Below are 56,505 nucleotides of genomic sequence, written 5' to 3'. Positions count from 1 at the left end.
CGGCGGCAGCCGGAGCAGCAGCTGGAGCCGAAGCGGCGGCGGCCGGTGCGGCAGCCGGAGCAGCGGCGGCAGCGCCGCCTTCGGTCAGCTTACCCAGCAGTTCGTTGGAAAGAACGGTGTCGCCTTCGTTCTTGATGATTTCAGCCAGAACGCCGTCGGCCTCGGCCAGTACTTCGATCACGACCTTGTCGGTTTCGATGTCGACGATCAGCTCATCACGCTTGACCGCTTCGCCCGGCTTCTTGTGCCAGGTGGCCACGGTGCCGTCGGCAACCGATTCCGGGAAGGTTGGGGCTTTGATCTCGATAGCCATTGTATGTGTTTCCTTAAATTCGGTTTACCGGCAGGTGGCACTCGCCACCTGCCGGATGAAGGCGTTAAACAGTAAAGGCGTCCTGCAGCAGTTTTTCCTGCTGCTCGGCGTGCATCGACGCATAACCACAAGCGGGCGCTGCCGACGCATCACGACCGGCGTACTCCAGGAACAGCGACTTCTTGTGTGCAGTAGCGACGCGACGCATGTGGTGCTGACTGCAATACCAGGCACCCTGGTTCATCGGCTCTTCCTGACACCAGACGATGTGCTTGAGGTTCTTGTAGGGCGCCAGCACTTCAGCCAGATCATCTTCCGGGAACGGATAGAGCTGTTCGAGGCGCACGATGGCGATGTCTTCACGACCCTCGGCACGACGTTTCTCCAGCAGGTCGTAGTAGACCTTGCCGCTGCACAGGACAACACGCTCGACCTTTTTCGGGTCCTGCGAATCGATCTCGCCGATCACGGTCTGGAAGGAGCCCTCGGCCAGATCTTCCAGGGTCGAGATGGCCAACTTGTGACGCAGCAGCGACTTCGGCGTCAGCACCACCAGCGGCTTGCGCAGCGGACGGATCACCTGGCGACGCAGCATGTGGTAGACCTGTGCCGGGGTGGTCGGTACGCAGACCTGCATGTTGTGCTCGGCGCACAGCTGCAGGTAACGCTCCAGACGCGCCGAGCTGTGCTCAGGCCCCTGCCCTTCATAACCATGCGGCAGCAGAACGGTCAGGCCGCAGAGACGGCCCCACTTGGTTTCGCCACTGGAGATGAACTGGTCGAATACCACCTGGGCACCGTTGGCAAAGTCACCGAACTGGGCTTCCCAGATCACCAGCGCGTTCGGCGTGGTGGTGGCATAGCCGTATTCGAAGGCCAGTACCGCCTCCTCGGAGAGGTAGGAGTCGTAAAGCTCGAACTTCGGCTGGCCGTCGTACAGGTTCTTCAGCGGAACGTAGGTCGAGGCGTCCTTCTGGTTGTGCAGCACCGCATGACGGTGCGAGAAGGTGCCACGGCCAATGTCCTGACCGGTCATGCGGATCGGATGACCTTCGACCAGCAGCGTGGCGTAGGCCATGGTCTCAGCGAAGCCCCAGTTGATCGGCAAGCCGCCTGCACCCATCTTCTGACGGTCTTCGAGGATCTTCGCCACCTGGCGCTGAACCAGGAAGCCTTCAGGGATTTCCAGCAGCTTGGCCGAGAGATCCTGCAGGGTCTTCAGATCGAAACGGGTGTCGTGACGCGCAGTCCAGGCATGGCCCAGGTACGGACGCCAATCGACGAACAGCTCCTTGTTCGGTTCCTTGACCAGGCTCTTGACCACGTGCTGACCGTTGTCCAGCGCGGTGCGGTACTCGTCGATCTTGGCCTGCACGTCGTCGCTGCTCTGCGCGCCAGCTGCAATCAGAGCGTCGGCGTACAGTTCACGAGTGGTGCGCTGCTTGGCGATCTGCTGGTACATCAGCGGCTGGGTGCCATTCGGCTCGTCGGCCTCGTTGTGACCACGGCGGCGGTAGCAGACCAGGTCGATGACCACGTCACGCTTGTACTGCATGCGGTAGTCGACAGCCAGCTGAGTGACGAACAGCACGGCTTCCGGATCATCACCATTCACATGGAAGATCGGCGCCTGAATCATCTTCGCCACGTCGGTCGCATACTCGGTAGAGCGCGCATCCAGCGGGTTGCTGATGGTGAAGCCGACCTGGTTGTTGATCACGATGTGGATGGTGCCGCCAGTTTTGTAGCCGCGGGTCTGCGACATCTGGAAGGTTTCCATGACCACGCCCTGACCGGCGAAGGCCGCATCACCGTGGATGGAGATCGGCAGTACTTTCTCGCCACTGGCATCGCTGCGACGATCCTGACGAGCACGCACCGACCCCTCGACCACCGGGGAAACGATTTCCAGGTGCGAGGGGTTGAACGCCAGCGCCAGGTGAACTTCGCCACCGGCAGTCATGACGTTGGAGGAGAAACCCTGGTGGTACTTCACGTCACCGGACGACAGACCTTCGGTCTTCTTGCCTTCGAACTCGTCGAACAGGTCGCGCGGATTCTTGCCGAAGGTGTTGACCAGAACGTTGAGGCGGCCGCGGTGGGCCATGCCGATGACGATTTCCTTGGTGCCGTAGGAGCCGGAACGCTGGATGATCTCGTCCAGCAACGGAATCAGGCTTTCGCCACCTTCCAGGCCGAAACGCTTGGTGCCCGGGTATTTGGTACCCAGGTATTTTTCCAGGCCTTCGGCAGCAGTTACGCGCTCGAGCACATGCGCCTGAACTTCGGCGGAAAACTGCGGACGACCGCGCACGCTTTCCAGGCGCTGGGCAAACCAGTTGCGCTGACCGGAGTCGACGATGTGGGTGAATTCGGCACCGATGGTGCGACAATATGTCTGCTGCAGCGCATCGCGGATTTCGCGTAGCGTTGCCTCTTCCTTGCCGATATACAACTCGCCAGTGCGGAATGTGGTGTCCAGATCCGCGTCGGTCAGGCCATAGTGGTTGATCGACAGGTCAGACGGCGCAGTGCGCACCCATAGACCCAGAGGGTCGAGCTGGGCGGCCTGATGGCCACGCATGCGGTAGGCCTGGATCAAGCGCAGCACTTCCACCTGCTTCTTTTCGTGCTCGCTGCTGACGGCCCCGGCGGAAACCGGCTGGGCACGACGCGAGTTCTTGGCGAGCAGGACGAAATGATCGCGAATGGTCGAATGCGATACGTCCGTTGCAGCGCTGCCGTCGGTCGGCAACTTCTGGAAGTAAGTGCGCCACTCTTCTGGCACAGCGTTGGGATCGTGCAGGTAGAGCTCGTAGAGCTCTTCCACGTAGGCAGCGTTGCCACCGGATAGGTGGGCACTGTCCCACATGCGCTGCATCACGCTTTCTTGCATGCTTGGTCACCCTCGGTAAGGGGACACCACCGGCGTGAATACCGCATGGTCCTGATCAAAGTCATGATGCTGCGACTCGGATAAAGCCACTTGGGTTCCCGCAGATAGTCCGGGTACCAGCCCGGATGCCCCTGCTGGTCGTCATGTTTTTCGAGTATGAGCCGCGGCTTTGTGGGCTGCGGCTCTGGCTTTACTGCGAGGCCGGCCTGAGCCGGACTCGCAGGTGTTACAGGTATAGCAACTTGCGAATCAGGTACCGCTCTGCAGCAGCATGTTACGCACGTGACCGATTGCCTTGGTCGGGTTCAGACCCTTGGGGCAAACGTTCACGCAGTTCATGATGCCGCGGCAACGGAACACACTGAACGGATCGTCCAGCGAAGCCAGACGCTCAGCGGTCTTGGTGTCACGGCTGTCGGCCAGGAAGCGATAGGCCTGCAGCAGTGCAGCGGGACCGAGGAACTTGTCGGGGTTCCACCAGAACGACGGGCAACTGGTCGAGCAGCACGCGCACAGGATGCACTCGTACAGCCCGTCGAGCTTCTCGCGCTCTTCCGGCGACTGCAGACGCTCGATGGCCGGAGCCGGCGTATCGTTCTGCAGGAACGGCTGCACCTTCTCGTACTGCTTGTAGAAGATGCTCATGTCGACGACCAGGTCACGAATGACCGGCAGACCCGGTAACGGGCGAATCACCAGCTTGCCGCCCTTGAGGCCGGCAGCAGAGATCGGCGTGATGCAGGCCAGGCCATTCTTGCCGTTGATATTCATGCCGTCGGAGCCGCATACGCCTTCACGGCAGGAGCGACGATAGGAGAAGCCTTCGTCCTGTTCCTTGATCAGCGCCAGCACGTCGAGGACCATGATGTCCTTGCCGCCGGTGTCGACCTGGAAGTCCTGCATGAACGGAGCAGCGTCCTTCTCCGGGTTGTAGCGATAAACACTGACTTGCAACATATCAGTCACCCTTAATAAGTCCGAACCTTGGGTTCAAATGCTGGAACGGTCTTCGGCGCGAAGTTCACGTCACGCTTGGCTACGCGCTTCTCGCCCGGGAAGTAGAGCGAATGGCACAGCCAGTTCTGATCGTCGCGCTCCTCGAAATCTTCACGAGCGTGCGCACCGCGCGACTCTTTACGAGCCTCGGCAGCCACAGCGGTCGCTTCGGCGACTTCGAGCAGGTTTTGCAGTTCCAGCGCTTCGATACGCGCAGTGTTGAACGCCTGGCTCTTGTCCGCGATTTTGACTTTCGCGATGCGCTCACGCAGGTCGGCCAGTTGTTGGATGCCCTTCTGCATGTATTCGCCAGTACGGAATACACCGAAGTAGTTCTGCATGCACTGTTGCAGCTCTTTACGCAGCGGCGCGACGTCTTCGCCAGTGCTGCGCTCGTTGACGCCTGCCAGACGCGACAGCGACTGCTCGATGTCGGTTTCGCTAGCGCCACGGGCTTCTACGCCTTCTTTCAGCGCTTTTTCCAGGTGCAGACCAGCAGCACGACCGAATACCACCAGATCGAGCAGCGAGTTACCGCCCAGACGGTTGGCACCGTGTACCGATACGCACGCCACTTCACCTACAGCGAACAGACCGTCGATGATCCTGTCGTTGCCGTTGGCGTCCTGGGTGATGGCCTGACCATGAATGTTGGTCGGCACGCCGCCCATCATGTAGTGGCAGGTCGGAATGACCGGAACCGGAGCGACGACCGGGTCGACGTGAGCGAAGGTCTTGGACAGTTCGCAGATACCCGGCAGACGGCTGTGCAGCACTTCCTCGCCGAGGTGATCGAGCTTGAGCAGTACGTGGTCCTTGTCCGGGCCACAGCCGTTGCCGGCGATGACTTCCTTGACCATGGAACGCGCAACCACGTCGCGGCCAGCCAGGTCTTTGGCGTTCGGCGCATAACGCTCCATGAAACGCTCGCCATGGGCGTTGATCAGGTAACCACCCTCACCACGGCAACCTTCGGTGACCAGTACACCTGCGCCGGCGATACCGGTCGGGTGGAACTGCCACATTTCGATGTCCTGAACCGGCACACCGGCACGCAGGGCCATGCCCACGCCGTCACCGGTGTTGATCAGGGCGTTGGTGGTGGAGGCGTAGATACGACCCGCACCACCAGTGGCCAGGACCACGGCCTTGGAGCGGATGTAGACAGTTTCGCCAGTCTCGATGCAGATGGCGATAACGCCGACGATGGCGCCATCCTGGTTCTTCACCAGGTCAACGGCGTACCACTCGTTGAGGAACGAGGTGCCGGCTTTCAGGTTGGCCTGATACAGGGTGTGCAGCAGCGCGTGACCGGTACGGTCGGCAGCAGCACAGGTACGGGCAGCCTGGGTTGGATTGTCCGGACCCTTGGACTGGCCACCAAACGGACGCTGGTAGATGCGGCCCTGCTCGGTACGGGAGAACGGCAGCCCCATGTGTTCGAGCTCGAACACGGCTTCCGGGCCGACGGAGCACATGTATTCGATAGCGTCCTGGTCACCGATGTAGTCGGAACCCTTGACGGTATCGTACATGTGCCAGCGCCAATCATCGTTCGGGTCGGCCGAAGCGATGGCGCAGGTGATGCCGCCCTGAGCGGAAACGGTGTGCGAACGAGTCGGGAACACCTTGGTGACCACGGCAGTCTTGTGACCGCCCTGAGCCAGTTGCAGCGCAGCACGCATGCCAGCGCCGCCGCCACCAACGATGATGGCGTCATAAGAAAGAGTACGGATGCTAGCCATGAATCAGAAACCCCACAGAATCTGCACGCCCCAGACGAACATCGCAAACATGGCGATGCCACACACGGCCTGGAACAGGAAACGCACACCAGTCGCCCACTTGCCCAGCGCCATTGGCGTCAGGTAGTCGGTGGAAATGGTCCACATGCCAACCCAGGCGTGCACGCTCAGTGCAACGAGGGCCAGCAAGCTGAAGATGCGCATTGCGGTATGCGAGAACAGACCATGCCATTCGGCGTAGCCCATACCTGGATTACAGATCACATAGCCCAGCAGAAACAGCGTGTAAGCCGCAAGAACGACCGCAGAAACGCGCTGAGCCATCCAGTCGTAGAGGCCCGAACGCGAGAAATTCGTGACATTGGTTACCATATCCACACCCCCAGCAGCACGATCACGACCGCCGCAACGGCGATGACGATTTTCGAGCCCAGCTTGCCGCCTTCCAGCGTCTCACCGATGCCCATGTCCATGATCAAGTGGCGTACACCAGCCACCAGGTGGTACAGCAGAGCGGACAACAGACCCCAGATCACGAACTTGGCCAGCGGGCTGGTCAGGCACTCTTTCACCTGGGCGAAGCCCTCTTCGGAGGTCAGCGACTTGTCGAGGCCAAACAGCAGAATGGCGATACCGACAAAGAGGATGACACCGGAGATACGGTGAAGAATGGACGTGTAAGCGGTGATCGGAAGCTTGATAGTCCGAAGGTCTAGGTTTACAGGTCGTTGGCTATTCACGGCTTTTTTATCACACTGAGAGCCCCTAACTATCAGGGCAAAGTTGTTGGGAAGTGCACTGGCAAGGTACCCATCACCCAATGAGTGACAACCGCCATGACACGGCCCTAAAGCCTGTGGCGGTCGGCCGCAGAGTATAGACAGTTAGCAGACTAATGACAATGCAATGCCCTCCCCCAAAAAGCGCATTGCAGCCTGTAAACAAATGGCGTAAATAGCGCCCTTTTTTCGTTGAAAATACCGTTCAAACCCTTCTGCTGCCTGGGTTCTCGCAAATTGACTTTCGGATTTATCCCACTATAGTGGTGCGGGCCCTGCGTGGGGGGCTGTCTGATGATTTCAAGCATAACTAGGAGGCCACATATGGCTGACAAAAAAGCGCAGTTGATCATCGAGGGCAATGCCCCCGTCGAACTGCCCGTTCTGACCGGCACTGTTGGTCCCGATGTAATCGATGTGCGGAGCCTGACCGCCACGGGTCGGTTCACCTTTGATCCTGGTTTCATGTCGACCGCCTCTTGCGAGTCGAAGATCACCTATATCGATGGCGACCAGGGGATCCTGCTGCACCGCGGCTACCCCATCGAGCAGCTCGCTGAGCAATCCGACTACCTGGAAACCTGCTACCTGCTGCTCAATGGCGAACTGCCGAGCAAGGAAGAGAAGGCCAAGTTCGTCAGCACCATCAAGAACCACACCATGGTTCACGAGCAACTGAAGACTTTCTTCAACGGTTTCCGCCGCGATGCCCACCCGATGGCCATCATGTGCGGCGTGGTTGGCGCCCTGTCCGCCTTCTATCACGACTCGCTGGACATCAATAACCCGCAGCACCGTGAAGTGTCGGCCATGCGCCTGGTGGCCAAGATGCCGACCATCGCCGCCATGACCTACAAGTACTCCATGGGCCAGCCCATGATGTACCCGCGCAATGACCTGAATTACGCGGAAAACTTCCTGCACATGATGTTCAACACCCCGTGCGAGATCAAACCGATCAGCCCGGTGCTGGCCAAGGCGATGGACAAGATTTTCATCCTCCATGCCGACCATGAGCAGAACGCCTCCACCTCCACCGTACGCCTGGCGGGCTCCTCGGGTGCCAACCCATTCGCCTGTATCGCAGCCGGTATCGCCGCGCTGTGGGGCCCGGCACACGGTGGTGCCAACGAAGCCGTACTGGCCATGCTCGACGAGATCGGTGACGTTTCGAACATCGACAAGTTCATCGCCAAGGCCAAGGACAAGAACGACCCGTTCAAGCTGATGGGCTTCGGTCACCGCGTGTACAAGAACCGCGACCCGCGCGCCACCGTGATGAAGCAGACCTGCGACGAAGTCCTCGGCGAGCTGGGCATCACCAATGACCCGCAGCTGGAACTGGCCATGCGCCTGGAAGAGATCGCCCTGACCGATCCGTACTTCAAAGAACGCAACCTGTACCCGAACGTCGACTTCTACTCGGGCATCATCCTGAAGGCCATCGGCATTCCGACCTCGATGTTCACCGTTATCTTCGCCCTGGCGCGTACCGTGGGCTGGATCTCGCACTGGAAGGAAATGCTCTCGGGTCCGTACAAGATTGGCCGTCCGCGCCAGCTGTACACCGGTTACGAGCAGCGCGATCTGCCGACCAACCGCGACTGATAGCGCCACGAGACAAAAAAAGGCTGCCAATCTGGCAGCCTTTTTTATTACCGATATCCCAAGCTCAGCGCCCTTCTACCTTTGCCCGCAAGCCCCGCAGCGTCTGCAGCGGCGCATCGACGACGAAGCTGTTGGCCAGCCAGGAGGGTACGCTACCACCCGGCTCGGTATGCACCTCGTAGGTCACCTCCACCCTGCCCTGACCCAGCGGCTTCAGGTGCCACTCACCGTCGACGCGCGGCACCCGCACGAAACCCTTCTCCTCCGGCAATCGCTGCGGCACCGCCTTGAGCAGGCGCGTGACACCACCGTCGGCATCGGTGCGCGTGGTCACCTGGATCACCGAATCACGCGCCTTCACCGGCCAGGGCATGTCGAAACGGGTGTACAGCTCGCTCACATCACCCTCGGTCTCGAGCAGCCGCTGCTGCTGACAGCTGAAGATCCAGGAGCACGCCCCCGCGACATCCTCCTGCGCCGCCTGCACCGCAGCCAGGTTCGCGTTGATCGTCACCACACCGCGATAGGCCTTGTACTTGGATCCAGGTACGTCGGCCAGGTAAACGCTCACACCGTCTTCTTCGCGCTCCAGTTGCCACTGCCTCTCGGCAGCCTGGACAGCGGTCGCACACAACATCATGGCCAGAACGGAATAACGCATCATCTTCGAGCAACTCCCGGTGGGACTGTTTGCGTTTCGACCCGCACGGGCCACGAGCGGTTCACATCGTCAGGCAGTCGCCTGCTCCAGCCAACCCAACATACGAATGGCGCTTTCACGATCATCCGCGCACAGCTGCTCTTCCGCCTTGAACCCACTGCATACTGCGGGCCTCTCGGGGCGACCGAAGATAGCGCAGAGAAACTCGGCGCTGAGATGGATACAGCGCACACCAGCGGGCTTGCCATCAGGCATGCCCGGAATCGGTGAACTGATGGAAGGCGCGATGCAGCAAGCACCGCAACCAGCACGACACTCCATGAAACGACCTCGACTGGAAGCGAACCGCGGCGATCCTAATGACGTACGCGCCTGCCGTCGAGGCCTTTCACGATCAGCGGTTACGCTGCAAGCGAGCCAACAGGCTGGAGGTATCCCAACGCCCACCACCCATGGCCTGGACGTCGGCGTAGAACTGATCGACCAGCGCCGTGACCGGCAACTGCGCACCATTGCGACGCGACTCCTCGAGCAGGATCGACAGGTCCTTGCGCATCCAGTCGACCGCGAAACCGAAGTCGAACTCGCCAGCCAGCATGGTCTTGTAGCGATTCTCCATCTGCCAGGACTGCGCCGCGCCCTTGCTGATCACATCGACCACCGCATGGCCATCGAGCCCCGCGCACTGAGCGAAGTTCAACGCCTCTGCCAGCCCCTGAACCAGGCCGGCGATACAGATCTGGTTGACCATCTTGCTCAGTTGACCGCTGCCGGCCGGGCCCATCAGGCGCATCATCCGCGCATAGCTCTGGATGACCGGCTCGGCCACTGCATAGGTTTCTGCCTCACCACCGACCATCACAGTCAGCACGCCATTGACCGCACCGGCCTGGCCGCCTGATACCGGCGCGTCGAGAAAGCCAAGGCCACGCTCGGCGGCGACAGCCGCCAGCTCACGCGCCACATCGGCGGAGGCGGTCGTGTGATCGACCAGAATGGCGCCCGGCGCCATACCGGCGAACGCGCCCTGCTCGCCTAGAATCACGCTGCGCAGGTCGTCATCGTTGCCGACGCAGCACATCACCAGTTCGGCGCCCGCCACAGCCTCGCGCGGGCTAGGCGCACTGCTGCCGGCATATTCACCCATCCACTGCTCAGCCTTGCCCGGCGAGCGGTTATAGACCGTCACCTGATGACCGTTGCGAGCCAGATGCCCAGCCATCGGATACCCCATGACGCCCAAACCGAGAAACGCGACCTTTGCCATAGCAACCTCCAGCAGATATAGGCGCCAGAGCCTAACGGGCATGCCGCTAATCATCAAAGCTTTTGCAGCACACCTTCCCTTCATCCGGCGCTACGCGCCACCTTCTCCCGCCGGGGAAAGACATCAGGAGTGTTCGCTGTGCGACTCTCGCACCAAGGTCGTTTGCCCTGCTCGAAAAGGCCTTCCATACTGCCTGCGGTTCCGTTCAGAACGGGAGGCCTGAGCTTGCCTCGGCCCTGATGCCAGGAACCTTTTCCATGCAGCGGGGCCGAAGCGCAACAGATCGCAGACAGGTTCTAAGGAGCGCCCATGGGGCATTGGCTAGTCATCGACCTGGAGGCCACCACCGATGAGGGTGGCTGGGCGATGGAAGAAATGGAAATCATCGAGATCGGCGCCAGCCTGGTTGGCGTGGATGGCCATGAGCGGGATCACTTTCAGCGTTTCATCAAACCACAGCGCCGCCCATGCCTGACCGACTTCTGCCGCGAACTCACCCACATCAGCCAGAGCGATGTCGACAGTGCAGCACCATTACCCCAGGTCTGGGCTCAATTCGAACGCTGGCTCATGCAACATGCATCGCGCCTGGTCGGCTGGAGCAGCTGGGGCGATTACGATCGACGTCAACTGGAACAGGAGTGGCGCCAGCACCGCTTGCATAGCCTGCTGGCTGATGTGCCACACCTCAATCTCAAGCAGGCTTTCGCCAAGGCTCGCCAGCTACAGCGCCCGATAGGCCTGCACAGCGCGCTGCAATTGGCCGGCATGCAGTTTCAGGGACAACAGCACCGCGCCCTCGAAGATGCACGCAACACCGCGCGCCTGTTGCCGCTGGTACTGCCTCTCAAAGACTGATGACGAAGAAAAGGCGCTTGGGCATACTGGCGGCCCTTTTATGGCCTGCCATCCATGGCGGCTACCCTTCGGGCCGTCGCCACACGACGTAAAACATGGCTCTCAGCAATTTTTCCACCCCCTTCCGAGGAATCGCAGATGTTCAAGGTCAACGAATACTTCGACGGCACCGTCAAATCCATCGGTTTCACCATGGCTGAAGGCCCTGCCACCATCGGTGTAATGGCCCCGGGCGAATACGAGTTCGGCACCAGCCAACTGGAAGTCATGCATGTGGTTGCCGGCGCACTGACCGTCAAACTGCCAGGCAGCGAAAGCTGGAACACCTTCGAAGCCGGCAGCAAGTTCACCGTCGAGGCCAACAGCAAGTTCCAGCTCAAGGTGGCCGTAGACACCGCCTACCTCTGCGAATATCGCTAAGCCGCACAGCGCTTTAAGAACCGGCCCCAGCGGCCGGTTTTTCTTTGACCATCATCAGGATTCTGTCCATGCCACGCTCCGTCCTTCTTGTCCCCATCGCCCTGCTCGTGGTGGCTATGGTCTCGATCCAGAGCGGCGCGTCGCTGGCCAAGAACCTGTTCCCGCTGGTCGGCGCCGAAGGCACCACAGCCCTGCGCCTGGTGCTCGGCGCGATCATTCTGTCGCTGGTGATGCAGCCCTGGCGGGCCAAGCTGGATCTGCGCAAGTGCCATGCCCTGCTCGCCTACGGCCTGGCACTGGGCGGCATGAATCTGATGTTCTACATGTCCCTGCAGAGCATCCCGCTGGGCATCGCCGTGGCACTGGAATTTACCGGCCCACTGGCTCTGGCGCTGTTTTCTTCACGCCGCCTGCTGGACTTCGTCTGGGTGATCCTGGCCATCGCAGGCCTGTGGATGCTGCTGCCCACCGGAGCCACGCAAAGTGCCATCGACCCTCTCGGCGCAGCCCTGGCCCTCGGTGCGGGCGTTTGCTGGTCGCTGTACATCATCTTCGGGCAGAAAGCCGGCGCTCAGCATGGCCGCCACACCGTTGCCTTGGGCACCTGGGTCGCTGCTTTGCTGGTCTTGCCCATTGGCATCTGGCAGGCAGGCACTGACCTGCTGAGCGTGGACCTGCTGCCCATCGCCCTCGGCGTCGCAGTACTTTCCTCAGCCCTGCCCTACAGCCTGGAGATGGTCGCCCTGACGCGCCTGCCAGCGCGCACCTTCAGCGTCCTGATGAGCCTGGAGCCGGCAGTCGCCGCCATGTGCGGCCTGGCCTTTCTCGGCGAGAAGCTTCTCTGGGGCCAGTGGCTGGCCGTCGGCGCCATTATCGTCGCCTCGGCTGGTGCGGCCGCCACTATCAGACCCAAGAGTTAGTTGCCGAACTGTAGCTCGGCCAGCCGCGCATAGAGCGGACTACTCTCGATCAGCTCGGCATGGCTGCCGATCGCAGCCAAACGGCCATGCTCGATCACCGCGATGCGATCGGCCTGCTTCACCGTGGCCAGGCGATGAGCGATCACCAAGGTGGTACGCCCGGTCATGAGTGACGGCAGCGCCTGCTGGATCAGGTGCTCGCTCTCGGCATCCAGCGCGCTGGTAGCCTCATCGAGCAGCAGGATAGGCGCATCGGCGAGCAAGGCACGGGCAATCGCCAGGCGCTGACGCTGGCCCCCGGAAAGCCCGAGCCCGGCCTCCCCCAGATGAGTCTGGTAACCCTGCGGCAGGCGCTGAATGAACTCATGCGCATGCGCTGCCCGCGCGGCCGCCTCCACCTCGGCCTGGCTGGCATCCAGGCGACCATAGCGAATGTTGTCGTCGACCGAACCGAAGAACAGCGCCGGATTCTGCGAAACCAGTGCAAAACTGGCGCGCAGCTCGCGTGGGTCGAGCTGATTGATCGGCACACCGTCGATAAGGATGCGCCCGCCCTGCGGATCGAAGAAACGCAGCAGCAGATCGAACAGCGTCGATTTGCCAGCCCCGGACGGCCCCACCAGTGCCAGCGTCTCACCCGCCGCCACCTGCAGGTCAACGCCATCGATGGCGTAGCTGTCCGAACGCGACGGATAGGCGAAACGTACGCTCTGCAGCTCGATGCGCCCCTGTACCGGCTGCGGCAGATGCTGCGGCTGCTCCGGCGCCACGATGGCGTTAGTGGCTCGCAGTAGCTCGCCGATACGCTCGGCGGCGCCTGCAGCGCGCTGCAATTCACCGATCACCTCGCTCAGCGTGCCGAAGGACGAGCCAACGATCAGGCTGTAGAACACGAAAGCTGCCAACTCACCGCCAGAGATGCGCCCGGCGATCACGTCCATGCCGCCGACCCAGAGCATCACCCCGACGGCGCCGAGCACCAGCACGATGACCACGGTGATCAGCCAGGAACGCTGGGCGATGCGCTTGCGCGCCACATCGAAAGCCGCTTCGGCAGACTCGCCAAAACGGCGCTTGTCCTCGCCCTGGTGGTTGTAGGCCTGCACCGTCTTGATCTGTCCCAGCACCTCGCCAACATAGCTACCGACATCGGCCACGCGGTCCTGACTCTGCCGCGACAGTGCGCGCACACGGCGGCCGAACAGCAGGATAGGCGCCACCACCAAGGGTAGAGCCAACAGAACGATACCGCTGAGCTTGGGATTGGTGACCACCAGCAGCACGCTGCCACCGATCAACATGATCAGGTTGCGCAGTGCCATCGACAGTGACGAGCCGATCACCGATTGCAGCAAGGTGGTATCGGCGGTCAGCCGCGACTGGATTTCCGAGCTGCGATTGCTCTCGTAGAAGCCAGGATGCAACTCGATCAGGTGATCGAACACACGCCGACGGATATCCGCGACCACCCGCTCGCCGATCCACGACACCAGGTAGAAACGCGTGTAGGTGCCGAAGGCCAGCGCCAATACCAGCACGAAGAACAGCAGCAGGGACTGCCGCAGCGCGGCCGGCGACTGCGTGGCCAGCCCCTGATCCACCAGCAGCTTGATGCCCTGCCCCATGGACAAGGTGATCGCCGCCGTGAACATCAGTGCCAGCAGCGCACCCAGCACTCGGCCGCGATAAGGCGCGATAAAGCGCCAGGCCAGGCGTATGGCGCCACGCTGGCGAGAAGAAAGCATCGATGTCATGACGGGTCTCAGGAGTCAGCAGCCGAGGGCGCTTCGGCCAACCAGGCCACTGCGCACAAGGCCAGCGCAGCCAGGTTGGTCGAAAGCGGATTGAACGCCTGAATCAACAGATGGGGGCTCAGCAGCACAACATCAAGCAGCAACACCAACAACACCGCGCCAGCGACCAGCAAGGGCCAACGCTGGCGCTGCACCGTCAGCAGCAGGACGCCCAGAAGTATCTCGGCAATACCGCCGACTGCCGCGATCAGCTGCGGCGCGAACAGCGGATGATCTGGCAGACCATGGACTGCGATCATCGACACCTCGTCAGGGCTGAGCCAGAGAATCTTCGGCGCCAGGCCATGCCAGATGAAAACCACTGCCAGAGCCAATCGAGCGAGCCAGGCGATCTGCGCCAGGCGCCGGTCAGTCATGCAGGAAGCGCTCAGCGTGATCGGCAGTGGGCAGCAGACAGACCTGGTAGCGCCCGAACAGGCGATAGCGATTCAGCGCGATGCGGTCATAACACCAGTCACGCAGTGGGCGCGGAATCAGGCGCAGCCAGGCAAGAACACGCCAGGGCTGGGGCAGGCGGGCGAGAATGCGCAACAACGCGGTGGAGCGTACATGCAAGCCTGTCTCATCGATCAGCGCCATGGTGTCGAAACGGTCAGTCGGCAGCCCATACCAGGCCAGCAACGCCTGGCCTTGCGCCGACTGCACCGAAGCCAGGCGAAACTGGCGTTGGCGGTCATGCCGAATGAGGAATCTCGCCCAGCCATTGCACAGCTTGCAGACGCCATCGAACAGGACGACACGCTCGCCTGCAGCAAGACCGGGCGGCAGCGACTGCTGCGTCATTGGCCAGCGCTCGCCTGTTGCGCTAGAGGGCGGTAATGGCCGGTGATGCGGTAGGCGAACAGAATGTCTTCTTCCTGCGTGCCACGACCGATGTTGTGCAGCACCAGCGGCGTAGCCGTTGGCGCCTGACGATCACTGATGATGCCGATATGAGTGAGACCACGGCCCAGATCCCAGGTGACGATATCGCCGGCCCGGTATGCCGCAGCATCCTGTTTGACCGGCAGCGACCAGCCCTGGCGCTTGAACCAGGTCATCAGGTTGGGCACGCGGCGGTGGTCGATATTGCTGTCCGGGCGGCTCAGTCCCCAGTTCTTCGGATAGCTGGCAAAGCTGACGCGCATGTCGCGATGCACCGCCTCCTGCAGATCCAGCCCCTGCTGACGAAGTGCGCGGATCACCACGTCGGTGCAGACCCCAGTGGCCATGGGCACGTCGCCGCCCGGATAGCTCAAGCGGCGATAGGCCGGGTCATAGCTCAGGGTCACGCCGACCTGCTTGCGAGCATCGAGCACCAGCCTGTCGGCCTCGATAGCCTGCACGGCAAAAGCCAGCAACCCGAGCAGCAGCGCGATCACTATGCGCATATCGATCTCCTATCGACTCAGGGGGTACAGCAGTTCTTCCTTATAACCGGCCCAGACCCGCACCGCATCAGGGAAGGTGTCGTCCAGATTCACGTCGCCGCTATCGACCAGCAGCGGCCGACCTTCCAGCGTCGCCAGCTTGCGTTTGGTCGCCACCACGCGCAGACGCTCCAACCCCACGGAGCGCAGCACGCGCGGGCTGATCTGCTGGTTGCCGCGACCAATGATATGGCCCTGACCGCCAATGGCGGTCACCAGCAGATAAGTCGGGTGCCCTTCGACCAGGGCGAACAGCTCGGTTTCATTGACGTCGCGGGCGATGACCCGGCCATCCTCGATCACATCGACGCCGAGCAAGGTGGTTTCCAGAGCAAGATTCTGCGCCAGACCGTGCAAGGTCGAGCCGGGACCGAACACGTAGCGCGCACCCGGCTCCCACTCGCTCTCGAGCCAGGCGGCCAGATCAGCCAACACCAGCTCTTCGGACTCCACACCACCCTGCTTCACCGCCTGCACGTAGCCGCCCTCCTGCGGCACACACAGCTCGCCGTACCAGCGCGCGGTGACGCGGCCTTCGCGCAGGGCGCTCTCGTCGATGTCACGCACCTCGCCGCTGGCCAGTCGTACCAGGCCGCCCTCCACCAGGCGCGCAGTCAGCTCGCCCGCTGCACGCGGGCTGATGGCGTAGACGCCGGACTGGATCTTCACACCGGCCGGAATACCCAGCACCGGCTGGCCGTCCCTGACGGCGGCACAGACATCACGCGCAGTACCATCACCGCCAGCGAAGAGAATCAGCGCTACACCGGCGTCCTGCAGCTGCTGCACTGCGTGACGAGTGTCTTCGGCAGTGGTCGGCTGCGCACCGACCTGCCCCAGCAGGCGATGCTCAAAGCCCATCTGCGCCAAAAGATCGCCACCCATTGCGCCCGGATAGCTGACGAACTCGATGCGCTCGCGCAGGGTCAACAACTGTTCAAGCGCGGTGCGCGTACGTTGCGCCGCCTTTGGCTCGACACCCAGAGCCAGCGCCTGCTCGGCCATGCCGTCACTGCCCTTGAATCCTGCAGGGCCACCCAGCCCGGCCAGTGGATTGATGATCAGACCGATATGAAAACGCGACATGAATTCCTCGTTCCACACAGACTGGCACGCAGCCTGCAATACGACTTTCGCAATGTGTTTTGTGACATAGTTCCGACGTCTTGGAATCTGCTTAAAGTATCGCGAGCTAGAGCCAGGCAAGGCGAAATCGGGCGAAGAAGCGGAGTTTACGAGTAGTAAATGAGCTTTCTGAGCCCGATTTCAACGCAGCATGGCCGACGCGCAGCAGACTTTGAGCAGGTTCCTAGTTGTCACCGCGCCTTCATCTGGATGTCCTAGAGTGGCGCGCATCACTGATGAGGAGACAGGCCATGAGCTTGCAAGATAACCCAGCCCAGTACCCCACCACAGCCAAGCAACAACAGGAGCCGGTGGGCGGTTTTATCATTGATGGTCAGGGCCGCGAAGTGCCCATTACCGAAGAGATGATCAAACAGGCCTGCGATGCCCTGGAAGAAGACCGTCAGCCCACCGGCCAGCAGGCTTGAATCTCCTGCGCCAGACACGCAATGTGCCTGGCGTACCGACCTCAATCGTGCGGCACCAGCTTCAACGACAGTGAGTTGATGCAGTAGCGCAACCCGGTCGGACGAGGCCCATCGGGGAATACGTGCCCCAGGTGCGCGTCGCATTTGGCACACTTGACCTCGATCCGATGCATACCGTGGCTGTAGTCGTCGAGGCTGGCGATCACCTCGTCGTTGATCGGCTGAAAGTAGCTTGGCCAACCGCTTCCAGAGTCGTATTTGGCATCTGAGTCGAAGAGCGCCTCGCCACAGCAGGCGCAGTGGTAAATGCCAGGGGTCTTGCTGTCGTGATATGCGCCGGTGAACGGTCGTTCCGTGCCGCCCAGACGGCAGACATGAAATTGCTCGTCAGTCAGTTCTTCGCGCCAGCTATCCAGGGGTTTATCGACTTTGTCCACGAACGGGGTTCCTCCTCGGTAATTGGGCAATACGCGGCGTTACAGCTAGCACCAGCATTTGACAGCTTCGACGGTGAGGTTTCTGCGACTGCAGCGCCACTGTGCGCCGCGTGGCAGGCCAGAAAAAAGCAGGACTGGTACCTTTGCCGCGATCAGGTCGCCACGTATGATTCGACCCCAGTCTGTCACCCACGTTACAGGCTGCCAAGATTCCTCCGGTGGGAGAATTTTGCAGCGTACTTCAGTGGGTTCTCCATAGCTCGGGATTCCTTACATGCAGGTCAGCAAATCGAACAAGCTCGCCAACGTCTGCTACGACATCCGCGGGCCGGTGCTCAAGCACGCCAAGCGTCTGGAAGAGGAAGGCCATCGCATCCTCAAGCTGAACATCGGCAATCCGGCGCCGTTCGGTTTCGAGGCCCCGGAAGAAATTCTTCAGGACGTCATCCGCAACCTGCCCACCGCCCAGGGCTACAGCGACTCCAAGGGGCTGTTCAGCGCGCGCAAGGCGGTAATGCAGTACTACCAGCAGAAGCAGGTCGAAGGCGTCACCATCGAGGACATCTACCTCGGCAACGGCGTGTCCGAGCTGATCGTCATGGCCATGCAGGCGCTGCTCAACAACGGTGACGAGGTGTTGATTCCGGCGCCTGACTATCCGCTATGGACCGCTGCAGTGGCTCTGTCTGGCGGTAAGCCGGTGCATTACCTATGCGACGAGCAGGCCGGCTGGTTCCCCGACATCGCCGACATGCGCACCAAGATCACACCGAACACCAAGGCGCTGGTGTTGATCAACCCGAACAACCCGACCGGCGCGGTGTACTCCAAGGAAGTGCTGCAGGACATCGTTGAACTGGCGCGTCAGCACAACCTGGTGATCTTCTCCGACGAGATCTACGACAAGATCCTCTACGACGAGGCCGTGCACATCAGCACCGCCTCGCTGGCACCGGATGTGCTCTGCCTGACCTTCAACGGCCTGTCCAAGAGCTACCGCGTAGCGGGCTTCCGCTCCGGCTGGGTAGCCATCTCCGGGCCCAAGCACAGGGCACAGAGCTATATCGAAGGCCTGGATATCCTGGCCAACATGCGCCTGTGCGCCAACGTGCCGAGCCAGCACGCGATCCAGACCGCGCTCGGCGGCTACCAGAGCATCAATGACCTGGTACTGCCCAACGGCCGCCTGCTGGAGCAGCGCAACCGTGCCTGGGAGCTGCTCAACGACATTCCTGGCGTCAGCTGCGTCAAACCCATGGGCGCGCTCTACGCTTTTCCCAGGATCGACCCGAAAGTCTGCCCGATCCATAACGATGAGAAGTTCGTCCTCGACCTGCTGCTGTCAGAAAAACTGCTGATCGTCCAGGGCACCGCCTTCAACTGGCCGTGGCCGGATCATTTCCGTGTGGTCACCCTGCCCCGCGTCGACGACCTGGAGCAGGCCATCGGTCGTATCGGCAACTTCCTCAAGGGTTACAGCCAGTAAGCCGACATGGACCTGCAGATCGACGATTTCTACAAGGACGCCGCCAGCGGCCTGCTCATGCTCTATCAAGCCTTCCCGCGCAAGATGGCGCTGTACGTGGAAGACCTGATCGGGCGCGAGGAACCGGACGAGTTCGGCCTGCCCAGCAAGCGTCACCAGGCTTGCCTCGGCGCGCTGCTGTGGCTGGCCGAGGAAGGCTATCTGCGTTTCGAGTCGACCATCGCTTACGACGCGCTGGATCAGGCGGTGCTCAGCGAGAAAGGTTTTCTGCGCCTGTCACGCGCCATTCCTCATGCCTTGCGCGAGGGTGAAGTGCTGCCGCCAAGCGTGCGCCGCGTGCACGCCACACTGGCATTTCAGCTGCGCGAGGCCCTGGCCCAGCAGCACGGCGAGCGCACCGCCCGCCTCACTCGCCTGCTGTTCGAGAGCGCGCTACAGGGTCAAGAGACATAGTTTGAAATAGTCGCTGGTTGAAAGCCCCAGGGGGGCGCCCTTATATAGCCGGCATTACTCGTACGTCTTTCCCCGTGAGGAGTCCGTTCACACCATGATGCGCATTATGTTGTTCCTGGCCACCAACCTGGCGGTTCTGGTTATCGCCAGCATCACCCTCAAACTGCTGGGGGTCGACCGCTTCACCGGCCAGAACCACGGCAGCCTGCTGATTTTCTGCGCCGTGTTCGGTTTCGCCGGCTCGCTGGTGTCGCTGTTCATCTCCAAGTGGATGGCGAAGATGAGCACTGGCACGCAGATCATCACCCAGCCGCGCACCCGTCACGAACAGTGGCTGTTGCAGACTGTCGAGGAACTGTCGCGCGAAGCCGGGATCAAGATGCCTGAAGTAGGCATCTTCCCTGCCTACGAGTCCAACGCCTTCGCCACAGGCTGGAACAAGAACGACGCACTGGTCGCCGTCAGCCAGGGCCTGCTCGAACGTTTCTCGCCGGATGAAGTACGTGCGGTGCTGGCCCACGAGATCGGCCACGTCGCCAATGGCGACATGGTCACCCTGGCGCTCATCCAGGGCGTGGTGAACACCTTCGTGATGTTCTTCGCACGTATCTTCGGTAACTTCGTCGACAAGGCGATCCTGAAGAACGAAGACGGCCACGGCATTGGCTACTTCGTCGCGACCATCTTTGCCGAGCTGGTGCTGGGCATCCTGGCCAGCATCATCGTCATGTGGTTCTCGCGTAAACGCGAGTACAAGGCCGACGAAGCCGGTGCTCGCCTGGCCGGTACCGGCGCGATGATCGCCGCACTGCAGCGCCTGCGTGCCGAACAGGGCGTACCGGTGCAGATGCCGGACAGCCTGACCGCTTTCGGTATCAATGGTGGCCTGAAGAATGGCCTGGCTGGCCTGCTGATGAGCCACCCGCCACTGGAAGATCGCATCGAGGCGCTGCGCCGCCGCGGCTGATCCATCTGTCACAGACAAAAAAGGCGACCTTCGGGTCGCCTTTTGCATTGGCCTGTCGTATCAGCGGCGTGCCAGGTGAAACACCACCTCCTCCACCGCCTCGAGCTGATTCTCGATAAAGCGCGGGTTGCCACTCAGCACGTCCTTGCGCTCCACCTCACGCGGCACCCAGCCTGCACTGAAGTGTTGAACGACTTCGGCGTCATCGACCGAGAAGGGAGGACCATCCATACGCTGCTGGTCGTACACCAGGGTCACCAGCAAGCCCTGGCAGGCTTGCGGCAAAATTGCCTGCAGATGAGCGACATAGCGCTGGCGCATTTGTGGCGGCAAGGCGATCAGCGCAGCGCGATCATAGAACGCCTGGCACTTGGCAACGTCCTCACGACTCAGGGCGAAAAAGTCGCCGCATAGAATCCGCAGCTTGCCCGCCTGGTAAATCTTGAACGCGCCGTGCTGAGCGATCTGCGGCTGCACATCACGCTCGGCGAAGAAATCCTGCACCGCGCGCTCGGCCAACTCCACACCAATCACGGCATGCCCTTGCTCCGCCAGCCAGGCCAGGTCGAGGCTCTTGCCACACAGCGGCACCAGTACCGCCGCATCCTCAGAGAGCCCGAGTCGAGCCCAGTGCCGGCGCAGATAGCCGTTGACCTTCTCCTGATGAAAGCCAATTTGGCTACGTGCCCAACGCTCCTGCCAGAACGCCTCTTGCATGAATGAAACCTCCACAAAATCGATAGGAATACTCAACTATTTATGCTGGAAATCGATAGGTCCAGCAACGAAGATGACGACATCCTACTTCAGGAGCTGATCGCCATGCTGCCCTCACTGTTCATATCCCATGGTTCGCCCATGCTGGCCCTGGATCCAGGTGCCAGCGGCCCTGCCCTGGCCAGACTGGCCGCCGAGCTGCCCAGGCCCAAAGCCATCGTGGTGGTGTCGGCCCACTGGGAAAGCCAGCGCCTGCTGCTGACGGCGGGCGAGCATCCCAAAACCTGGCACGACTTCGGCGGTTTCCCGGCTGCACTGTATACCGTGCAGTATCCGGCACCCGGCGCACCAGAGCTGGCCGCGAAGATCGCCGGGCAATTGAACGAGGCCGGCCTGCCGGCTGAGCTCGATGCTCAGCGCCCCTTCGATCATGGCGCCTGGGTTCCGCTGTCGCTGATGTATCCGCAAGCCGATATTCCCGTGCTGCAACTGTCGCTACCAAGCCGCATGGGCCCCGAGCTGCAGACCCGCATCGGCCGCGCGCTGGCCGATCTGCGCGAGCAAGGCGTATTGCTGATCGGCTCTGGCAGCATCACCCACAATCTCGGCGAACTCGACTGGCGCGCCGGACCGGACGTCATCACGCCCTGGGCCAAGGCCTTTCGCGACTGGGTGGTGGAAAAGCTCGAAGCGAACGACGAAGAGGCCTTGCACCATTACCGTCACCTGGCACCGAGTGCCGTACGCAATCACCCCAGCGACGAACACCTGCTACCGCTGTTCTTCGCCCGCGGTGCTGGCGGCGCCTTCAAGGTTGAGCACAGTGGTTTCACCTACGGTGCACTGGGGATGGATATCTATCGCTTCGGCTAGCCGCTGTTTTTCACGCTGTCCCAGGCGATCTGCGCCAGCAGTTCGCGGCACTCGCCCAGATTGCTCTGGGTGCGGCCAGCCAGCCAGTTGCGCGCCAGATCATGCGCTGGGCCAATCACCACCGAGGCGAAACAGTCGTCCGGCAGCGCCTTGAACAGCCCCTGCAGACGGTACTCGGTGAGCGCCGTGAGAATCTTCGCGAAATGCTGACGATTGGCGTCGCGCAGAGCACCGCCCATCTCCCCCGCTTCGACCCGACTGCGGCTGTGCAGGATAAAACGCGCCCAGTCCGGATTGGCCACCACCCAGTCGATATAGCTGGTCACCAGCAACTTGACGCAGGCCTCAGCGCTGGCTGCGCTGGCAAATCCGCGCTGCAGCATGTCGGCGTATTGCGCGGTGCCGGCCAGATAGAGCGCGGCGATGATCCGCTCCTTGTTGCCGAAGTGATGATACAGGCTGCCGATACTCGCCCCCGAGCGGTCACGGATCATCTCAATGGTGGTGACATCGACGCCGTGCTCGGTGAAGCAGGCCAACGCTGCCTGCAGGATCTCGTCTTTACGCGATGGACGGGCCATGCCGCTTCCTATGACTAGAATATTTTTCTAGAATAACTTTCTAATGCTCGTATACTGCCTCGGCGCGCGCTCATCTTCAATCGCCAATACGCAGGAGAGAGTCATGAGTCAGATGTTGCAGATGTTCCAGCAGGCCGGCGCTGCCCAGTTCAGCGCGATGATCGGCCAGGTCGCCCCTTACTTCGCCACTATCGCTCCGCAGATGGTCGAGCTGCGTCCCGGCTATGCCGAGGTCAGCTTCGCCAAACGCCGCGAAGTGCTGAACCATATCGGGACAGTGCACGCCATTGCCCTGTGCAATGCGGCCGAGCTTGCCGCCGGCAGCATGACAGACGCCTCCATTCCTGACGGTTGCCGCTGGATTCCCAAAGGGATGACGGTGGAATACCTGGCCAAGGCAGACGGCGACATCCGCACGGTGGCCGATGGCAGCGCGGTGGATTGGGATCAGACCGGCGACATCAAGGTGCCGGTGATGGCCTACGTCGGCGACAAGCCGGTGTTCCGCGCCGAGATCACCATGTACGTCAGCCAGGCCTGAAAATGCAGAGGCCCGTCATCAACGGGCCTCTGACTCACTCAGTCGAGTCGCACCAGGATACGGCCAACCATACCGCCGGAGAGTATCCGCTCGATGGCCGTAGGCAACTGGGCCAGGCCTATTTCCTCGCATAGCGGCGAAAGATCGAGCTTCCACTGCAGCGACAGCTTGTCCCACATGGAAGCCTTGACCACCAGTGGCAGCTCCACCGAATCCACGCCCAGCAGGTTGACACCGCGCAGGATGAACGGCAGGACGCTGGCCTGGAAACCGACACCAGCGGTCAGCCCACAGCAAGCCACACTGCCGCTGTGGCGTAACGATTTGACCACATTGAACAGGATGTCGCCACCCACTGTGTCCACCGCTCCCGCCCAGCGTTCCTTGAGCATCGGACGCTCACTCCCTTGCTGCAGCTCTTCGCGGCTGACGATCTCGTCAGCACCCAGGCCACGCAGGAAATCGCCCTGCTCGGCCTTGCCGGTCGCGGCAGCGACGCGATAGCCCAGCTGCTTGAGCAGCACCACGGCGATGCTGCCAACGCCGCCCGTGGCGCCGGTGACCAATACGGTGCCGGACTCGGGAGTGACACCGGCCTGCTCCAGCTTGTCCACGCACAGCGCGGCGGTCAGGCCGGCGGTACCGAGAATCATCGCCTCGCGCAGCGGCAAGCCTTGTGGGCGCTTGATCGCCCAGGCGGCAGGCACGCGAATGTACTGGCCAAAACCACCAGCAGTGTTCATGCCCAGGTCGTAGCCCGTGACGATCACCTCGTCGCCCACGGCGAACTCGGCAACGCTGGAAGCTTCGACCACCCCCGCCGCGTCGATGCCGGGCGTATGCGGGTAGGTCTTGGTCACGCCACGGTTGCCGCTGGCGGAGAGGGCATCCTTGTAGTTGAGCGAGGAATAGCGTACGCGGATCAGCAGTTCGCCCTGCGGCAGTTGCTCGACGTTACGCTGGACCACTTCACGCTGGAAACCGCCATCGGCGCCTTCGCTGACCAGCAAGGCCTTGAACTCGGTCATCATCCTCTCCTCTTGTCGTGGCTCGCGGCTGCGCGGCACAAGTCGCTCGTGCAGCCCATCATGAACGAAGCGTTACCAGAAGCGTTGCTGATTGAGTCTGCTCAACCAGGTCAGGACGAAGCGATCTGCCGCCATGCTGGCAGCCAGCCCGACGCGCTCCTGCAGACTCTTCTTATGAGCGAAATGCAGATGGAACAGTTCAGCCTCGACGGCGCGCTCGGCCAGGTACTGGTCGCTGGTCTTGAGTTCGTCAACCAACAGGCGCTCCTGCGCCGCCATGCCCAGCCAGATCTCACCGGTGGCAATGGCATCGATGTCCAACTGTGGGCGGTAACGGGCAACGAAGCCCTTGAACAGTTCGTGGGTGGTCTCCAGGTCTTCCTGGAATTTTTCCCGGCCCTTTTCGGTGTTCTCGCCGAATACGGTCAGCGTGCGCTTGTACTCACCAGCCGTCAGCACTTCAAAATCGATTTCGTGCTTTTTCAGCAGGCGATGCACGTTGGGCAACTGCGCCACCACCCCGATGGAGCCAAGGATGGCGAACGGCGCGCTGAGAATCTTCTGGCCGATGCAGGCCATCATGTAACCGCCGCTGGCCGCCACCTTGTCCACGCACACGGTCAGCGGGATGCCGGCATCGCGGATGCGCACCAGCTGCGACGACGCCAGACCATAGCTATGCACCATACCGCCGCCGCTTTCCAGACGCAGCACCACTTCGTCCTCGGCCTTGGCCATAGACAACAGCGCCGTCACTTCGTGGCGCAGGTTGTCGGTGGCTGACGCCTTGATATCGCCATCGAAGTCCAGCACGAACACCCGCGGCTTGCTGGGCGGCGCCTTCTTCTCCTGCTTGGCAGCCTTGGCCTGCGCCTTGCGCGTGGCCTTGAACTGATCCTTGGACAGCACGCTGTGCTCTAGGCGCTCACGCAGATCCTTGTAGAAATCATTGAGCTTCTGAACCTGCAACTGACCACTGCCGCGTCGCCCTTTGCCGCGCGTGGCAGCGATCGCTACCAGCACCACGACGATGGCGACCACCAGGGTCAGGGTTTTCGCCAGAAAGCTGGCGTACTCGCTAAGAAACTCCACGGATCCCCCTTGGACAATGCAGCGGCGCCTGAGCGCACAAAGGCTCAAGCATACGGCGCAGCGCCTCGCCGGCCAAGCGCGGCAGCACTGCGCAATGGACATAAAAGCAATTCAAACAAGCGTATGTTTTTTCGTTGACAGCCCCCGAGCTTCCTCATACCCTCGCCAAACATTCAACGTGCCGAGACCAATACGGACGTGGGCAGCATCTATCTGATTCGACATGGCCAGGCTTCATTCGGTGCAGACAACTACGATGTCCTGTCTCCCGTCGGCGTGCGCCAGGCCGAAGTGCTGGGCAAGCACTTGGAGCAACTCGGCATCAGTCTCGATCGTTGCGTCAGTGGCAGCCTGCGCCGCCAACAGCACACCGCCAACGCAGCCCTGCAGCACATGAGCAACGCCCCGGCGCTGGACATCGACGAAGCCTTCAACGAATTCGATGCCGACGCGGTAATTCGCACGCTGCTGCCGGATCTGCTGCCGGAAGAGCCCGAAGCCCTGCATATCCTGCGTAACGGTGCGCAGAACCGTACCGAATTCCAGCGCCTTTTCGCCAAACTGATCCAGCGCTGGATTTCCGGCGAACATGACAAACCAGGCCTGCAGAGCTGGCAGGCTTATGTCGAACAGGTCGAAGGTGGCCTGCGGCGCATTCTCGAGCAGGCAGGCAGCAAACAGAATATCGCCGTGTTCACCTCCGGCGGCACCATCACCGCCCTGCTCCGCTTGATTACCGGCGTCCCGGCGGCAAAGGCATTCGAACTGAACTGGCAAATCGTCAATACCTCGCTCAGCCTGCTGAAATTCCGCGGCAGCGAGGTGAGTCTGGCTTCCTTCAACAGCCATGTGCATTTACAGCTGCTGAAGGCGCCGGAGCTCATCACCTACCGATGAGCTCCAGCCCACTGCGGCCGTGAGGCTGCGCGAAAAAACCGAAAAAGGATAAGACCATGAGTGTTGCTGACATCGCCCAAACCATGCAGTCCAAGTTCAACGCCAGCGCCGCTGCAGGCCTGGATCTGGTATTCCAGTTCAACATCGAAGATGGCGAAAACTACGCGCTGATCGTCAAGGATGGCACCTGTGCCCTCGAGCAAGGCGACAATCCGAACGCCAACGTGACCCTGATCATGGACAGCGAAACCCTCAAGGGCATCGTCAGCGGCGAAACCGACGGCATGCAGGCCTTCATGGCTGGCAAGCTGCGCGCCGAAGGCGACATGATGCTGGCGATGAAGCTGGGCGAACTGTTCCCGGTCTGATCGGCGAGCTGAGCGCAAAACACGAAAACCGGAGTCCTGGCACTCCGGTTTTTTTTGCCCGTGATTTGCGGCCAAGATGACAAACCGAAATGACTGATCAGGCAGTTTGATCGAGGTGCAACACGCCCGCCTATAACGGCGCGTATTGCTTGTGACAGCCTGAGTGCAGCATTAGATTAACCAATTATCTAGGGCACCCATCATAAGCAGAAGGGATAAGCATGGCGCTCACCGACCAATCCACCCGTATCCGCACCGGCGAAGAACTCGACGCTGACGTCATCGACGCTTATCTGAAAGCCAATATTCCAGGCCTGAGCGGCGTAGCCAAGATCAGCCAGTTCCCCGGCGGTGCTTCAAACCTGACCTACCTGATCGAGTACCCGCAGCAGGAATTCGTCCTGCGCCGCCCGCCCTTTGGCCACAAGGCCAAGTCAGCCCATGACATGGGCCGCGAGTACCGCATTCTCAATCAGCTCAACGCCGGCTTCCCCTACTGCCCCAAGGCTTACATGCACTGCACCGACGAGTCGGTGATCGGCGCCGAGTTCTACGTGATGGAGCGGGTCAAGGGCATCATCCTGCGCTCGGAGATGCCGGCCGAGCTGAACTTCAGCGCCGAACAGACCAGCGCGCTGTGCAAGAGCTTCATCGACAAACTGGTGGAGTTGCATAACGTCGATTACAGCGCCTGCGGCCTGGGTGACCTGGGCAAACCCGAGGGCTATGTCGGGCGTCAGATCAAGGGCTGGAGCGAGCGCTACGAGAAAGCCCTGACCCCGGACGCGCCGACCTGGGAGCCGGTCAAGGCCTGGTTGAATGACAAGATGCCGGCAGATCACCACAAGCCCGGCATCGTGCACAACGACTACCGCTTCGACAACGTGATCCTCGACCCGAACAACCCGATGCAGATCATCGGCGTGCTCGACTGGGAGATGACCACCATCGGCGACCCGCTGATGGACCTGGGCAACACCCTGGCCTATTGGATCGAAGCCGGTGACCCGGCTCCGGTGCAACTGATGCGTCGCCAGCCGAGCAACGCGCCAGGCATGCTTACCCGCCAGCAGTTCGTCGACTACTACGCCGAAAAAGCCGGCATCGAAATCAAGAGTTTCGACTTCTACTACACCTATGGCCTGTTCCGTCTGGCCGGCATCGTGCAGCAGATCTACTACCGCTTCTATCACGGCCAGACCCAGGACAAACGCTTCGCCCAGTTCATTCAGATGAACAAGCTGCTGGAGCAGATGAGCCTGCAAGTCATCGGCAAATCCACTCTCTAACCCCGGGGTAATTACAATGTCCAAGACCCAACTGTTCGACCTCGATGGCAAGATCGCCTTCGTTTCCGGCGCCAGTCGCGGCATCGGCGAGGCAATTGCCAAACTACTGGCCCAGCAAGGCGCCCACGTGATCGTCTCCAGCCGCAAGATCGAGGGCTGCCAGGCCGTGGCCGATGCCATCACTGCCGAGGGCGGCAAGGCCACCGCCATCGCCTGCCACATCGGCGAAATGGAGCAGATCACCCAGGTCTTCGCACAGATCAAGGAACAGTTCGGCCGTCTCGACATCCTGGTCAACAACGCAGCCACCAACCCGCAGTTCTGCAACGTACTGGATACCGACCTGGGCGCGTTCCAGAAAACCGTGGACGTGAACATTCGCGGCTACTACTTCATGTCCATCGAAGGCGGCAAATTGATGAAGGCAGGCGGTGGTGGCTCGATCATCAACGTCGCCTCCATCAATGGCGTCTCGCCGGGCGAATTCCAGGGCATCTACTCGGTGACCAAGGCCGCGGTGATCAGCATGACCAAGGTGTTCGCCAAGGAGTGCGCGCAGTTCGGCATTCGCTGCAACGCTCTGCTACCGGGCCTGACCGACACCAAGTTCGCCTCGGCACTGACCAAGAACGACGCGATCCTCAACATCGCCCTGCAGCGCATCCCGCTCAAGCGCGTGGCAGACCCGAGCGAGATGGCCGGCGCGGTGCTGTACCTGGCCAGCGAAGCGTCCAGCTACACCACCGGCGTGGCACTGAACGTGGACGGCGGCTTCCTCTCCTGAGGCCAGACGGCATAAACGACAAAGGCACCTCAGGGTGCCTTTGTCGTAAACAGGATAGGCCTAGCGCAGCGCAATTGTAGGGTGTGCTGGGCGGCGCTCCGCTTTAGCCCACCAATGAAGATCGCGGTGGGCTAAAGCCCACCCTACAGCACCGAGGTGAACGCCAACTTCGCTCCCCTCTCCCGCCCTTCACGCACCCTCCCCATCAAGCGGGAGAGGTTCATCAATTTTTGTAGGGTGGGCTAAAGCCCACCCTACATCCACCCGCCCGGCCGCTACCAATCCTTAAGCGCGGCTTCGGCGGCGGGGTTCATGGGTTCGGCCAGCAGGCCGGTCGGCGTCAGGCTGACGCTGTAAACAGCATCGGCGGCAATCGGCAGGTAGGTGACACGCAATGCCTGCGGGTCGAACAGCAGCAAATCGCGCTGATTCAGGCGCAACCAGCGCCACAGGTCCACACCGTAGGGGCTTTCAGCCAACTGCACGCGACCATGTTGCGCCAACGCCTGCTGCTCGATGGCCAGAAAACGCCCGGACAGACGCTCAAGGCGGTAACCCGGCTCAAGTCCTATCAGCTCGGCCAGGCCTTTCCAGCGAATCAGGCGACCGTCGAGTTGCCACATGTCGCCCTCGAGCGTGACCGTGCGCTCGCGCCCTCCTTCGAGCAACGTCACCTGATAACGCTGCGGACCATCGGCCTTGAAGCTCAGCGTTACCAGCGGCTTGCCCGGCTGCAGCGGCTCGTAGGCATACAGATCGTAAGCCACCAGACCGACCAGGCCGGCCAGGGCTAGAAATGCCAGACCACAGGTGCCACGCAACCAGCCTAGGAACCAGCCCGTATTGAGCAGAATGCGCAATGCCACCAGCAGCACCAATACGGCCAGCAGCGCCACGGCCCAGGCCAACCCGTCGTATTGCATCGATTGCGTTCCTTCTCTGACGAAATCCCGGCATTATGCGCAGCTCTCCCCACGACGAACAGCCGGCAGGCTGCGCACTCGCCCACAAGTCGACACTTTATATGCCATTCGCTCTCGAGCTCGCCATCGATCCCAGCACGCTGGCCATTCTCGCCCTGGTCGCTTTCATCGCCGGCTTCATAGACGCTATTGCCGGTGGCGGCGGCTTGCTGACCATCCCAGCCCTGCTTACCGCAGGTTTGCCGCCACATCTGGTGCTGGGCACCAACAAGTTGTGCGCCACCTTCGGCTCCGGCACTGCAGCTTTGACGTTCTATCGCCGCAAGCTGTTCGATCCGAAGCAATGGCGCAACGCTTTGCTGGCGACCCTGATCGGCGCCCTGCTCGGCGCCGTGATCGCACACTGGATGCCGGCCGCCTGGCTCAACCAGATGCTGCCCGTGATTGTCTTCGCCTGCGGTGTTTACCTGCTGTTCGGACGCATGCCAGAAGCACCCGCCGAACACGACCTGCCGATCGCGCGCGGCCGGCAATGGCCGCAAGGGCTTGGCCTGGGACTCTACGATGGAGTGGCGGGCCCTGGCACCGGCGCGTTCTGGACGGTCAGCAGCCTGCTCATGTACCCACTGGATCTGGTGCGTGCCAGCGGTGTGGCGCGCACCATGAACTTCGTCAGCAACGCGGCGGCGCTGGCCGTGTTCATCGCCTTCGGCCAGGTCGCCTGGGTGCTCGGTCTGACCATGGGCGCCGCGTTGATGGTCGGCGCCTTTCTCGGTGCACGCACAGCGATCAAGGGCGGTTCGAAGTTTATCCGCCCGGTATTCATTACGGTGGTATTGGCATTGACCGCACGCCTGGTCTGGCAGCACTGGTTTGGCTGATTCGGCGGGCCATCCGGGACCACGTAGGAGCGGCTTCAGCCTCGAAATGATCGGAGAGGTTCGCGCCTGAAGCGCTCCTGCATGAAGTGCTCTACGCCGGCAGCACAGGCTCGGGCAATCCCAACCGGCGCGCCACGTAAAGATCGATCAGATGGCGAGCGATGGAGCGCGACGCAGGCAGCGGTGGCAACTCATCGACACGGAACCAACGCGCATCCTCGATTTCGTCTTCCTGCATGACGATCTCGCCACCGGCGTACTCGGCGTGAAAGCCAAGCATCAGCGAATGCGGAAACGGCCAGCCCTGGCTACCGATGTACTGCAGGTTGCGCACCTCGACGCCGACTTCCTCACGCACTTCCCGCGCCACGCAATGCTCCACCGATTCGCCCGGCTCGACGAACCCGGCCAGGGTGCTGTAGACCCCAGTGACGAAACGCGGCGAACGCGCCAGGAGTATCTCGTCGCCCCGCGTGACCAGCACGATCATGCTCGGAGAAATGCGCGGATAGTGCTGCGATTCGCAGCTGTCGCAACGCATCGCCCGCTCACCAGGAAGCTGGCGCGTCGGCGCACCGCAACTGCCGCAATAACGATGTTCGGCGTACCAGGTGCCGATCTGCGCGGCATAGGCCAGCATGCGGAAGGTTTCTGCTTCCCCCTGCAGCATGAACTGACGCAGGCTCTGCCAACTGCAGCCCTCCAGCGTCGCCGAGAGCTTGAGTTGCAGCAGGTAAACGGCATCGTCACCGAAATGACCGATACCCTGCTCGCCGAGAATCGGCAGGTCCTGGCGCTTGACCCAATCACGCGGGAACAGCACGCCATTGCTGTCGGCGAGAAAGTGCTGCTGGTTGTAGAGCAGTGCCCAGCCGCCAGGCTGGGCTGGGTCGAGGAAGGTATTGCGCCAGACCATCAGGCCGCCACCGGCATGCCCAGTGCCTTGACGCTTTCTTCAGCCAGGTCGAGCACGCTGGGACGGGTTTCAGGACGCATCACTGCGCCCGCTTCCAGGTAGTATTCGAGGCTGCTCAAGGCATCAGCCAGGGTTTCCAGCATCTGCTCCGACGGCATTTGCGCGGACTCGAGCATACGCGCCTGGATATAGTCGGCACAGGCACCGACCAGCATCGCGGCTCGGCGTTGCTCGAGGAACCACAAGCCGCCCCGCACGGCCTGCAGGCTGAACGGCACGTTGGACAGGTGCATCTTGTCGCCAGCCGACTCCAGATACGCGGTGATCGCGCGCTTGGCCAGAGCCAGACCGGCCTGGGCCTCGTCGACCACGACGATACGGGCTTCATTGAGCTGATGAGTGGCGAAAGAGTCGGCCTCATTGCCCGGCTCGACGGGAGCCGGTCTGATATCGCGACCTTCGCCACGTTCCAGGCTGGCCACCATGCCTTCGACATAGAGCACGGCATCGGCCAGCTTGTGCAGTTGCTCCGCCTGTGGCGGCGCATCTTCGCTCCAGGCGGCAACCAGCGGCAGCTGCGCGCCGAGCGAGTTGCCGGCAGAGTTCAGACCGACCATGCCCAGGGTCTTGGCCAGCTTGCCCAGTAACGCATGCAGAGTGCCCAAGGTTTCGCCTTGCAAGGTGCCGCGCTCGAGCAGGTCAAGCATGTCCTTGACGCTGGCCAGTTCTTCGCGAATCGCCGTGGACAACGAACGCATCACCGCCTGACCCGGCCCGGCCAGGCGCCGGTATTCCTCTTCCAGCAAGTGATCGGTGAACGGCAGCGGCGCGAGACCGAATACGTCGCGCATGGCGCTGGTGTGCGGGCCATGGCTGTCAGCGAGCGCGACCAGATACAGCAACTCTTTGAGCAAGCTGCGCGGCGCTTCGTACTGAGGGTTACCAAGCATCAGCTTGAGTTCGCGATCCACCCGCGAGAACAACTGTTTGCGCGATTTGCGCGGCAGCAGCTGGCCATCGCACTGAGCCTCGATGGCCGCAGCACCAATCCAGCACATGCGCCCACGCGGCTCGTTGGCGAACAGGCTATCCAGGCGCGCCATGGCACGCACCATCAGCTTGAGGCTGGCCTGCGGATTCTGCTCACGGATGAAGCCCAGCAGCCCAACCTGATACATGTGACGCAGGCGCTTGCCTTCGCTCAGCTTGGCCGCGCCATCGAGTGGCTGGGTAGCCGTGTGTGGCCGCGCATGATCGAGGCGGACGCTGAAGAAGAAACTTTCCGGCAGCGGCTGCTGCGCGCCAGCCTGACGCAAATCGTTGATCGCCGGCAGCAGCAACTCGGGCATTTCCTGGCGATGGGCGTCGACGTTTTCCAGATAACGGCGCAGCACATGCAGGGCATTGCTCAGTGCCGAGAGCTGCGCATCGCGCTCCTCACCAGCACCGGCGGGAATATCAGTGGCCTGATCCAGCACTTCCTGGGCCAGCAACTCGGCGCCGGCCAGCTCGATCAGGTTGAGCGTGCCGCGAACCTGGTGCAGGCTTTCCACCGCCTGCTGCAACAGGCTGCCGTTGTGCCGCTCGGCGATGAAATGCTCCAGGCTCTGCTCGGCCTCTTCCATGGTGACGAACAGCTCGTCGCGCACCAGATTCAGGGATGTGGCTCCACTTACCATGCTCTAGGCCTCGCAGCGAACATCAGCGAATACGGCATCAGTCGGCGAACTCCGGCTTCTGCTTGGTCATATGCGCCGCCATGGCCAGGCGCAGGTCTTCCGACTGCAGCATGGCGGCATTCCAGGTAGCGATGTATTCAAGGCCATCATCGACCCGGTGATCGCGCATATAGCGAATCATTTCCTTGGTTCCACGCACGGCAATCGGCGACTTGGCGGCGATTTGTGCAGCGATTTCCATCACCCCGGCCAGCAGCGCCTCGTGATTTTCGTAGGTGCGATTGACCAGGCCGATGCGCGCAGCCTCGTTACCGTCGATGGTGCGTCCGGTGAAGGCCAGCTCGCGCATCATGCCGTCGCCGATGATGCGTGGCAGGCGCTGCAGGGTGCCGACGTCAGCGGCCATACCCATGTCGATTTCCTTGATCGAGAACTGCGCATCGACGCTGGAGTAACGCATGTCGCAGGCGCTGATCAAGTCGATGGCGCCGCCAATGCAGTAACCCTGAATGGCAGCCAGCACTGGCTTGCGGCAGTTGTCGACAGCGTTGAAGGAAGCTTGCAGCTCGAGAATCTTGCGACGCAGCGCCGAGGCATTGCGGCCAACGTCCTTGCCCAGTTGGGCACCGACCGAGGCCAGCAGCATCAGGTCGATACCCGAAGAGAAGTGTTTGCCGGCACCGGAGAGCACCACGACACGAACTGCATCGTTGTCATCAACCCACTGGAAGATCTCGATGATCTCGCGCCAGAAGTCGGCATTCATTGCGTTGACTTTGTCGGGACGGTTGATCTGCACATGGGCGATCTTGTCCGCCAGCTCGACGCGGAAGGCTTTGTAGTCGGACATGGCAGGCATCCTCAGCCGCGGCTCGGCAGCACAGTAACAATTTTGTGATTAATAACCGAGCAACTATAACAAGCGCGTCATAAAAGTCGATGCTTGCCACTGTGACGCAGGGCACGCCCCGGACGTTAACAACCGCTTTGAGTATCACGGATAAGGGCTTGATCTACCGAGAGTCTTGCCCTCGGCAGTCACCTCGTCAATTCACTCCACGAGACAGTCCACACAATAGTGCCCCGCTTCGGTCTGCAAGCCGTGCACATCGATATCGAAGCCGGGGAAGGCCTGGTCGAAGGTCCGCGCGAAGGTCAGGTAGTCGAGAATCGAACGAGTGGCGGCAGTGAAGCGCTCGCCCGGCATGATCAACGGAATACCCGGCGGGTAAGGTACCAGCATCACCGCAGCGATACGTCCCAGCAACTGGTCGATGGGCACCGCCTCGACCTCGCCGCGCACCAGACGGTCATAGGCATCGGCAGGTTTGATCGCCAGTTCGGGCAGCACCGTGTACATGCTTTTCAGCGCCTTGGCCGTGGCGTTTTCGCGGTAGCAGCCATGCAGCGCGTCGCACAGATCTCGCAGGCCCATACCCTGGTAGCGTCCACCGCCCGCGTGGGCGATGCAGGGCAACACGTCGATCAACGGCAGATTGGCGTCGTAGCTGCGCTTGAACTCCAGCAGTTCGGTCAGCAGCGTGCTCCACTTGCCCTTGGTGATGCCCATGGAGAACAGCACCAGGAAGGAGTACAGGCCGGTTTTTTCCACAACCAAGCCGCGCTCCCAGAGGAACTTGCTGACCACCGCTGCGGGAATCCCCTGCTGCTCCAGTTTACCGGCCGCATTGAGACCGGGCATCACCAACGTGACCTTGATCGGATCGAGCAGCACATAGTCATCGGCCACTTCACCGAAGCCATGCCAATCAGCGTCCGGCTGCAACACCCAGTCGGAAGTCGCCAAGCTGTCAGCACCATCGGCCTTACCCGGCTGCCAGATGCTGAACCACCAATCTTCGGCGCTCAGGTTGCGCCGTACATTGGCCAATGCCCGGCGGAAGCTCAGCGCCTCGTCGAAGGTTTCCTGGATCAGCGAACGACCGGCTGGGCCTTCCATCATCGCCGAAGCCACATCCAGCGAGGCGATGATGCCGTACTGTGGCGACGTGGAAATGTGCATCATGAAGGCTTCATTGAAACGATCACGATCCAGTTGCCGCTGCCCGCCGTCCTGCACGTGAATCATCGAGGCCTGGCTGAAGGCCGCCAGCAGCTTGTGCGTCGAATGGGTGGTGAACACCAGCGGCGAGCGCTCGTCGTACTGGGTGCCCATGCCATAGCGGCCAGCATAGAATTCGTGAAAGGCGGCGTAGGCGTACCAGGCCTCGTCGAAGTGCAGTACTTCGACCGAATCCCCCAGCGCCTGCTTGACCATTTCGGCGTTGTAGCAGAGCCCGTCGTAGGTGGAATTGGTCACCACCGCCAACTTGACCTTGGGCGCACGGCCACGCGCCAGCGGGCTGGCGTCGATCTTGGCCTGGATCGACTCTTTGCTGAACTCACTCAACGGAATCGGCCCGATGATTCCCAGCTCGTTGCGCTCCGGGCACAGGTAAAGCGGAATCGCGCCGGTCATGATGATCGAGTGCAGGATCGACTTGTGGCAGTTGCGGTCCACCAGCACCAGGTCGTCGCGACCGACCATCGAATGCCAGACGATCTTGTTCGCCGTCGAGGTGCCGTTGATCACGAAGAAGGTATGGTCGGCGCCGAAGTTGCGCGCTGCGCGCGCCTCGGCCTCGGCCAGTGGGCCGGTGTGATCGAGCAATGACCCTAGCTCCGGCACCGATACGGACAGGTCCGAACGCAGCGTGTTCTCACCGAAGAACTGGTGGAAGGCCTGACCCACCGGGCTTTTACGGTAGGCCACGCCACCGCCATGCCCCGGCGTGTGCCACGAATAGTTGGATTGCGCGGTGTGCTGCACCAACGCCTTGAAGAACGGCGGCAGAAGGCCGTCGAGGTAGTTGTGCGCCGCACGCGCCACCTGCCGCGCCAGGAAGGACACGGTGTCTTCATAGAGATAGAGGATGCCGCGCAGGTGGTTGAGATCGGCCATGGCCTCGGCCGGCGCATTCTCGATGGTGACCTGCTCGCCCAGGGCGAAGATCGGCAACTGTGGCGCACGCACTCGCGCCACGCGAATCAGCTCGACCATGTCCTGCAGCAGGCGACTGTTCTCCCCTGCTCCCTCTGCCGCCACCAGGATGCAGGCCAGACCATGGTGGGTGGAGGCGACAATACGCCCCTCGGCGGCGCTCGCCGTGGGCAGAATGCTGAAACCGTCCTGGGTGAGCTCCTGAGCGATGGCGCGCACGCGATCACCGGCCACGGTGTCGGCCTTGATGTCGCGGTGCACGATTAGGACGGGAAACTTGAGGTCTTTATACATTGTGACGTCCTGAAGGCTGGCAGGCTCGGCCTGCCCATCGCCTCAGGTTAGAGGCTCCCCCTGATCGGCGGAACCCCCCTGAGCATCACGCTATAAGAAAAGGTCGCAATTGCGCTGTTCGGTTATTCCGGCGCTTTTTCCAGCTGCGCCCACAGCGACGGACCGCCAGCGGATTTCTCGATCACGGCCAGGCGCGCCAGATGCTCCGCAAGCTCCTCTTCGCTGGCGCGAATGACACGCGTACGCGGACGAGAGGCGTCCAGACGGCGGATCGGCGTGGCCTGCTGGCGCCCGCTGCCATCGCCATCGGCGCCTTCACCGGCCAGGGACAGATTGGTCTGGCCGCCGGTCATCGCCAGGTAGACGTCGGCGAGAATCTCCGAGTCGAGCAAGGCGCCGTGCAGTTCGCGGTTGGAGTTGTCGACGCCGTAACGCTTGCACAGCGCATCCAGGCTGTTGCGCTGCCCCGGATGGCGCTCGCGCGCCATCATCAGGGTATCGAGTACCGAGCAGTAATCGCTGACGTCGGCACGCTCGCTCTGCCCCAGCAGGGCGAACTCGTTGTTGATGAAGCCAACGTCGAACGCCGCGTTGTGGATGATCAGCTGAGCGCCCTTGATGAACTCGTAGAATTCATCGGCGACCTCCTTGAAACGCGGCTTGTCGGCGACGTACTCGTTGGTAATGCCGTGAACCGCGATGGCACCTTCATCGATTTCACGATCGGGGTTGAGGTAGACGTGGAAATGACGCCCGGTCAGGCGGCGGCCCAGCAATTCGACACAACCGATCTCGATGATGCGGTGCCCGTCAGTGACCGGCATACCCGTGGTTTCGGTATCCAGCACTACGTAGCGCTTGACGGTGTTCTCGGTTGTCACGCCTTGCCTCTCTCATCTATTCGGGTTGCCGCACATTCAGCGCAGCATCTTAACTCAGGTGCCATGTCACCGCTCAGCGCGCCGCACGCACATCGTCGACACCGCGATTGGCCAACTGGTCGGCACGCTCGTTGCCGGGATGGCCAGTATGCCCACGCACCCACTGCCAGCTCACCTGATGACGATTCACTTCCTCATCCAGCTTCTGCCAGAGGTCGGCGTTCTTCACCGGCTCTTTCGAGGCGGTCTTCCAGCCGCGTTTCTTCCAGTTCGGTAGCCATTCCTGGATACCTTTCATCACATACTGCGAGTCGGTCACCAGCTTGACCGAGCACGGCCGGGTCAGCGCGATCAGGCCGGCAATCGCCGCCATCAGCTCCATGCGATTGTTGGTGGTATTGGGGTCGCCGCCCCAAAGCTCCTTCTCCACGCCTTTGTACACCAGCAGCGCGCCCCAACCTCCGGGGCCGGGATTGCCCTTGCAGGCACCGTCGGTGTAAATCACCACATCATGGGTTTCAGACATTCATAAACTCTGTACAGAATTGTTTGGCCGCAGCCTGGCATTCAGTTGTCGAGATCGCGCCGACTGACCTTGGCCACCGGCATTGGCAGCAACTTGCCCATCGGCTCCCGACGCGACTGCCGCAACGGACGCAGGCCAACCACCAGCTTGCGCGCCACCAACAGATAGAAACCGGCGCCCGGCAACTGCCAGGCATCGCCCCAGCTTTCCATTCGCCGCAGGCGCATTTGCCAGGCCAGCGAAGCGAGCGGCGGACGATAGCACCCGAACCGCCGTTTCTCCAACGCAAAGCCCAGCAAACTCAGCCAGTCACCGACACGGCTCGGAGCGATGCAACGTGCCTTGGCCAAGCCGTCCCGGGCAAACAACCGACGCACGCCCCAGGCGCTCCAGGGGTGAATACCCAGGACCAACAGATGCCCGCCAGGCCTGACGCTGCGAGCCGCCTCACGCAGCAGGCCGTGAGGCGACAGGCTGAAATCCAGACCATGCTGCAGCACCACCACATCGGCGGCGTGCTCACCCAAGGGCCAGGCTTGCTCCTCACAGACGATCTGCACGCCAGGCATCGGCGCGCCAAGACGCACGTTGTGCTGGATCTGCCCCGCTCTGGGCGGGCCTTCGGCGCCGGGGCCGTAGCTCACCAGATAGCCCCCGAAAAAGCGCGCCAGCTCTTCTTCCAGCAAGCGCCGCTCTTCTTCCAGCATCAGCTGGCCTAGCGGCCCGGCAAGCCAGTCGCGCGCCTCGCCGATGAGTTTTAGCCACTCAGGGTCGGCCTGGGCGAATGCCTGATCAGTCATCGCTGCCTCCACATGACAGGTTCTGCATGTCGTGTCTAAGATGCACCTTTATCACCTGCTTAGCGACCCGCAATGATCCAGATCGACGCGCTGCCCGCCTTCAATGACAACTATATCTGGCTGCTGCAGGACGCCAGCAGCAAACGCTGCGCCGTGGTCGACCCCGGTGATGCGGCCCCCGTCATGGCCTGGCTTCAGGCCCATCCTGACTGGACACTCAGCGACATCCTGATTACCCATCATCACTTCGATCATGTTGGCGGTGTCGAGCAACTGAAGACGGCTACCGGTGCCCGTGTCGCCGGCCCGGCGGCGGAAAAGATCCCGGCCCGTGACATCGACCTGAACGACAACGACGAGATCGAGGTGCTCGGCTTGCACTTCGAGGTCATGTCCGTACCCGGTCATACCCTCGGTCATATCGCCTACTACCACGCCGAACAGAACCTGCTGTTCTGTGGCGACACTCTGTTCGCGGGCGGCTGCGGGCGCCTGTTCGAAGGTACACCGCAACAGATGCACCAATCCCTGAGCCGCCTGGCGGCACTGCCCGCCAGCACGCTGGTGTACTGCACCCACGAATACACCCTGAGCAACCTGCGCTTCGCCCATGCCGTCGAGCCGCACAACCCGGACGTCAGTGCGCGCCTGGCCGAAGTCGCCCGCTGGCGCGATGAAGGCCGCATCAGCCTGCCGTCGAACATCGAACTGGAACTGGCCACCAATCCTTTCCTGCGTGTTGGCGAGCCTTCGATCATCGCTGCGGCCAAAGGACGCGACGACCGGCAGCCGAGCGAGCCAAGCGCCGTATTCGCTAGCCTGCGTGCCTGGAAAGACAGGTTTTAGTCACCGAGAAAAAGGTCGACAGGCCCGCAAAAGACCAGATCAAGACTGGCGAAAACTTGACCACCCCCGGCACGATTCCTAGAATCGCCCGATCTTTCCGCCGGGACATACACCTCACCCAATGCCTTTAACATCACGCAAGCCATTGAATATAAAGGCATTGGCGCGAAGCTCCCGAGCGCTCGCGGTGATGTGCAGCATGATCCTGGCCGGCTGTCAGAGCCTGCCCAGTGACACCCCGGATCACTCTACCGATACTTCTCGTGCCATTGGTCTGGAGCGTGAGGCCGAGTGGCTGAGTAGCAACGAAGTCAAACCTCGCGAATACACGGACATCTGGGAGCGCTTGCGCGACGGTTTCAAGCTGCAGGATGAAATCGGCATCAACCCGCGTATCGAACGCGTGCGTCTGTGGTACGCCAGCAACCCGAAACACGTCAATACCGTCAGCGAGCGCAGCGCGCCTTATATCCACTATATCGTCGAGCGCCTGGCCGAACGTGACATGCCGATGGAGCTGGCGCTGCTGCCGGTGATCGAAAGTGCTTACGACCCACAGGCCTACTCCTCGGCGCACGCGGTCGGTCTCTGGCAATTCATTCCTTCGACCGGCCGCTACTACAACCTGCGCCAGACCAACTGGTACGACGGCCGCCGCGACGTCACCGCCTCGACCGAAGCCGCGCTCAACTACCTGAGCCGTCTGCACGAAATGTTCAACGGCGACTGGTTGCTCGCCCTGGCGGCCTACAACGCTGGCGAAGGTCGCATCAGTCGTGCCATCGAGCGTAACGAAAAACTCGGCCTGCCCAGCGACTACTGGAACCTGCCGCTGCCCAAGGAAACCGAGGACTACGTGCCCAAGCTACTGGCGCTGTCACAGGTGATCCTGACGCCGGAAGCCTACAGCGTTACCCTTTCACCAATCGCCAACGAACCCTACTTCGAACAGATCGCAATCAAGCAGCACATGGATCTGGCCCGCGTCGCCAAACTGGCCGACCTCGATGAACAGGAGTTGTTGCAGCTCAACCCCGCCTACAAGCACGGCATTACCCTCGACGGCCCGCAACACCTGCTGGTACCGACCGAGAAAGCAGAGATGCTCAGCGCCAACCTGGCCTTGATGAAACCGCAGGAAATGGTCGACTGGCAGCGCTACACCGTCCGCTCCGGCGATAGCCTGCACGCCATTGCCAACCGTCATCACCTGACAGTGAGCATGCTCAAGGACGTCAACCGCCTGAGCAGCAACAACCTGAGAATCGGCCAGGTACTGACCATTCCTGGCAAACCTGGCGCGCAACCGAGCGAGCCACTGTATCAACAGCGCAACACCGCACAGAGCCCGGCCGGCCGAACCTATCAGGTGAAGAATGGCGACAGCCTGTGGCAGATCGCTCGCGCCAACCAGATCGCCGTGCATGACGTCAAGCGCTGGAACAAGCTGCAAGGCAATCAGCTGAAAGTCGGCCAGGTGCTCAACCTGGCTGCCGCTGACAGCGCACCACAGGTTGCCAGCACGACGCGCAACAGCTCCAGCTCACGGGACAAGGCCACTTACTACCGCGTCCAGCATGGCGACTCGCTGTACGTGATCGCCAAACGCTTCAAGATCGACCTCAAGCACCTGCAAGCCTGGAATCCGCGGAGCAGCAAGTTGCGTCCCGGGCAAATGCTGACCCTCTATCTGCCGTGATCAGCGCTTGCTGATCGCCTCCAGGCAACGCCCCGCCAGTTGAGTGAAACGCTGAAACGCCACGAACTGCTCATGTCGCAGCGCCCGCCCGGACAGCCTGCTGTCGGCATATAGCACGCCGATTTCCCGCGTACCCGCGATGATCGGTGCGATGAAAAACATGCCAGCGCCAAGATTGCGCCGAATCGGCTGGGTCACCAGTTCGGCCAGATTGTAGCTGGCGGGCACGCCCATCCAGATCGCCTCACGATGGCGCAACGCATAACTGAAGATATGCGGCTGCTCCGCCTGCTCGGCCGGCAACACGAAGTCTTCCAGCCATTGCTGAGCCTTTTCACCGATCACCCGTTTGGCGCGAAAGCGGCTTTGCCCGTCGGCCAGAACCGTGAGCATCACCCGCTCCAGACCAGCGCCTCGATGCAAGCCCTTGAGCAAGGTGTCGAGCACCAGCCCGACATCGGCCCTGGCATTGACCATCAGGCCGAGATCCTGCAATGCCTGCTGCATCACCAGCAGATCCGGCTGCAGCAAACGCGCACGACGCTCTTCCTGTTGCTGGCGAATCTGCTCGGGATCGGTATTGGGAATCAACCGGCACAACTTGCTGGCACCGAAGGTCGAGGCGACCTTGACCGCTTCATCAGCACTGGCAAGCACCTGCTGAAGGGTTTCCTCCGGAGTCAGTTCGATAAATGCCGCTACCTTTCCCAGCACGCCCTCCATTTCTGCACAATCCCAGCCATCCAGCGCCGCCTCGCTGATACGCACACCCAACTGTACGGCGTAGGCAGCCGGGTCATGCTGACTGGCGCCCGCCTGGGCGAGGATGGCGGTTTCGCCCAGGTTCCAGCTTTTCAGCAACGCCTGGGTAAGTTGACGAAAGCTGGCACCGAGCACCTCGCGCACCGCCTCATCGACATCGACACCGGGGCGCTCAAGGGCGTCGGCCAGCTCGTCAGCCTGCGCCCCACCACAGCCCCAGAACGCCAACTCGCCCAGATGATGGAGCAGCGCAGCGATGAACACCTCTTCGGTGTGCCCGGAAATGACATAGCCGGCCAGGTTGCGTGCTTGCACTGCAGCGTGGAACGACCGCGCGAGCAACATCTGCAACTGCTCACGCGGAGCGCGGGTAAGCAGCCCGTCTACCAGGCTCACAGAAAGGCTGATCAGGCGCACATTGTCGAAGCCGATCAGTACGATGGCTCGCGAGATGGTCTTTATGGTTTCCTGGGAAGGGTTGTAGTAGACGCTGTTGCCGACCCGCAACACCTTGCTGGTCAGCGCCGCATCACGCAACAACACATCTGCCAGTTGCTGTACCGACGCAGAATCCTGCTGCGCAAGGCGTTGCAGATCCTGCACCACTGTAGCCAGCGCGGGCAGTTCGGCTTGGTTCAGGCGATCGATCCATGACTGCAAACCATGGCTTCGTTCCGACAAATTCGTACCCTCATGGTGTGTCCCTGAAGTGTATGTCATCGCGTCGTAACCGCCTGCCCACCGCAGCACTCTTTTTCCTGTCCATACAAGCTGTTACTGTACCGACCCAGAAGCCCAAACGCCGCCATGGATCGGATCTCACGCCCGATGCGTCCCCTCCTACTGCTGTTCCTCAGCCTGGCCTTGAGCTTTCCCGCCTCTGCGACTATCAGCGAGAGCCACGGCTACGCCCAGTTCGGGACACTCAAGTATCCTGCCAGCTTCAGTCATTTTGACTGGGTCAACCCCGATGCGCCCAAAGGTGGCACGTTGCGCATCATGGCGTCCGGCACATTCGATACGCTCAACCCTTATACCTTCAAGGGCAGCAGCCCGATCAGCACTGCGCATTTCCTGCAGTACGGCGCCAACGAGCTGAACGAACCCTTGATGGTTGGCACTGGCGCTTACGACCCCTCGGGGGATGAGCCTGCCTCCAGTTATGGTTTGATCGCGAAAAGCGTCGAGTACAGCGAGGACCGCAGCTGGGTGGTGTTCAACCTGCGGCCAGAAGCGCGCTTTCACGACAGCAAGCCGATCACCGCCTACGACGTAGCTTTCTCCTATCGCCTGCTGCGCAATGACGGTCACCCGCAGTACCGTACCAACCTGCAGGAAGTGAAACGCGTCGACATTCTGGGCCGCCACCGCATCCGCTTCGTCTTCAAGCGCGCCGGCAACCCGCTGCTGATCCTGCGCCTGGGTGAACTGCCTGTGCTGCCGCAGCACTACTGGAAAGACCGCGACTTCAAGAGCACCACCTTCGATGCGCCACTGGGCAGCGGGCCATACCGCATCGTTCAGGTCGTGCCTGGCCGCCGTCTGGTTTTCGAACGGGTGAAGGACTGGTGGGGCAAGGATCTGCCGGTCAATCGCGGCAAGTACAACTTCAACCGCATCGAAGTGGAGTTCTACCGCGATAACCATGTCGCCTTCGAAGCCTTCAAGGCCGGTGAATTCGACTTCTACATCGAGAACCAGGCCAAGAACTGGGGCAACGGTTATCGCTTTCCGGCCGTGACCCGTGGCGATGTGATTCGCGCCGAGATACCACACCAGATCCCGACCCAGACCCAGGCGCTGTTCATGAACACGCGCCGCGACCTGTTCAGCGACCGCCGGGTGCGCGAGGCACTGGGGCTGATGTTCGATTTCGAGTGGACCAATCGCGCGCTGTTCAACAATGCCTACGTACGCGCCGCCAGTTACTACCCCAACAGCGAATTCTCGGCCACCGGCAAACCCGAGGGCGCGGAGTGGCTGTTGCTTTCACCACATCGCGACAAGCTGCCCGCACGCCTGTTCACCGAAGCCCCGACACAACCGGTAACCGACGGCCGTGGCATCCCCCGGGAAACCTTGCGCCGCGCCCTCGGTCTACTGGCCGATGCCGGCTGGAAGCCTGCCGGCCAGGAGCTGCGTAATGCACGCGGTCAACGCCTCGAGTTCGAGATCATGCTGGTTAACCCCAGCCTCGAACGCATCCTCCAGCCCTACACTGCCAACCTCGCCAGTATCGGCATACGCGCCAACCTGCGTACCGTTGACCGCGCCCAGTACAAGCAACGCCTTGACCAGTTCGACTACGACATGATTCTGCTGACCCTGCCGCAAACCCTCAGCCCGGGCCTGGAACAATCGCTGTACTTCCATTCCAGCCAGGTGAGCATCAAAGGTGGCAAGAACTATGCAGGGGTCAACGATCCGGTAGTCGACGAGATGATCGACAAGCTGCTTTCGGCGCAGACTCGAGACGAACAGATAGCAGCCACGAGGGCCCTGGATCGGGTCCTGCTCTGGCAGCACTACAGCATTCCCAACTGGTACATCAATTATCACCGCCTGGCGTACCGCAACCGGTTCGCCTTCGTCACCACGCCGCCCTACACGCTGGGCCTGCGCACCTGGTGGCTGAAGCCCACGGAGAACGCTCGATGACCCACCCGCTGCGCAGTTTCCTGCTCCAAGGTAGCAGCCTCATTCTGCTCGGCCTGGCCGGCCTTGCCTTCGCCGCCCCCAAACACGCCGTCACCCTCTATGACGAGCCGCCCAAATACCCCGCCGACTTCACGCATTTCGAATACACCAACCCCGAAGCGCCCAAAGGCGGCACTTTTCGCGAAGCGGGTTTCGGCGGCTTTGACAGCCTCAACCCCTTTATCAGCAAGGGCGTGGCTGCCGACGAGATCAGCCTGATCTATGACACTCTTACCGTGCAGAGCATGGACGAGCCCTTTACCGCCTACGGACTGGTGGCGGAAAAGATCGAGAAGGCACCTGACAACGCCTGGGTGCGCTTTCTCCTGCGCAAGGAAGCCCGCTTCCACGACGGCACGCCGATCACCGCCGAAGACGTCAAGTTCACCTTCGATACACTGATGGAAAAAGGCGCCCCGATGTACCGCGGCTATTACGCAGATGTCGAGCAGGTGGAAGTGGAGTCACCGCACAGCGTGCGCTTCGTGTTCAAGCACGCCGGCAACCGCGAGCTGCCGCTGATCGTCGGCCAACTGCCGGTGCTACCCAAGCACTGGTGGACCGAGCGCGACTTCAGCAAGGGCAACCTTGACGTACCAATGGGCAGCGGCCCGTACAAGGTCGGCCGCGTCCAGCCCGGCCGCAGCATCCGCTACGAGCGGGTCGACGACTGGTGGGCCAAGGATCTGCCCGTCAGTCGCGGCTTCTACAACTTCGACGCCATCCAGATCGACTACTACCGCGACAACACCGTGGCCCTGGAGGCGCTCAAGGCCGGCCAGTTCGACTACTGGCTGGAAACCAGCGCGAAGAACTGGGCCACGGCCTATAACACTCCGGCGGTTGCCAATGGCCAACTGATCAAGGAAGAAATCCAGAACCGCAACCCTACCGGGATGCAGGGCTTCATCTTCAACACTCGTCGCCCGCAGTTCCAGGATCGCCGCGTGCGTGAGGCCCTGGGCCTGCTGTACGACTTCGAATGGGCCAACAAGCGCCTGTTCAACGGCGCCTATTTCCGCACCCACAGCTACTTCGACAATTCCGAACTGGGCTCGCAGGGGCTGCCCGGCGAAGACGAGCTGGCGATTCTCGAGCCGCTGCGCGGCAAAATTCCGGCCGAGGTATTCAGCGAAGAGTTCCGCGTACCGGTCACCGACGGCAGCGGCATCATTCGCGAGCAACAGCGCCGCGCCTACCAGTTGCTGCAGCAGGCCGGCTGGCGTATCGAAGGTGATCGCATGCTCGATGCCAATGGTCAGCCGGTCAGCTTCGAGTTCCTCCTCGCGCAAACCGAGTTCGAGCGCGTGCTGCTGCCATTCAAGCGCAACCTGGCCGATCTCGGCATGGATCTGGTGATTCGCCGCGTCGACGTTTCGCAGTACGTCAACCGCCTGCGCTCACGTGATTTCGACATGATCGTCAGCGGCTTCGGCCAGTCCAACTCGCCGGGCAACGAGCAACGTGAATACTGGCACTCCTCCAGCGCCGACAATCCCGGCAGCCGCAACTTCATCGGCCTCAAGGACCCGGCCATCGACCAGATCGTCGAGGGGCTGATCAACGCCGACTCCCGGCAGAATCTGATCGCCCACACCCGCGCCCTCGATCGCGTGCTGCTGTGGGGTTATTACGTGATCCCAAACTGGCACATCAAGACCTGGCGCGTCGCCTATTGGAACCGCTTCGAGCATCCGAAGGTGACGCCGCTCTACGACATCGGTCTGCACACCTGGTGGGTCCGCCCGGACCTGGAGCAGCCGAGCGAGGCCCCGCAGCAAGCCGCAGAACAGGCGGAGCAATAACATGCTGGCCTATATCTTTCGCCGTCTGCTGCTGATTATCCCGACCCTGTTCGGCATTCTGGTCATCAACTTCATCATCATCCAGGCCGCGCCCGGCGGCCCGGTCGAACAGATGATCGCCAAGCTGGAGGGTTTCGATGCGGCCGCTGGCGGCGCCACCGGGCGCATCGGCGGTGGCGGCGCCGAAGTGTCGGTGGCCGGCTCCAACTATCGCGGCGCCCAGGGCCTCGATCCGCAGCTGATCGCCGAGATCGAAAAGATGTACGGCTTCGACAAGCCGGCGCCAGAACGTTTCTGGATCATGCTGAAGAATTACGCCCAGCTGGATTTCGGCTCCAGCTTCTTTCGCGACGCCCAGGTCATCGACCTGATCATCGAGAAGATGCCGGTGTCGATCTCGCTCGGTCTATGGAGCACCCTGATCATGTATCTGGTCTCCATCCCCCTGGGGATCGCCAAGGCCACCCGCCACGGCAGCGCCTTCGACGTCTGGACCAGTTCGGCGATCATCGTCGGCTATGCCATCCCGGCGTTCCTCTTCGCCATCCTGCTGATCGTGCTGTTTGCCGGCGGCAGCTACTGGGACTGGTTCCCGCTACGCGGTCTGACCTCGAACAACTTCGAGCAACTCAGCCTCAGCGGCAAAATTCTCGACTACCTCTGGCACCTGGTGCTGCCGGTTACGGCCCTGGTCATCGGTAACTTCGCCACCCTGACCTTGCTGACCAAGAACAGCTTTCTCGACGAGATCAACAAACAGTACGTGGTGACCGCCCGCGCCAAGGGTCTGACCAACCATCGCGTGCTCTACGGTCACGTATTCCGTAACGCCATGCTGCTGATCATCGCCGGCTTCCCCGCCGCCTTCATCGGCATATTCTTCACCGGCTCCCTGCTGATCGAGGTGATCTTCTCCCTCGACGGCCTGGGCCTGATGAGCTTCGAAGCGGCGATCAACCGCGACTATCCAGTGGTGTTCGGCACCCTGTTCATCTTCACCTTGCTGGGGCTGATCGTGAAACTGATCGGTGACATCACCTACACCCTGGTCGATCCGCGTATCGACTTCGAAAGCCGGGAGGGTTGAACATGAAACTCTCCCCTCTCAATCGACGCCGCTTCGACCGTTTCAAGGCGCACAAGCGCGGCTGGTGGTCGCTGTGGCTGTTTCTCATCCTGTTTGGCCTGAGCCTCGGTGCCGAACTGATCGCCAACGACAAGCCGCTGGCCGTGCGCTACGACGGGCAGTGGTATTTTCCGGTGCTCAAGCGCTACCCGGAAACCGTGTTCGGCGGCGAATTCCCGCTGCAGGCCAACTACAAGAGCCCCTACATTCAGGACCTGATCGCGGAAAAGGACGGCTGGATGATCTGGCCGCCCATTCCATTCAGCTATTCGAGCATCAACTACGACCTGGAAGTACCGGCACCTGCACCGCCCTCGGCGCAGAACTGGCTGGGCACCGACGATCAGGGCCGTGACGTACTGGCACGAGTGATCTACGGCTTTCGCATCTCGGTGCTGTTCGCCCTGATCCTGACCCTGGCCAGCTCGGTGATCGGTGTGATCGCCGGCGCGCTGCAGGGCTTCTATGGCGGCTGGGTCGACCTGATCGGTCAACGCTTTCTGGAAATCTGGTCAGGTCTGCCGGTGCTCTATCTGCTGATCATCCTGGCCAGCTTCGTGCAGCCCAATTTCTGGTGGTTGCTGGGCATCATGCTGCTGTTCTCCTGGATGAGCCTGGTCGACGTGGTGCGCGCCGAGTTCCTACGCGGGCGCAATCTCGAGTACGTGCGCGCGGCGCGGGCGCTGGGCATGGAGAACGGCGCCATCATGTTCCGCCATATCCTGCCCAACGCCATGGTCTCGACCATGACGTTCATGCCCTTCATTCTCACTGGCGCGATTGGCACCCTGACGGCTCTGGACTTCCTCGGCTTCGGCCTGCCCCCTGGCGCGCCATCGCTGGGTGAACTGGTCGCTCAGGGCAAGAGCAACCTGCAGGCACCCTGGCTGGGTATCAGCGCCTTCGCCGTATTGGCGATCATGCTGAGCCTGCTGGTATTCATCGGTGAAGCCGCCCGCGATGCCTTCGACCCGAGGAAATGACATGAGCCAGAACGAAACCCTGCTGCAAGTACGCGACCTGGCCGTCGAGTTCGTCACGGGTGAGCAGTGCCAGCGCGTGGTCGAGAACGTCAGCTTCGACATTCATAAAGGCGAGACCCTGGCCCTGGTCGGTGAAAGTGGCTCGGGCAAGTCGGTCACCGCGCACTCGATCCTTCGCCTGCTGCCCTACCCGCTCGCGCGCCATCCACACGGCAGCATCGAGTACGCCGGTGAAGACCTGCTCAAGCTCAGCGAAGGCCGCCTGCGCGGCATTCGCGGCAACCGCATCGCCATGGTCTTTCAGGAGCCGATGACCTCGCTAAACCCGCTGCACTGCATCGAAAAGCAGATCAACGAGGTGCTTGGCCTGCACAAGGGCCTGCGCGGCAAGGCCGCCAGCGCGCGCACCCTGGAACTGCTGGAGCTGGTCGGCATCCCGGAACCGAAGAAGCGCCTGAAGGCCTACCCGCACGAACTCTCCGGCGGCCAACGGCAGCGCGTGATGATCGCCATGGCCCTGGCCAATGAACCTCAGCTGCTGATCGCCGACGAGCCGACCACCGCCCTGGATGTCACCGTACAGTTGAAGATCCTCGAGTTGCTCAAGGATCTGCAGGCGCGCCTGGGCATGTCGCTACTGCTGATCAGCCACGACCTCAACCTGGTTCGCAGAATTGCCCACCGCGTATGTGTCATGCAGCGCGGTTGCATCGTCGAACAGGCGTCGTGTGAAGAATTGTTCCAGGCTCCGCAGCATCCCTACACCCAGGAACTGCTCGGCGCCGAGCCCAGCGGTGACCCTGCGGCCAACCCCGTGGGCCAGCCGTTGCTGGAAGTGGACGACCTGCGTGTGTGGTTCCCGATCAAAAAGGGCCTGCTGCGCCGGACGGTAGATCATGTCAAAGCGGTGGACGGCATCAACTTCAGCCTGCCCCAGGGCCAGACCCTGGGCATCGTCGGTGAAAGTGGTTCCGGCAAATCCACACTGGGCATGGCGATTCTGCGGCTGCTCGCCAGTCGCGGTGACATCCGCTTCCAGGGTCAGCAGTTGCAGGGCCTGAGCCAACAGGAAGTACGCCCGCTGCGCAGGCAGATGCAGGTGGTGTTTCAGGACCCCTTCGGCAGCCTGAGCCCACGCATGTCGGTGAGCCAGATCGTCGGTGAGGGTCTGCGCATTCACGGTATGGGCAACGAGGCGGAGCAGGAACAAGCCATCATCGACGCGCTTTTGGAGGTAGGGCTGGACCCGCAGACGCGGCATCGCTACCCCCACGAGTTTTCTGGCGGGCAACGGCAGCGGATTGCCATTGCCCGGGCACTGGTGTTGAAACCGGCGCTAATCCTGCTCGACGAGCCCACTTCAGCGCTCGACCGCACGGTGCAGCGTCAGGTGGTGGAGTTGTTGCGCGGCTTGCAGGCCAAGTACAACCTGACCTATCTGTTTATCAGCCATGACCTGGCGGTAGTCAGAGCGCTGAGCCACCAGTTGATGGTGGTCAAGCAGGGCCTGGTGGTCGAACAAGGGTCTGCCGAGTCGATCTTCAGTGCACCGCAACACCCTTATACGCAGCAATTGCTGGAAGCCGCTTTTCTGGCCCCGGCAACGGCTCACTGATCCTTGAAACAGGAAGAGGAATAGCACAATGGGTTTTCTAACCGGTAAGCGCGTACTCATCGTTGGCGTTGCCAGCAAACTGTCCATCGCCTCGGGCATCGCCGCCGCCATGCACCGCGAAGGTGCCGAGCTGGCCTTCACCTACCAGAACGAGAAGCTCAAGGGCCGCGTAGAAGACTTCGCTGCCGGCTGGGGCTCCAGCGCCGACCTGTGCTTCCCTTGCGATGTGGCCAGCGACGAGGAAATCGCTTCGGTGTTCGAAGCGCTGAGCAAGAAATGGGATGGCCTGGACTGCATCGTCCACTCGGTCGGCTTCGCTCCCGGCGATCAGCTCAACGGCGACTTCACCGACGTCACCACCCGCGAAGGCTTCAAGATTGCTCATGACATCAGCGCCTACAGCTTCGTTGCCCTGGCCAAAGCGGGTCGCGAGATGATGAAAGGCCGCAACGGCAGCCTCCTCACCCTCTCCTACCTGGGCGCCGAGCGCACCATGCCCAACTACAACGTCATGGGCATGGCCAAGGCCAGCCTGGAGGCCGGCGTACGCTACCTGGCCGGCAGCCTCGGTCCGGAAGGCACCCGCGTCAACGCCATCTCTGCCGGCCCGATCCGCACCCTGGCTGCCAGCGGCATCGCCAGCTTCCGCAAGATGCTGGCCGCCAACGAGAAGCAGACTCCGCTGCGCCGCAACGTCACCATCGAGGAAGTCGGCAATGCCGGCGCTTTCCTCTGCTCCGACCTGGCTTCGGGCATCAGCGGCGAGATCATGTACGTCGACGGTGGCTTCAACACCACCGCCATGGGCGCCATGGAAGACTGACAGGTTAGCGCCCGGCCCCTACGCCGGGCGCGACTCGATGCCGCCAGTGGCGTCTTGTCAGGCAATAAAAAACCCGCACGACGTGCGGGTTTTTTATTGCCTGCTCAAGCCTCCGTAGGAGGCACCTGAGCGCCTTTACTTAGAAGCGCTCGACATCAGCATTGGCTTCCAGCTGCTTGCGCAGTGCGGCGAAGTCCTGCTGACCAGCTCGCGACGCCAGGAAGTTGCGGTACATGGCGATTTCTTCGTCAGCCAGCGCTTCTTCCGGCACATTCACACCATCGAGGCGCAGCACGACGTAGTCGCCATTGCCCAACGTCACACCGGCGAAGGTCGGCTCACCCGCCTTGGCTGGCTTGGGCATGCGGAACAACGTCTGAAGCACTTTAGGCTCGACGCCATCCTGGCTGCGAGTGGCCGCCTCCTGGACCTGCCAATCAGCAGCAACCTGCTCACCAGTCTGGGCAGCAGCCAGTAGCTTCTCACCCTCGGCCTTGGCCGCGGCACTGGCACGCTCCTGCTGCAAATGGGCACGAATGCTTTCAGCGACCTGCTCCAGGGGCAGCTGCTCGGGCTTTTTGTGTTCCTTGACGCGCACGACGACCACGGTGCTCGGGTCCAGCTCGATGGTCGAGCTGTTGGTGCCATCTTCCAGAACTTCAGGACTGAATGCAGCCTGCAGCACCTGACGGTTGGCAGTAATGCCAGTCGCACCACCTTCACGACCGAAGGCTTCGCTGGTCTTGACCTCAAGCCCCAGCTCCTGGGCCGGCTGAGCCAGATCCGATGCTTCGAATGCAGCGTCTTCCAGCTGCTTGGTCACCTCGACGAAGCGCTGCTCGACCTGCTGCGCCTTGAAGTCACGCGCCAGCTTGTCCTTGAGACTGTCGAAGCTTGGCACTTCTGGAGCCTGGACACCCAGCAGCTTGATCAGATGCCAGCCGAATTCGCTCTGTACCGGTTCGGAAACCTGCCCCTGCTGCAGGGCATAGAGCGCCTCCTCGAAGGCCGGATCGTAAACGCCAGGGCCGGCGTAACCCAGATCACCACCATCGGCAGCCGAACCCGGGTCCTGCGAGAACTCCTTGGCCAGGGCAGCAAAGTCTTCGCCAGCGTCCACACGCGCCTTGATCTCTTCGATCTTGGTACGCGCGGCCTGGTCATCGCCCTCGATAAGGATGTGCGCAGCCTGACGCTGCTCAGCCAGGTTGGCGATCTCGCTCTCATACAGCGGCTGCAGGTCGTCATCACTGACTTCGACCTGATCGAAGAAGCTCTCCTTCTCCAGCTCGACGTACTCCAGCACAACCTGCTCAGGGCTCATGAACTCGCTGGCGTGCTCGTCGTAATAGGCGTTGACGTCGCTATCGCTCAACTCGATCGCTGCACTATCGGCCTTGATGGTGAGGCTGGCGAAGTCGCGGGTCTGGCGCTCGAGATTGGCGAAGGCACGCGCCTCCTGCTCGGTGACGAAGCTACTGGCACCGAGACCGGCACGCAGTTGCCCGATCAGCATTTCCTCTTCCAGCATCTGGCGGAACTGCAGACGGGTGTAACCCATCTGGCGAATGACCTGATCGAAGCGCGCAGCATCGAAGCGGCCATCTACCTGAAATTCGGGAGTTTGCAGAATCACCTGGTCCAGCGATTCTTGCGAGAAAGCAAAATTAGCGTCATCGGCTGCTTGCAGCAGCAGCCTGCGCTCGATCAAGCCCTTGAGCGAAGCCTCACGCAGCAGGTTGTCATCGAGCAACGAGGCATCAAAATCGCGACCCAGTTGCTGCAGCAGTTGACGACGCTGCATTTCAACGGCCTGGTTGAGCTCGTTGAGGGTAATGGTGTCACCGTTCACGTCGGCCGCATTGTTACGATTGCTGGTCCCCGTGACGATGGCTTCGAAACCGGTAAACGCCATCAGCATCACAATGAGGCCGATGATGATTTTGGCAATCCAACCGCGTGAATTGTCCCTGATGTTTTGCAGCATGCTTCCCCCAGAACGACTGTACAGAGTCACCAGCCGCGCAGTGTGGGTAATGTCCAGATAGAAGAAAGGCGCATCCTTGGATGCGCCTTCTCGTAACGCGTCAAGCGGTCAGAGCAGAAGAGTCTAGGACTATCTGCGCCGCCCCTTAACAGCCACCAGGCAGAGCCTGGACGGCGAGGCAAACCCAGAAGACGCTTAGTTGACGGCGTCTTTCAGAGCCTTGCCAGCTTTGAAGCCTGGGATCTTGGCAGCAGCGATGCTGATCGGCTTGCCGGTCTGCGGGTTGCGACCAGTGCGAGCAGCGCGCTCTTTGACAGCGAAGGTACCGAAGCCAACCAGCACAACGGAGTCACCAGCCTTCAGAGCGCCAGTGACGGATTCAATCACTGCATCCAGCGCGCGGCCAGCAACAGCTTTCGGGATATCAGCAGATGCAGCGATGGCATCGATCAGTTCCGACTTGTTCACTCTAAGTCCCCTTATTTCTGTTGAGTTTGTTTCTTGATTTTTAGTGTAAGCAAAGCGGGTGCTGGATGGCCTGCCGACACAATAAAAGCCGCTTTATAACAAGGGCTCAAAAATTGTGTCAAGGAAGCCCCCCGGCTAATGCGTGCTAATTCGCTCCTTGGAATCAGACTCGCGCTTGTCATCCGTTGCAACCATCTCCGGAGCCGCATCGGGCAAGGGCTCCGGGGCGTATTGCAGCGCAATTTGCAGGACCTCGTCAATCCATTTAACCGGTTTAATCTGCAGGTCTTGCTTAATATTTTCCGGAATTTCCTTCAGATCACGCACATTTTCCTCGGGAATGATCACCGTCTTGATCCCACCCCGATGAGCTGCCAGAAGTTTTTCCTTGAGACCACCAATGGCCAGTACCTGGCCACGCAGGGTGATTTCTCCGGTCATCGCCACGTCCGCCCGCACCGGAATCTGGGTCAATGCCGATACCAGCGCCGTGCACAAACCAATGCCCGCGCTCGGGCCGTCCTTGGGCGTAGCACCTTCCGGCATATGGATGTGAACGTCGCGCTTCTCGTTGAAATCAGCCGGGATCCCCAGGCTTTTCGCGCGACTGCGAACCACAGTCATGGCCGCCGTCATCGACTCGGCCATGACATCACCCAGCGAACCGGTCTTGATCAGATTGCCCTTGCCTGGCACCACAGCCGTCTCGATGGTGAGCAGCTCGCCGCCTACCTGCGTCCAGGCCAAACCAGTCACCTGACCGATCTGATCCTGCTGCTCGGCGAGGCCGTAGCGGTGCTTGCGCACACCCAGGAAGTGCTCCAGGGAATCGGCACTGACGGTGACCTGGAAACGTTTCTCGCGCACATGCTCCTTGACCACTTTGCGGCAGACCTTGGCGATTTGCCTCTCCAGACTGCGCACGCCAGCTTCACGCGTGTAGTAACGAATGATGTCGCGAATCGCCGACTCATCCAGTTCCAGTTCGCCCTTCTTCAAGCCATTGGCCTGTATCTGCTTGGGCGCCAGGTACTTGATGGCGATGTTGACCTTCTCGTCCTCGGTGTAACCCGGCAGGCGAATGACCTCCATCCGATCCAGCAGCGGGCCGGGGATGTTCATCGAGTTGGCGGTACAGAGGAACATCACATCCGACAGGTCATAGTCGACCTCCAGATAGTGATCGTTGAAATTGTGGTTCTGCTCAGGGTCGAGCACTTCGAGCAGCGCCGAGGCAGGATCACCGCGCATGTCCTGACCCATCTTGTCGATCTCGTCGAGCAGGAACAGCGGGTTGCGCACGCCGACCTTGGTCATCTTCTGAATCAGACGACCCGGCATCGAGCCGATGTAGGTGCGGCGGTGACCACGAATCTCGGCTTCGTCACGCACGCCACCGAGCGCCATGCGCACGAACTTGCGATTGGTAGCAGTGGCGATGGACTCGGCCAGCGAGGTCTTGCCCACGCCGGGCGGGCCGACCAGGCACAGCACCGGCCCCTTGAGCTTCTTCACGCGCTTCTGCACGGCGAGATACTCGAGGATGCGCTCCTTGACCTCCTCCAGACCGTAGTGATCGGCATCGAGAATGGTCTCGGCACGCGCCAGATCCAGACGAACCTTGCTCTCGGCCTTCCACGGCACATTCACCAGCCAATCGATGTAAGAGCGTACCACCGTGGCTTCAGCGGACATCGGCGACATCTGCTTGAGCTTGTTCAGCTCGGCATTGGCCTTGGTCAAGGCTTCCTTGGTCAGCCCCGCGTTATCGATGCGCTTGCGCAGTTCGTCGAGTTCGCTATGGCCTTCATCGATATCGCCCAGCTCTTTCTGAATGGCCTTCATCTGCTCATTCAGGTAGTACTCGCGCTGGCTGCGCTCCATCTGCTTCTTCACGCGGCCACGAATACGCTTCTCGACCTGCAGCAGATCGATCTCGGCATCCAGCAGGGCCAGTACGTGCTCGACCCGAGCGGACAGCGAGGTGATTTCGAGGATTTCCTGCTTCTGCTCGATCTTCAGAGCCATGTGCGCGGCCATGGTGTCGACCAGGCGGCTGGGCTCATCGATGCTGTTTAGCGAAGATAGGACTTCTGCCGGAACCTTCTTGCCCAGTTGCACGTACTGCTCGAACTGGCTGAGCAGACTGCGGGTGAAGACTTCCGATTCGCGCTCGGCCGTTTCGCCCTCCTCGATCAGCTGCACTTCGGCACGGCAATGATCGTCGAGCTCGATGAAACGCTCGATCGAGCCGCGCTGCTCACCTTCGACCAGCACCTTGACGGTGCCGTCGGGCAGCTTGAGCAACTGCAGGACGGTGGCAACGGTGCCAACGCGATACAGATCCTGATCATCCGGATCATCGACGGCCGGGTTCTTCTGGGCCACCAGCAGAATCTGCTTGTCGCCCGTCATCGCGGCCTCGAGGGCCTCGATGGATTTCTCACGCCCGACGAAAAGCGGGATGACCATGTGCGGATAGACCACTACATCGCGCAATGGCAGGAGAGGCAATTCGATGGTTGTCTTCATGATTTCGGCTCAGCGGCGGCCATGAGGCCGTAAACAGGCGGGATTACCCTTGGCTTTTAAGATGGGGGTAGCTCCCGTAAAAAACAAGCGCAATGTCCACAAAAGCGAAGGGGCCCGAGGGGCCCCTTCTTTGCATCGTGTAACAGCTGTCAGGCGTCTGGCGCGGCCTTCGCCGGCGGTTCGCTGTTCTCGTAGATCAGCAGCGGCTTTGACGAACCCTCGATGACGCTCTCATCGATCACCACCTTGCTCACGTCCTGCTGGGACGGGATCTCGTACATGGTGTCGAGCAGAATACCCTCGAGAATCGAACGCAGGCCACGAGCACCGGTCTTGCGCTCCAGCGCCTTCTGCGCTACGGATTTCAGCGCATCGGAACGGAATTCCAGGTCCACGCCTTCCATCTCGAACAGCTTGGCATATTGCTTGGTCAGCGCGTTCTTCGGCTCGGTGAGAATCTGCACCAGAGCAACCTCATCCAGCTCCTCCAGTGTCGCGATCACCGGCAG

The 56,505-nt window shown here is 61.4% G+C and carries 55 protein-coding genes (2 of these 55 running past the window's edge); 23 read left to right on the top strand and 32 right to left on the bottom strand.

Translation table 11 applies throughout. The annotated features are described in order from the left end of the window. From odhB to sdhC, 6 genes are all read right to left on the bottom strand, one after another. A protein-coding gene (odhB, locus tag GV002_RS08840) for a 2-oxoglutarate dehydrogenase complex dihydrolipoyllysine-residue succinyltransferase (protein ID WP_160017954.1) crosses the window boundary here: on the bottom strand, positions 1–313 show its beginning. Its footprint begins 908 nt before the window's first position; only the first 313 of its 1,221 coding nucleotides appear in the window; the start codon lies at positions 311–313; its stop codon lies off the left edge, out of view. Positions 314–377: 64 nt separating this feature from the next. Next, on the bottom strand, positions 378–3,209 hold the full coding sequence (locus GV002_RS08835; RefSeq protein WP_160017953.1) for a 2-oxoglutarate dehydrogenase E1 component: 2,832 nt from the start codon (positions 3,207–3,209) through the stop codon (positions 378–380). Positions 3,210–3,458: 249 nt separating this feature from the next. Continuing rightward, positions 3,459–4,166 carry a succinate dehydrogenase iron-sulfur subunit gene (locus tag GV002_RS08830; RefSeq protein ID WP_013715382.1) on the bottom strand — a complete coding sequence of 236 codons (708 nt, stop codon included), beginning with the start codon at positions 4,164–4,166 and terminating at the stop codon, positions 3,459–3,461. A gap of 11 nt (positions 4,167–4,177) precedes the next feature. After that, a complete protein-coding gene (sdhA, locus tag GV002_RS08825; protein ID WP_160017952.1) occupies positions 4,178–5,950 on the bottom strand; it encodes a succinate dehydrogenase flavoprotein subunit in 1,773 nt (590 codons plus the stop codon). A gap of 3 nt (positions 5,951–5,953) precedes the next feature. Further along, entirely contained in the window at positions 5,954–6,322 is a 369-nt protein-coding gene (gene sdhD, locus GV002_RS08820) for a succinate dehydrogenase, hydrophobic membrane anchor protein (protein WP_024308045.1), read from the bottom strand. Further along, complete coding sequence (gene sdhC / locus GV002_RS08815; protein WP_037000859.1) at positions 6,316–6,690, bottom strand: succinate dehydrogenase, cytochrome b556 subunit; 375 nt, start codon at positions 6,688–6,690, stop codon at positions 6,316–6,318. Before sdhC ends, sdhD begins: the two co-directional genes overlap by 7 nt. Positions 6,691–7,053: 363 nt before the next feature. Between sdhC and gltA the strand changes: the two genes are divergently transcribed. Continuing rightward, complete coding sequence (gene gltA / locus GV002_RS08810) at positions 7,054–8,337, top strand: citrate synthase (protein WP_059392428.1); 1,284 nt, start codon at positions 7,054–7,056, stop codon at positions 8,335–8,337. Positions 8,338–8,401: 64 nt separating this feature from the next. Here the strand turns inward: gltA and GV002_RS08805 are convergent, their stop codons facing one another. The 3 genes from GV002_RS08805 to GV002_RS08795 all read right to left on the bottom strand — a co-directional run bounded on the left by GV002_RS08805 (position 8,402) and on the right by GV002_RS08795 (position 10,265). Next, entirely contained in the window at positions 8,402–9,001 is a 600-nt protein-coding gene (locus GV002_RS08805) for an START domain-containing protein (protein ID WP_160017951.1), read from the bottom strand. Between the two features lie 66 nt (positions 9,002–9,067). Continuing rightward, on the bottom strand, positions 9,068–9,319 hold the full coding sequence (locus tag GV002_RS08800) for a YkgJ family cysteine cluster protein (RefSeq protein ID WP_160017950.1): 252 nt from the start codon (positions 9,317–9,319) through the stop codon (positions 9,068–9,070). A 73-nt stretch (positions 9,320–9,392) separates the two neighbouring features. Further along, positions 9,393–10,265 (bottom strand): NAD(P)-dependent oxidoreductase, encoded by an 873-nt coding sequence (locus GV002_RS08795; protein ID WP_160017949.1) that lies wholly within the window; start codon positions 10,263–10,265, stop codon positions 9,393–9,395. A gap of 309 nt (positions 10,266–10,574) precedes the next feature. Between GV002_RS08795 and GV002_RS08790 the strand changes: the two genes are divergently transcribed. From GV002_RS08790 to rhtA, 3 genes are all read left to right on the top strand, one after another. Next, positions 10,575–11,123 carry an exonuclease domain-containing protein gene (locus GV002_RS08790; protein WP_160017948.1) on the top strand — a complete coding sequence of 183 codons (549 nt, stop codon included), beginning with the start codon at positions 10,575–10,577 and terminating at the stop codon, positions 11,121–11,123. 138 nt (positions 11,124–11,261) lie between these two features. Beyond that, positions 11,262–11,543, top strand: a complete 282-nt coding sequence (locus GV002_RS08785; RefSeq protein ID WP_160017947.1) for a pyrimidine/purine nucleoside phosphorylase — start codon at positions 11,262–11,264, stop codon at positions 11,541–11,543. Between the two features lie 68 nt (positions 11,544–11,611). Next, the gene (rhtA, locus tag GV002_RS08780; RefSeq protein ID WP_160017946.1) at positions 11,612–12,463 is read left to right on the top strand and encodes a threonine/homoserine exporter RhtA; all 852 of its coding nucleotides are present in this window, start codon (positions 11,612–11,614) and stop codon (positions 12,461–12,463) included. Here the strand turns inward: rhtA and GV002_RS08775 are convergent. Genes GV002_RS08775 through GV002_RS08755 form a run of 5 tightly spaced genes read right to left on the bottom strand, consistent with a single transcriptional unit; the run spans position 12,460 to position 16,772 of the window. Further along, positions 12,460–14,217 (bottom strand): ABC transporter transmembrane domain-containing protein, encoded by a 1,758-nt coding sequence (locus GV002_RS08775; RefSeq protein ID WP_160017945.1) that lies wholly within the window; start codon positions 14,215–14,217, stop codon positions 12,460–12,462. The two genes, rhtA and GV002_RS08775, sit on opposite strands and share 4 nt — an antisense overlap. An 8-nt stretch (positions 14,218–14,225) precedes the next feature. Beyond that, positions 14,226–14,633: a DoxX-like family protein gene (locus tag GV002_RS08770; protein ID WP_160017944.1), complete on the bottom strand. Its 408-nt coding sequence runs from the start codon at positions 14,631–14,633 to the stop codon at positions 14,226–14,228. Continuing rightward, positions 14,626–15,060, bottom strand: coding sequence for a thiol-disulfide oxidoreductase DCC family protein (locus tag GV002_RS08765; RefSeq protein ID WP_160017943.1), 435 nt, complete (start codon positions 15,058–15,060; stop codon positions 14,626–14,628). Before GV002_RS08765 ends, GV002_RS08770 begins: the two co-directional genes overlap by 8 nt. Beyond that, the gene (locus tag GV002_RS08760) at positions 15,057–15,647 is read right to left on the bottom strand and encodes a DUF1287 domain-containing protein (RefSeq protein WP_160017942.1); all 591 of its coding nucleotides are present in this window, start codon (positions 15,645–15,647) and stop codon (positions 15,057–15,059) included. The genes GV002_RS08765 and GV002_RS08760 overlap by 4 nt, the downstream gene beginning before the upstream one ends. A 9-nt stretch (positions 15,648–15,656) precedes the next feature. Continuing rightward, positions 15,657–16,772 (bottom strand): ATP-NAD kinase family protein, encoded by a 1,116-nt coding sequence (locus GV002_RS08755; RefSeq protein WP_160017940.1) that lies wholly within the window; start codon positions 16,770–16,772, stop codon positions 15,657–15,659. 290 nt (positions 16,773–17,062) lie between these two features. Between GV002_RS08755 and GV002_RS24150 the strand changes: the two genes are divergently transcribed. Next, positions 17,063–17,239, top strand: coding sequence for a PA1571 family protein (locus GV002_RS24150; RefSeq protein ID WP_178094632.1), 177 nt, complete (start codon positions 17,063–17,065; stop codon positions 17,237–17,239). Positions 17,240–17,280: 41 nt separating this feature from the next. On the opposite strand, the gene msrB is transcribed toward GV002_RS24150, so the two are convergent. Continuing rightward, positions 17,281–17,676 carry a peptide-methionine (R)-S-oxide reductase MsrB gene (gene msrB, locus GV002_RS08750; RefSeq protein WP_160017939.1) on the bottom strand — a complete coding sequence of 132 codons (396 nt, stop codon included), beginning with the start codon at positions 17,674–17,676 and terminating at the stop codon, positions 17,281–17,283. 274 nt (positions 17,677–17,950) lie between these two features. On the opposite strand from msrB, the gene GV002_RS08745 reads away from it, so the two are divergent. From GV002_RS08745 to htpX, 3 genes are all read left to right on the top strand, one after another. After that, positions 17,951–19,162: a pyridoxal phosphate-dependent aminotransferase gene (locus GV002_RS08745; RefSeq protein ID WP_160017938.1), complete on the top strand. Its 1,212-nt coding sequence runs from the start codon at positions 17,951–17,953 to the stop codon at positions 19,160–19,162. 6 nt (positions 19,163–19,168) lie between these two features. Next, positions 19,169–19,615: a hypothetical protein gene (locus tag GV002_RS08740; protein WP_160017937.1), complete on the top strand. Its 447-nt coding sequence runs from the start codon at positions 19,169–19,171 to the stop codon at positions 19,613–19,615. 94 nt (positions 19,616–19,709) lie between these two features. Further along, the gene (gene htpX, locus GV002_RS08735) at positions 19,710–20,582 is read left to right on the top strand and encodes a protease HtpX (RefSeq protein ID WP_017676754.1); all 873 of its coding nucleotides are present in this window, start codon (positions 19,710–19,712) and stop codon (positions 20,580–20,582) included. 60 nt (positions 20,583–20,642) lie between these two features. Here the strand turns inward: htpX and GV002_RS08730 are convergent, their stop codons facing one another. Next, positions 20,643–21,299 carry a thiopurine S-methyltransferase gene (locus GV002_RS08730; protein ID WP_160017936.1) on the bottom strand — a complete coding sequence of 219 codons (657 nt, stop codon included), beginning with the start codon at positions 21,297–21,299 and terminating at the stop codon, positions 20,643–20,645. A gap of 105 nt (positions 21,300–21,404) precedes the next feature. Here GV002_RS08730 and GV002_RS08725 point away from each other — a divergent pair, with 105 nt between their 5' ends. Further along, the gene (locus tag GV002_RS08725) at positions 21,405–22,172 is read left to right on the top strand and encodes a DODA-type extradiol aromatic ring-opening family dioxygenase (RefSeq protein WP_160017935.1); all 768 of its coding nucleotides are present in this window, start codon (positions 21,405–21,407) and stop codon (positions 22,170–22,172) included. On the opposite strand, the gene GV002_RS08720 is transcribed toward GV002_RS08725, so the two are convergent. Next, positions 22,169–22,753: a TetR/AcrR family transcriptional regulator gene (locus GV002_RS08720; protein WP_160017934.1), complete on the bottom strand. Its 585-nt coding sequence runs from the start codon at positions 22,751–22,753 to the stop codon at positions 22,169–22,171. The genes GV002_RS08725 and GV002_RS08720 overlap by 4 nt on opposite strands. A gap of 103 nt (positions 22,754–22,856) precedes the next feature. Here GV002_RS08720 and GV002_RS08715 point away from each other — a divergent pair, with 103 nt between their 5' ends. After that, the gene (locus GV002_RS08715) at positions 22,857–23,294 is read left to right on the top strand and encodes a hotdog fold domain-containing protein (protein WP_160017933.1); all 438 of its coding nucleotides are present in this window, start codon (positions 22,857–22,859) and stop codon (positions 23,292–23,294) included. 38 nt (positions 23,295–23,332) lie between these two features. Here GV002_RS08715 and GV002_RS08710 read toward each other — a convergent pair whose 3' ends face one another. Next, positions 23,333–24,322, bottom strand: coding sequence for a YhdH/YhfP family quinone oxidoreductase (locus GV002_RS08710; RefSeq protein WP_160017932.1), 990 nt, complete (start codon positions 24,320–24,322; stop codon positions 23,333–23,335). Positions 24,323–24,394: 72 nt separating this feature from the next. Then, complete coding sequence (gene sohB, locus GV002_RS08705; protein WP_160017931.1) at positions 24,395–25,414, bottom strand: protease SohB; 1,020 nt, start codon at positions 25,412–25,414, stop codon at positions 24,395–24,397. 198 nt (positions 25,415–25,612) lie between these two features. Between sohB and GV002_RS08700 the strand changes: the two genes are divergently transcribed. The 4 genes from GV002_RS08700 (at position 25,613) to GV002_RS08685 (ending at position 28,752) form a co-directional block, all read left to right on the top strand. Beyond that, positions 25,613–26,311, top strand: coding sequence for a histidine phosphatase family protein (locus GV002_RS08700; RefSeq protein WP_160017930.1), 699 nt, complete (start codon positions 25,613–25,615; stop codon positions 26,309–26,311). 56 nt (positions 26,312–26,367) lie between these two features. Next, positions 26,368–26,679 (top strand): SCP2 sterol-binding domain-containing protein, encoded by a 312-nt coding sequence (locus tag GV002_RS08695; protein ID WP_003459932.1) that lies wholly within the window; start codon positions 26,368–26,370, stop codon positions 26,677–26,679. 221 nt (positions 26,680–26,900) lie between these two features. Then, positions 26,901–27,968 carry a phosphotransferase family protein gene (locus GV002_RS08690; RefSeq protein ID WP_160017929.1) on the top strand — a complete coding sequence of 356 codons (1,068 nt, stop codon included), beginning with the start codon at positions 26,901–26,903 and terminating at the stop codon, positions 27,966–27,968. 16 nt (positions 27,969–27,984) lie between these two features. Next, positions 27,985–28,752 (top strand): SDR family oxidoreductase, encoded by a 768-nt coding sequence (locus tag GV002_RS08685; RefSeq protein ID WP_160017928.1) that lies wholly within the window; start codon positions 27,985–27,987, stop codon positions 28,750–28,752. Between the two features lie 275 nt (positions 28,753–29,027). Here GV002_RS08685 and GV002_RS08680 read toward each other — a convergent pair whose 3' ends face one another. Next, a complete protein-coding gene (locus GV002_RS08680; RefSeq protein ID WP_160017927.1) occupies positions 29,028–29,675 on the bottom strand; it encodes a hypothetical protein in 648 nt (215 codons plus the stop codon). Between the two features lie 101 nt (positions 29,676–29,776). Here GV002_RS08680 and GV002_RS08675 point away from each other — a divergent pair, with 101 nt between their 5' ends. Beyond that, positions 29,777–30,556, top strand: a complete 780-nt coding sequence (locus GV002_RS08675) for a TSUP family transporter (RefSeq protein WP_160017926.1) — start codon at positions 29,777–29,779, stop codon at positions 30,554–30,556. Between the two features lie 91 nt (positions 30,557–30,647). Here the strand turns inward: GV002_RS08675 and nudC are convergent, their stop codons facing one another. The 7 genes from nudC to GV002_RS08640 form a co-directional block, all read right to left on the bottom strand. Then, positions 30,648–31,472 (bottom strand): NAD(+) diphosphatase, encoded by an 825-nt coding sequence (gene nudC / locus GV002_RS08670; RefSeq protein ID WP_160017925.1) that lies wholly within the window; start codon positions 31,470–31,472, stop codon positions 30,648–30,650. Beyond that, complete coding sequence (locus tag GV002_RS08665; protein ID WP_160017924.1) at positions 31,472–33,151, bottom strand: ferrous iron transporter B; 1,680 nt, start codon at positions 33,149–33,151, stop codon at positions 31,472–31,474. Before GV002_RS08665 ends, nudC begins: the two co-directional genes overlap by 1 nt. Positions 33,152–33,188: 37 nt before the next feature. Beyond that, positions 33,189–34,001 (bottom strand): crotonase/enoyl-CoA hydratase family protein, encoded by an 813-nt coding sequence (locus tag GV002_RS08660; protein ID WP_160017923.1) that lies wholly within the window; start codon positions 33,999–34,001, stop codon positions 33,189–33,191. Between the two features lie 201 nt (positions 34,002–34,202). Beyond that, positions 34,203–36,446: an Orn/Lys/Arg decarboxylase N-terminal domain-containing protein gene (locus GV002_RS08655; RefSeq protein ID WP_160017922.1), complete on the bottom strand. Its 2,244-nt coding sequence runs from the start codon at positions 36,444–36,446 to the stop codon at positions 34,203–34,205. A gap of 122 nt (positions 36,447–36,568) precedes the next feature. After that, positions 36,569–37,327, bottom strand: coding sequence for a DNA polymerase III subunit epsilon (gene dnaQ, locus GV002_RS08650; protein ID WP_160017921.1), 759 nt, complete (start codon positions 37,325–37,327; stop codon positions 36,569–36,571). Positions 37,328–37,400: 73 nt separating this feature from the next. Continuing rightward, positions 37,401–37,853, bottom strand: coding sequence for a ribonuclease HI (rnhA, locus tag GV002_RS08645; RefSeq protein ID WP_021488942.1), 453 nt, complete (start codon positions 37,851–37,853; stop codon positions 37,401–37,403). Positions 37,854–37,894: 41 nt separating this feature from the next. After that, positions 37,895–38,653, bottom strand: a complete 759-nt coding sequence (locus GV002_RS08640; RefSeq protein WP_160017920.1) for a class I SAM-dependent methyltransferase — start codon at positions 38,651–38,653, stop codon at positions 37,895–37,897. Between the two features lie 72 nt (positions 38,654–38,725). Between GV002_RS08640 and gloB the strand changes: the two genes are divergently transcribed. Further along, positions 38,726–39,499, top strand: coding sequence for a hydroxyacylglutathione hydrolase (gloB, locus tag GV002_RS08635; RefSeq protein WP_160017919.1), 774 nt, complete (start codon positions 38,726–38,728; stop codon positions 39,497–39,499). A 121-nt stretch (positions 39,500–39,620) separates the two neighbouring features. After that, the gene (locus tag GV002_RS08630) at positions 39,621–41,198 is read left to right on the top strand and encodes a LysM peptidoglycan-binding domain-containing protein (protein ID WP_160017918.1); all 1,578 of its coding nucleotides are present in this window, start codon (positions 39,621–39,623) and stop codon (positions 41,196–41,198) included. On the opposite strand, the gene GV002_RS08625 is transcribed toward GV002_RS08630, so the two are convergent. After that, positions 41,199–42,641, bottom strand: a complete 1,443-nt coding sequence (locus GV002_RS08625; protein ID WP_178094630.1) for an HDOD domain-containing protein — start codon at positions 42,639–42,641, stop codon at positions 41,199–41,201. It lies immediately after the preceding gene. A gap of 147 nt (positions 42,642–42,788) precedes the next feature. Here GV002_RS08625 and GV002_RS08620 point away from each other — a divergent pair, with 147 nt between their 5' ends. The 6 genes from GV002_RS08620 to fabI are packed head-to-tail and all read left to right on the top strand — an operon-like array spanning position 42,789 to position 51,009. Beyond that, on the top strand, positions 42,789–44,618 hold the full coding sequence (locus tag GV002_RS08620) for an extracellular solute-binding protein (RefSeq protein ID WP_160017916.1): 1,830 nt from the start codon (positions 42,789–42,791) through the stop codon (positions 44,616–44,618). Continuing rightward, positions 44,615–46,462 carry an extracellular solute-binding protein gene (locus GV002_RS08615; protein ID WP_160017915.1) on the top strand — a complete coding sequence of 616 codons (1,848 nt, stop codon included), beginning with the start codon at positions 44,615–44,617 and terminating at the stop codon, positions 46,460–46,462. The genes GV002_RS08620 and GV002_RS08615 overlap by 4 nt, the downstream gene beginning before the upstream one ends. A 1-nt stretch (position 46,463) precedes the next feature. Then, entirely contained in the window at positions 46,464–47,549 is a 1,086-nt protein-coding gene (locus GV002_RS08610) for a microcin C ABC transporter permease YejB (protein WP_160017914.1), read from the top strand. A gap of 2 nt (positions 47,550–47,551) precedes the next feature. After that, positions 47,552–48,571, top strand: a complete 1,020-nt coding sequence (locus GV002_RS08605; protein WP_092375695.1) for an ABC transporter permease — start codon at positions 47,552–47,554, stop codon at positions 48,569–48,571. Between the two features lies 1 nt (position 48,572). Beyond that, positions 48,573–50,186, top strand: coding sequence for an ABC transporter ATP-binding protein (locus tag GV002_RS08600; RefSeq protein WP_160017913.1), 1,614 nt, complete (start codon positions 48,573–48,575; stop codon positions 50,184–50,186). Positions 50,187–50,214: 28 nt separating this feature from the next. Next, on the top strand, positions 50,215–51,009 hold the full coding sequence (fabI, locus tag GV002_RS08595; protein ID WP_074678102.1) for an enoyl-ACP reductase FabI: 795 nt from the start codon (positions 50,215–50,217) through the stop codon (positions 51,007–51,009). A gap of 139 nt (positions 51,010–51,148) precedes the next feature. Here the strand turns inward: fabI and GV002_RS08590 are convergent, their stop codons facing one another. The 4 genes from GV002_RS08590 to clpX form a co-directional block, all read right to left on the bottom strand. Then, positions 51,149–52,996 carry a SurA N-terminal domain-containing protein gene (locus tag GV002_RS08590; protein WP_160017912.1) on the bottom strand — a complete coding sequence of 616 codons (1,848 nt, stop codon included), beginning with the start codon at positions 52,994–52,996 and terminating at the stop codon, positions 51,149–51,151. A 195-nt stretch (positions 52,997–53,191) separates the two neighbouring features. After that, positions 53,192–53,464, bottom strand: coding sequence for a nucleoid-associated protein HU-beta (gene hupB / locus GV002_RS08585; RefSeq protein WP_003239952.1), 273 nt, complete (start codon positions 53,462–53,464; stop codon positions 53,192–53,194). A gap of 135 nt (positions 53,465–53,599) precedes the next feature. Continuing rightward, complete coding sequence (gene lon / locus GV002_RS08580; RefSeq protein ID WP_160017911.1) at positions 53,600–55,996, bottom strand: endopeptidase La; 2,397 nt, start codon at positions 55,994–55,996, stop codon at positions 53,600–53,602. Positions 55,997–56,145: 149 nt separating this feature from the next. Then, on the bottom strand, positions 56,146–56,505 hold the 3' portion of the coding sequence (gene clpX / locus GV002_RS08575) for an ATP-dependent Clp protease ATP-binding subunit ClpX (RefSeq protein ID WP_160017910.1). Its footprint extends 921 nt past the window's final position; 360 of the gene's 1,281 nt are visible here — the last part of the coding sequence; its start codon lies beyond the right edge, outside the window; its stop codon occupies positions 56,146–56,148.

It is taken from the genome of Pseudomonas sp. 8O, from assembly GCF_902506495.1.
GTDB classification, from domain to species: domain Bacteria; phylum Pseudomonadota; class Gammaproteobacteria; order Pseudomonadales; family Pseudomonadaceae; genus Aquipseudomonas; species Aquipseudomonas chaetocerotis.
Note: the sequence above shows the minus strand (reverse complement) of the source record. Positions and strands in the feature narration are given on the sequence as shown.

Bases quoted from the DNA above. Each gene is read 5' to 3' on its own strand.
- GV002_RS08835 (WP_160017953.1), bottom strand. From the start codon at position 3,209: ATGCAAGAAAGCGTGATGCAGCGCATGTGGGACAGTGCCCACCTATCC.
- GV002_RS08830 (WP_013715382.1), bottom strand. From the start codon at position 4,166: ATGTTGCAAGTCAGTGTTTATCGCTACAACCCGGAGAAGGACGCTGCT.
- sdhA (WP_160017952.1), bottom strand. From the start codon at position 5,950: ATGGCTAGCATCCGTACTCTTTCTTATGACGCCATCATCGTTGGTGGC.
- sdhD (WP_024308045.1), bottom strand. From the start codon at position 6,322: ATGGTAACCAATGTCACGAATTTCTCGCGTTCGGGCCTCTACGACTGG.
- gltA (WP_059392428.1), top strand. From the start codon at position 7,054: ATGGCTGACAAAAAAGCGCAGTTGATCATCGAGGGCAATGCCCCCGTC.
- GV002_RS08805 (WP_160017951.1), bottom strand. From the start codon at position 9,001: ATGATGCGTTATTCCGTTCTGGCCATGATGTTGTGTGCGACCGCTGTC.
- GV002_RS08800 (WP_160017950.1), bottom strand. From the start codon at position 9,319: ATGGAGTGTCGTGCTGGTTGCGGTGCTTGCTGCATCGCGCCTTCCATC.
- GV002_RS08795 (WP_160017949.1), bottom strand. From the start codon at position 10,265: ATGGCAAAGGTCGCGTTTCTCGGTTTGGGCGTCATGGGGTATCCGATG.
- GV002_RS08790 (WP_160017948.1), top strand. From the start codon at position 10,575: ATGGGGCATTGGCTAGTCATCGACCTGGAGGCCACCACCGATGAGGGT.
- GV002_RS08785 (WP_160017947.1), top strand. From the start codon at position 11,262: ATGTTCAAGGTCAACGAATACTTCGACGGCACCGTCAAATCCATCGGT.
- rhtA (WP_160017946.1), top strand. From the start codon at position 11,612: ATGCCACGCTCCGTCCTTCTTGTCCCCATCGCCCTGCTCGTGGTGGCT.
- GV002_RS08775 (WP_160017945.1), bottom strand. From the start codon at position 14,217: ATGACATCGATGCTTTCTTCTCGCCAGCGTGGCGCCATACGCCTGGCC.
- GV002_RS08770 (WP_160017944.1), bottom strand. From the start codon at position 14,633: ATGACTGACCGGCGCCTGGCGCAGATCGCCTGGCTCGCTCGATTGGCT.
- GV002_RS08765 (WP_160017943.1), bottom strand. From the start codon at position 15,060: ATGACGCAGCAGTCGCTGCCGCCCGGTCTTGCTGCAGGCGAGCGTGTC.
- GV002_RS08760 (WP_160017942.1), bottom strand. From the start codon at position 15,647: ATGCGCATAGTGATCGCGCTGCTGCTCGGGTTGCTGGCTTTTGCCGTG.
- GV002_RS08755 (WP_160017940.1), bottom strand. From the start codon at position 16,772: ATGTCGCGTTTTCATATCGGTCTGATCATCAATCCACTGGCCGGGCTG.
- GV002_RS24150 (WP_178094632.1), top strand. From the start codon at position 17,063: ATGAGCTTGCAAGATAACCCAGCCCAGTACCCCACCACAGCCAAGCAA.
- GV002_RS08745 (WP_160017938.1), top strand. From the start codon at position 17,951: ATGCAGGTCAGCAAATCGAACAAGCTCGCCAACGTCTGCTACGACATC.
- GV002_RS08740 (WP_160017937.1), top strand. From the start codon at position 19,169: ATGGACCTGCAGATCGACGATTTCTACAAGGACGCCGCCAGCGGCCTG.
- htpX (WP_017676754.1), top strand. From the start codon at position 19,710: ATGATGCGCATTATGTTGTTCCTGGCCACCAACCTGGCGGTTCTGGTT.
- GV002_RS08730 (WP_160017936.1), bottom strand. From the start codon at position 21,299: ATGCAAGAGGCGTTCTGGCAGGAGCGTTGGGCACGTAGCCAAATTGGC.
- GV002_RS08725 (WP_160017935.1), top strand. From the start codon at position 21,405: ATGCTGCCCTCACTGTTCATATCCCATGGTTCGCCCATGCTGGCCCTG.
- GV002_RS08720 (WP_160017934.1), bottom strand. From the start codon at position 22,753: ATGGCCCGTCCATCGCGTAAAGACGAGATCCTGCAGGCAGCGTTGGCC.
- GV002_RS08715 (WP_160017933.1), top strand. From the start codon at position 22,857: ATGAGTCAGATGTTGCAGATGTTCCAGCAGGCCGGCGCTGCCCAGTTC.
- GV002_RS08710 (WP_160017932.1), bottom strand. From the start codon at position 24,322: ATGACCGAGTTCAAGGCCTTGCTGGTCAGCGAAGGCGCCGATGGCGGT.
- GV002_RS08695 (WP_003459932.1), top strand. From the start codon at position 26,368: ATGAGTGTTGCTGACATCGCCCAAACCATGCAGTCCAAGTTCAACGCC.
- GV002_RS08690 (WP_160017929.1), top strand. From the start codon at position 26,901: ATGGCGCTCACCGACCAATCCACCCGTATCCGCACCGGCGAAGAACTC.
- GV002_RS08685 (WP_160017928.1), top strand. From the start codon at position 27,985: ATGTCCAAGACCCAACTGTTCGACCTCGATGGCAAGATCGCCTTCGTT.
- GV002_RS08680 (WP_160017927.1), bottom strand. From the start codon at position 29,675: ATGCAATACGACGGGTTGGCCTGGGCCGTGGCGCTGCTGGCCGTATTG.
- GV002_RS08675 (WP_160017926.1), top strand. From the start codon at position 29,777: ATGCCATTCGCTCTCGAGCTCGCCATCGATCCCAGCACGCTGGCCATT.
- nudC (WP_160017925.1), bottom strand. From the start codon at position 31,472: ATGGTCTGGCGCAATACCTTCCTCGACCCAGCCCAGCCTGGCGGCTGG.
- GV002_RS08665 (WP_160017924.1), bottom strand. From the start codon at position 33,151: ATGGTAAGTGGAGCCACATCCCTGAATCTGGTGCGCGACGAGCTGTTC.
- GV002_RS08660 (WP_160017923.1), bottom strand. From the start codon at position 34,001: ATGTCCGACTACAAAGCCTTCCGCGTCGAGCTGGCGGACAAGATCGCC.
- GV002_RS08655 (WP_160017922.1), bottom strand. From the start codon at position 36,446: ATGTATAAAGACCTCAAGTTTCCCGTCCTAATCGTGCACCGCGACATC.
- rnhA (WP_021488942.1), bottom strand. From the start codon at position 37,853: ATGTCTGAAACCCATGATGTGGTGATTTACACCGACGGTGCCTGCAAG.
- GV002_RS08640 (WP_160017920.1), bottom strand. From the start codon at position 38,653: ATGACTGATCAGGCATTCGCCCAGGCCGACCCTGAGTGGCTAAAACTC.
- gloB (WP_160017919.1), top strand. From the start codon at position 38,726: ATGATCCAGATCGACGCGCTGCCCGCCTTCAATGACAACTATATCTGG.
- GV002_RS08630 (WP_160017918.1), top strand. From the start codon at position 39,621: ATGCCTTTAACATCACGCAAGCCATTGAATATAAAGGCATTGGCGCGA.
- GV002_RS08620 (WP_160017916.1), top strand. From the start codon at position 42,789: ATGCGTCCCCTCCTACTGCTGTTCCTCAGCCTGGCCTTGAGCTTTCCC.
- GV002_RS08615 (WP_160017915.1), top strand. From the start codon at position 44,615: ATGACCCACCCGCTGCGCAGTTTCCTGCTCCAAGGTAGCAGCCTCATT.
- GV002_RS08610 (WP_160017914.1), top strand. From the start codon at position 46,464: ATGCTGGCCTATATCTTTCGCCGTCTGCTGCTGATTATCCCGACCCTG.
- GV002_RS08605 (WP_092375695.1), top strand. From the start codon at position 47,552: ATGAAACTCTCCCCTCTCAATCGACGCCGCTTCGACCGTTTCAAGGCG.
- GV002_RS08600 (WP_160017913.1), top strand. From the start codon at position 48,573: ATGAGCCAGAACGAAACCCTGCTGCAAGTACGCGACCTGGCCGTCGAG.
- fabI (WP_074678102.1), top strand. From the start codon at position 50,215: ATGGGTTTTCTAACCGGTAAGCGCGTACTCATCGTTGGCGTTGCCAGC.
- GV002_RS08590 (WP_160017912.1), bottom strand. From the start codon at position 52,996: ATGCTGCAAAACATCAGGGACAATTCACGCGGTTGGATTGCCAAAATC.
- lon (WP_160017911.1), bottom strand. From the start codon at position 55,996: ATGAAGACAACCATCGAATTGCCTCTCCTGCCATTGCGCGATGTAGTG.